Source organism: Chloroflexota bacterium (assembly GCA_018648225.1).
Lineage (GTDB): Bacteria > Chloroflexota > Anaerolineae > Anaerolineales > UBA11858 > NIOZ-UU35.
Genome location: JABGRQ010000152.1, coordinates 1 through 51,414 on the forward strand (window position 1 = coordinate 1; position 51,414 = coordinate 51,414).

A 51,414-nucleotide genomic window follows, 5' to 3' on the forward strand; every position below is an offset into this window, starting at 1 on the left:
TATAACCTATCCTACCAGATTTCCAATGCTCATTATTTTGGCGAAACTAAAGTAATATGTCTAAGTTCCGTCTCGTTACAATCGTTCTCGTCCTGTTGGGAATGTTGATTCCCGCGTCTGCAGGAATGGCTGCCACTGATCTCTCCCAGTTCGAGGTTATCAACCACAGCGACCAGCCGATTACCATGTGGATGTATGAATCCACTTCATATCAAGACCCTGCTATGGATGGCGTTCAATACGAGAAAGTGAAAAATGGTGCCTTCTATTTCCTAAACATTGATGCCGGAGAAAGAGTTACTTTCACAGTAAAACGAGCCCTCTATTCCTATACAATGAACCTCTGTGGTGGCGATTCCCGCGCCGGTGCAATTGACCTCTCCAACTACAACCGGATCGTGGTTCCCAAGTGTGGCATCTTTGCGCTAGAATTGCCCGGCAAGAAATCGGGGCAAGAACTTGATAATGTTACAGAACTGATTGAATTGGTGAAATTCACGGCCACAAACATTTCCGATACAACCGCTTTCCTCACCATCAGCGGCCAGGGAGCAACCTACCACTTCACATTAGTTCCTGGAGCGGCTAAAGAAATCACCGTGGAAGAAGGCCAATACACTTACAGCTATTGGGCCTGCAGCAAACCTGCTGCTGCACAATCCTTTACTCCGTTCTTCCATACAAACTTGAAACTCACCTGCCCCTAAAATCAACAAATATCGTCTTAGTATAGGCAGCAGGTCACTAAAACGAATCTAATTTAAAACTAAAAACACGAAAACAGGCTTTGACCCGGTATTATTGGTCAAAGCCTGTTTTCGCGGTATCATAACAACATGCCTGTTGCTGAAATCATCACCATTGGAACCGAACTGCTCTTGGGCGAAACCGTGGATACCAACACCCGCTATATTGCCCGCGCCTTGCGCGATGCTGGCGTTGATCTATATCGCTCTTCCACGATTGGCGACAACCAGGAACGCATCGCCCAGATTATTCGAGAGGGGATGAACCGCGCGGACATTATCATCACGACAGGGGGGCTTGGCCCCACCGTAGATGATCCCACGCGCGAGGCCCTGGCGTTGGCTCTGGATGTGGAGATTGAATTCCGCCCGGAGCTTTGGGAACAAATTCAAGAACGTTTCCGGCGCTATAACCGCACCCCTACAGACAACAACCGCCGACAAGCCTACATCCCCACAGGAGCTATTGGGGTAGAGAATGCAGTAGGTACAGCCCCAGCCTTTGTCATTGAAACCGATCGTCACGCCATCATCGCGTTGCCCGGTGTACCCCGCGAGATGGAACACTTGATGCAAGTGAAAATTCTACCTTATTTGCGCCAACGCTTTCAATTGCACGGTATCATTAAATCGCGCATCTTGCACACATCTGGAGTCGGGGAATCCACCATCGATGCACGTATCGGCGATCTGGAACGCCTCACCAACCCCACCGTTGGTATGGCTGCCCACGCCGGTCAGGTAGATATTCGCATCACCGCCAAAGCCGATTCAGAAAGCGAAGCGAATCACCTCATCCAACAAGTTGAACAACAACTCCGCCAACGCCTGGGAAAATGGATTTACGGTGCGGATGGAGATACCCTCGAAGGCGTTGTGCTGGCCGCGCTTGAAGTGCAAGAACTCCCCCTCGCTGTTGTAGAAGCCAACCTCGAGGGCAGATTGCTGCGCCGCCTCGCCGGGAAGAGTCATATCTTCGCCGGTGGCGAAATCATATCACCACCACCCAAACCCAAAACACTAAATCAGGCGGTTAAAACTGTCTGCCAGAGTCATAACGCTGCCATTTGTCTCGGTGTGTTGTTAGAATCCGGAGCAACACAACAAACCATGCACCTTGTCCTGCTCACTCCCGAGGGTGAGAAAACCATCCAGCATACCTATGGCGGGCCCCCGCAGATGGCCCCGCTATGGACTGTGAATCTCTGTCTGGACCATTTGCGCAAACTACATATTTAACCCGCCAAACCAGTGTCTGTATATTTTGCAATATCCCCTTGAACATCGAAAGGACAGTATGACAAAATCAGTGGATCGCCTCCTCACTAACGCTATCGTTCTCACAATGGATAGAGATTTTCACCAATACGAACCCGGTGCAGTCGCCATCGCAGATGACAAAATCATCGCTGTCGGGCTGGAAGCAGAACTCAAACAACAATACACGGCCAACGAAACAGTGGACTGCGACGGCAAGGTGCTCATGCCGGGTCTGGTCAACGCGCATACCCATGTCCCCATGACATTGTTACGCGGGCTTGCCGATGACTTACGCCTCGATGTCTGGTTGCTGGGCTATATGATGCCCGTGGAACGCGAGTTTGTATCGCCCGAATTCGTCCAGCTAGGCACCTCACTGGCCTGCATTGAACTCATTCGCTCGGGAGTCACCTGCTTTGCCGATATGTATTATTTTGAAGAAGATGTCGCCATAGCCACCGCAGAAGCCGGGTTGCGCGCCTTATGCGCTCAAACGGTACTCAAATACCCTTCCCCCGACGCCGATTCATACGAGCAATCTCTCGATGCTGCCGATGATTTTATCGCCCGTTGGAAGAACCATCCGCTAATTGTCCCCTCGGTGGCCCCACATGCGCCCTATACCTGCACCGAAGATATTCTTCAAGCTACCTCGGCAATCGCGGTCAAACATGATGTGCCGCTGCACACTCATTTAGCCGAAACCCTCACCGAGGTCGAAGCCTCAAAAGAAGAACACGGCATGCCCGTAATTCCCTACGTCAAAAAACATAAAATCTTCGAGGCTAAAGTGCTAGCTGCCCATTGTGTGCATGTAGATAGCGGCGAAATCCACACCCTGCACCACCACGGAGCCGGGGTTGCACATAACCCGTCTTCCAATCTAAAACTGGCTTCGGGGGTTGCTCCAGTTAATGCCATGCTCGAAATTGGCGTTAATGTTGGCATCGGCACCGATGGCCCAGCCTCCAATAACGATCTGGATATGTTTGAAGAAATCCGCCTGACGGCTCTGCTCGCCAAAGGCATTAGCGGCGATCCCACTGTGTTACCCGCCAAAACCGCCTTACTGATGGCTACCCGTTTGGGGGCGCAAGCCATGCATATGGGCGAAATTACCGGTTCGCTTGAATCCGGCAAACGCGCCGATCTGATTCTGGTAGATATTTCTCCTCTGCATAACGCCCCGCGTTTCCACAGAGACCCTGAAGGGATCTATGCCCAATTGATCTATGCCGCCAAGAGTACTGATGTCAGCGACGTGATGGTCAATGGTCAATGGCTAATGCGCGACCGAGAGTTGCTCACGCTGGATGAAGCCCCACTGCTGGAACAAGCCGCTGAGTATGCCCAAAAAATTGATGCCTTCTTACGCCAGCGCGAAGAATCGGTACTCTCGAAACTGATCGCAATTGGCGGAGCATTGGAGCAAGAGAGCTTTGAAGTACAGGCTAAAGTTCGCATTACCGATACACAAGCCATCCTGGCTAATATTTCGCGGCCTGAAATCGAAACCCTGCACACACGTCAATACCACGAATTCGATACCTACTTCCAATTTGATGATCCTACCCAGGGGCAATTGCGCTACCGAGAAGACGAATATATCGGCGAGGATGAAGCCGTCGATAAAATTCGTTATCGCCTGACGATGATCGGTAAAACCAGCGAACGCCATTTCCTAAGCGATGTATTGCTTTCCCGCAGCCGTTATATTGCCCCTGCCACCCACAGCCTGCGCTTTTATCGCGAATATTTCAAGCCCAACTCCGAAACCTTCATCGAGAAAGATCGCCTGCGCTGGCGGGTACTCTTCCGCGGCACAGAGTTCTACATCAACCTTGATCGCATTGATAAACCGGACTTAGGCACTTTTTTGGAAGTCAAAAGCCGCACCTGGAGTTTGAGGGACGCGGAAAACAAGGCAAAAATGGCTAAAGAATTACTCATATTTTTGGGAGCTGAACCCGAAAAGATGGTGGTGCAAGACTACGTTGAAGCTGCCGCGAGCGAACAATCCTGATCCCACTTTCAAAGTGAATCGCCATACTCAAGAAACCAAAGACTTTCACCAAATTATGAAGATCGCCGTCCTCGCGGATATTCACGCCAATTACCCAGCCCTTGAAGCAACCGTAGATCACATTGAACGCTGGCAACCAGATACTGTTCTGGTTGCTGGCGATCTTATCAACCGCGGCCCAAAACCGGTTGAATGTTTGCATCTCATCCAGAAAATGCAAACGCAACGCGGCTGGGAAGTGATCCGCGGCAATCATGAAGAATATGTGCTCTGGCACAGCCTGCCTGATTCGCCGCGTGAAGGGCCACTCTTTGAATTATTCCGCTACAGCTATTGGACGTATGAAAAACTCGATGAACAGGCAGCACTCCTTGAAGCCATGCCCGATGAATTTAGTAAAAATATCCCCGCCGCAGGTGAGTTTCGCTGCGTACATGCCTCTATGAAAAGCAATCGCCGGGGTATTTACCCTGAAATGGCGGATGAAACCATCAAAAAATTGATCAACCCGCCCCCCGCGCTGCTCGCCGTTGGACACACCCACCGACCGCTGATCCGCCAAATTGGGCAAACCCTGGTTGTCAATGCCGGAGCCGTAGGCCTTCCCTTTGATGCCGACCGTCGCCCCGCCTATGCGCAGATTACATTTTCACAGGGGCATTGGAGCGCCGAAATAGTTCGACTGAATTACGACATCACACAGGCCAAGAGAGATTTTTACGACACCGGTTTCCTCGATCAAGCTGGCCCACTCAGCAAAATCATACAGCTGGAATTGGAAATCTCACTCTCCCAGCTTTTCCAATGGACACATATTTACATGAACGCAGTTCTGGATGAAAAAATCAGCATCAAACAAGCCGTTGATGAGTATTTGCGTGATCCGCTGGATCGGCCATATTGGTAATTCCCCCTACAATTCGTTTTCGCGGTAAAAACGATTCTCCTCCGAGTGATAAAGCAGTTCACAAGAGGGGCAAAACCACCACAAACGATTTTCAGCGCGCGACAAAGTCACATTGCAATCCGGGCAAATATAGCCCGTACCGGGAATCGGTGGGCGAATCTGCACGGCCACCTTAGGCGGTGTAATGGTGGCATACGGGCCACTGACCAACAAAATCACGCGGCATGTGCCAATCGCCCAGCCAATCAAACGGCGAGCATCATCCGCAGAGTCCGATTCGACCTCCCAGATTTCGCCTGTATCCCGATGTACAACCCGATAATGCGCCATTTGCCGTTCGTCTCCAAAGCCAGTATAACACGTTCCCCAACTGCCCATGATATACTCTGCCCCATGAACACCCCACTCAATTTTTCCATCGAAATTGCCAAAGAAGCCGGTAATATCTTAATGAAATATTATCGGGCTACTGGTATACAAGCCAATAAAAAAGCGGATAAAAGTGCTGTAACCGAGGGAGATTTAGCCGCCGATGAGTTTCTGCGCTGCAAGATTCAACAGGCTTATCCGCAGGACGGCCTGATTAGCGAGGAGGCTGGCACTGTGTACCCGAAGGGGAAATCTGCGGTGTGGGTGATTGATCCTCTCGATGGCACCACCAATTTCAGCCTCGGTTTGCACCATTGGGGCGTTGCCATCAACCGTATTATAGATGGCCTACCCGAATTAACCGCGCTGTACTTCCCCATCATTGATGAACTTTTCACTGCGCAGCGTGGTGCGGGGGCGTTTCTCAACGGAGAACGCATCCAGGTGAAGATTCCCGATGAGAATCAACCTTTCTCATTTTTCTCATGCTGCACGCGTACCATCCGTAATTACAATATTAATCTACGCTACAAAACCCGTGTTCTGGGGACCTCAGCCTACGGGCTGAGTACCGTTGCCCGCGGCAACGCAGTATTGGCTTTTGAAACTACCCCCAAAATCTGGGATTTCGCCGGAAGTTGGCTGCTCACCGAGGAAGCTGGGGGCATAATACGTGTCCTCGATGGCAGCACTCCCTTCCCTTTGGTTCCCGGCACAGACTACAAAACCAAGAGCTACCCAATTTTGGCGGCAGCCACCCCCGAGCTTTGGACAGAGGGTCAACAAAATATAATTCCAAAAAAATAATAGGTCGTGAATAACACGGATCGGGCAAATTTTCACGGAAATTCCAGGTTGGTTTTTATCCGCGAAAATCCGTCAAATTCGCATCATCCGCGCTCTATTTAGGATTACAGACAACAAGGAGTCAACCATGCAATATCGTTATCTTGGATCGTCTGGCCTGCAAGTTTCGGCGCTGTCGTTTGGCGCCTGGGTCACATTTGGAAATCAACTTGATGTAGATGCAGCCTATGAACTGATGAACGCCGCCTATGAGGCCGGGGTTAATTTTTTCGATAATGCCGAAGTCTACGCTGATGGTAAAGCCGAGACAATTATGGGAGAAGTACTCAAACGCGCTCCCTGGAAACGCTCGGATTTAGTCATCTCGACCAAAATCTTTTGGGGCGGACAAGGCCCCAACGACCGCGGGCTTTCGCGCAAACATATCGTGGAAGGCCTGGACGCGGCGCTGGCGCGTTTGCAGCTCGATTACGTTGATCTCGTCTTTGCGCACCGCCCCGATCTGCACACGCCTATCGAAGAGACTGTGCGCGCCTTCACCCACGCTATCAACCAGGGCAAAGCCTTCTACTGGGGCACCAGCGAGTGGAGCGCCCAACAAATTATGGAGGCTTACGCCGTCGCCCGGCGCGAGCATCTGATTCCCCCACAGATGGAGCAGCCTCAGTACAATATGTTCCACCGCGAACGTGTAGAAGTGGAGTACGACCGCCTGTACGAAGAAATCGGCCTGGGCACCACCATTTGGAGTCCTCTCGCCAGCGGTCTGCTCACCGGCAAATACAATCAGGGCACACCCGATGGAACCCGCATAAGTCTGGAAGGCTACGAATGGCTGCGCAAACAATTTGAAAGCGCAGAAGCCCAGCAACGCCTGGAAAAAGTTGGCAAACTGATACCCATTGCAGATGAACTTGGCTGCACCATCGCCCAACTCGCCTTGGCCTGGACGTTGAAGAATCCGCATGTCAGCACGACCATCACCGGCGCTTCGCGCGTTGAGCAGGTTGTGGAAAATATGAAAGCCATTGATTTCGTCGAAAAACTCACCCCCGAGGTGATGACCCGCATCGAAGATGCACTCGAAAACAAACCCACACAGCAGCAAGATTGGCGCGGGTAAATTCTAAAAATAGAGCCGGGCGCTTTGCGCCCGGCTCTATTTTTTTTGAGGCTCATTTTGCCCGGATCGGCTGCCGGATAACGGTTTTTAGTTTTTCTGGCGCGGTGCGGCGGGGATCACTTAAATAGATTTCGTGGTGTTTGCCGTGAAGCATATAGCCCTGCGCTTCGATAAACTCGTGCATGGCTGCAATCGTCGGGCCTTCATCGGCATAGGTACCCAGATACATAATTTGTGCAGATTTCCCCTCCGCGTAAGTATTCAGCCGGAGCAAATCAAGCGCGGCGGGATTTTTACCAGCGCGCACTTGGGATACAGCATCATCAAACAGGTTCTGTGTGATCCACGTTGGGGTCATTATCATGGCTGTCCAATCCCACCGTGATTTATCGTCCGCGAACGTTTCCATATTTTCAGCCCACCAGAGACCTTCCAGCGGCGGGACAACATAGTCTTTTTCCAGGCCATTCTTGCTGCTGAATTTAAGCGTGTATGCCACAGCATAGAGCGTTTCTATCGCATCCTTATAGCTCTGAGCGGTGTTTGGGTCGCCGTGACCGTCCACCATTAGAAATTGCATCTCAGGGACATCCACGATGCTAAATTTTTTGGGCGGGTTATACAGGTGCTTCAATTCCTTCTTGAAATCAACTTTCGACATTTTCTTTCACCTCCAAATCCTGAATAAATGTATCCAACCATTTTCGTTCGGCTTCAATCAATGCCAAACTATAGTCAAACATGGCGCTCACAAAAAAAGGTGCGCTGCTCTGCGCCTCAGTACGCTGCACAAGATGTTGTTGGCGCTCTGTAAGCTGTTGACGATAGGCGTGCAAAGCATCAAGAGCTTGCTCTGACGATAAAACCGGGAAATTCGACAACCCCAGCAAGAATGGCACCGATCTCCCATGCAACGTAGACAGAGCATCATAGGTCGCGGCGGCTTGCGCTTCATACCCTGCAGCGGTAATCTGGTACACTTTGCGGGCAGGTCCTTTACCTTCAAATTGCTGTATTTCGCTCGCAATCAAGCCAGATTTTTCCAACTTGTTTAGCAAATAATAGATCGATGAAAAACCAATTTCCGTCCAATCGCGCATCCCGCGCATCTCGATGGTTTGTTCAATCTCGTAGCCGTGACGGGGTGTTTCGGCAATCAAGCTGAGGATGGCAAGCTCTGCGTTGGTCATTTGTACAAATATCCTATTCTATTTATATTCTAGCATTAGAATAACAAATTTTAATCAGGTCGTCAAGAGGTATTAGTACACTGTAACCCAAGACTTCGGAGGTCTTTCGCGAAAAATCAAACCACTTTGTTTACGATGTAATCATTCTGGATTCGCTCATTTCGATGGATAAATCTGTTGTCACGTCCTGAGAATCATTTTGAACTTACCCCACTATGCTTTGAATATCAGCCGCCAATTGACGCGTCTTTTGCGGCGCGTTACCCACATAATGACTCGCATCCATCAAACCGCGTATCGCTGCACCAGAAAGATGGCGCAAAAATTCGCTTTCCTGGGCAACCAACTCAATTAACGGATTCGCTTCCCCAACCCGCAGGGCCTCCCACGCAGTCAGGGCGTGTTGCCGCAAATATTCGTGCATGGCCTGACGGTCGGCACCAGCTTTACCCAGCGCCATCAGCAAACGTTCAGTAGCCGCAAACGGCGCATAAATAGCAAAATTCCGCCCAATAGCGATTTCATCAATTTGCAAATTCGATATGATTTTGTATGCAACGCGCAAAAGTTCATCGGCAATCAAAAAGGCTTCAGGCAAAAGCGTACGCCGGTTGGCGCTGTCATCGAGGGTGCGTTCCAATAGCGAATGGGCAGCATTATCCCAGGCCGTACGCGGGAATTGCGCAAGCAGGCGCGCCAGCGAGTCCAATTTCTCAGCCTGAATTGGGTTACGCTTGAAAGGCATCGCCGAAGAACCGATCTGCTTGCTACCAAACGGCTCAGCCAATTCGCCAATCGGGGGCGATTGTAAAATGCGTAAATCAAAAGCCAGTTTGTAAATCGAAGCGCCCATCCCGGCCAACGCCGAAAGCACTTCATAATCCTGCTTGCGCGGGTAGGTTTGGGTCGTCACCGGGAAGAAGGTCAGGCCTAATTCTTCTGCCATTAAAAGTTCAAACTCGGCCAAGTTTTCCAACCCAAAGAGTTCCGCATACGAGGCCGAAGTCCCTACCGCGCCCTTAAAACCTTTACCTTTTAGCGCGGCACGCGCACGCACAAGATTTTCCCAATCTGTCAACAAATCCTGCGTATATTGCGCCAAACGATACCCCAACGTAGTTGGCTCTGCCGGTTGCAGGTGAGTATAGGCCATCACCGGAGTCTCGGCGAACTGGATCATCTTCGGGACGAGAATCAATAACAGGTCACGCGCGCCAGCTATGGTTAAGTCCAGAGCAGCCCGCATTTGCAGCACGGTGGCATTATCTTTCACGTCCACTGAAGTCGCCCCCAGATGAATAATCCCCCCACCCAATGGGCATTGCTCAGCGTAGGTTTTGACTTCGGCCATCAGATCATGCTGAATTTCAATCTCAATTTCCAAAGCGCGTTCCACATCAACTTTATCGGCATGGTGTTGTAAATCGGCGACTTGTTCGGGGGTAACCAGGCCAAAGTGCGCCTGGGTTTGGGCCAATGCCACCCAGATTTTTCGCCACAGCAAGCGCGTATAATGCTCGCTCCAGATTTGGCGCATGGCCGCAGAGCCGTAGCGCCAAGTAAAAGGGGAAAGATAGCTTTTATAATTATTCATGGGGTACAATTTACGCTTATGGATACACTTTTTTTCTTCAAAGGTTTGGTATTAGGATTCTCAATTGCTGCGCCGGTCGGTCCGATTGGAGTTCTTTGCATCCGGCGGACTCTGGCTGAGGGGCGGCTGCACGGACTCATCTCGGGGCTGGGGGCAGCCACCGCGGATGGATTTTACGGCCTGGTGGCAGGATTCGGTTTATCCATGCTCTCGGGCCTGTTGGTGGAGCAACAGAGATGGCTGGCGTTGCTCGGCGGCCTGTATCTACTCTATTTGGGCATCAAAACCCTGGGGACAAAACCCGGTGAACAAGCCGCCAGCGACAGAAGCTCAACCCTGTGGGGAGCTTATTTTTCAACCTTGGTGCTAACACTCACTAATCCAGTGACTATCCTTTCATTTGTGGCAATCTTCGCCGGTTTGGGGATGGTCGCAGGCAGCTACATGGCGGCAGCCTCATTGGTGGCCGGGGTATTTTTGGGATCAGCGGCCTGGTGGCTGACGCTCAGCGGCGGGGTTAGCCTGCTGCGCAACCGTGTAACTCCCAAAACTCTGGTCTGGATTAACCGCGTCGCCGGGGCAGTTTTGCTGGTATACGGGGTAATAGCGTTGATCAGCTCACTACTTGCAAACTAACCAATGCTGACACACTTATCTACCTAGCTTTCAGCCGCCTCATTTTCATTGGTTGGCTGCAATGAGTGTTCTTCGGCATGCGTGCCAAGTAAATACTCAAATGCTATCTCAAAACTGGCATCATCGTAGATAAATTTTCTTGCGCCTTTGCCAGACCATTTTTTGACGCGCCAATGGTTGAGTACGGGAGAGTAAAACAGTGTGCGATTCGCCATACTCAATTGCATGGCCTCACCCCATTTCATAAGGGCTTCTTGGATTATTTCCATAGCAGCTCTTTACTAAACCATCGAACAAAAATTCAGGCGGCCGCTGGAAATAAGGTCTTTCACAGCAGCAATATATTTGTATAGAACTGTATCTTCCTCGATGAAAGGAGCACAGGTGCGAATCAGCTTATAGACTTCACCGGTTCCCTGCCCCAGTTGCGCATCCGCGCCAATTTCAGCACGGCGAAAATCGATACCCTGGGCGGCAGCCATCAACTCGGTAGCGAGAATATGTTCAACATTGCTGGCGATCTGCCTCAGTTTGAGGGCCGCGGTCAGTCCCATGCTAACATGATCCTCAACATTTGCAGAAGTGGGAATGCTATCCACGCTGGCAGGGTGAGAGAGAACTTTATTCTCAGTTGCCAGCGCGGCTGCTGTGTATTGGGTAATCATGAAGCCAGAGTTCAGCCCACCTTTTTCCGTCAGAAAAGCCGGTAAAACATGCGCGTTGCTGGCATCATCAGTCAGACGCATAATGCGCCGTTCAGCGATATTGCCTAACTCGGTCAGCGCAATGGCTAAATAATCCATCGCAATCGCCAGCGGTTCACCATGAAAATTCCCCCCAGAGAGTACGCTAATTTCACCACTTTCATCATCGAAGAAAATCAGCGGGTTATCGGTGACAGAATTCAACTCGATATCCATCACCCAACGCGTGTAGGCAATTGCATCGCGCACCGCGCCATGCACCTGAGGGATGCAGCGTAGCGTATAAGCATCTTGCACATTGCTGGGATCATAATCGCGCGTGAATTGGCTGCCTGCCAAAAGTTTGCGCATATTGGCAGCGCAATCCATCTGCCGCGGGAAAGGGCGTAATTGGTGAATGCGTTCATCGAAAGCCAGCGGCGTGCCGTGCAAGGCTTCCATGCTCAACGCGCCAGCGACATCGGCCACACCATATAAACACTCGGATTGATGGACAAGTAACGCCCCCAACGCGGTCATCACAGATGTGCCATTCGTCAGCGCCAAGCCTTCCTTAGCAGCCAGTTCAACCGGCTTCAATCCCGCAGCTTGCAAGGCTATTGCTCCAGGGAGAATTTCACCCCTATATTCGGCTTCGCCCATCCCAATCATCACCAGCGCCATGTGCGCCAACGGAGCCAGATCGCCACTGGCGCCCAGAGACCCCTTTTCAGGGATGCAGGGATGTACTCCTTCGTTGAGCATCGCTAATAATAGATTCAATGTCTCCAGGCGAATACCCGAATGTCCGCGGGTGAGGGTGTTGGCTCGGATCAACATAATGGCGCGGGTGGTGGGAATATCAAAGAGATTACCAGTCCCCACCGCGTGACTCATCACAATATTGCGTTGCAACAACTCAACCTGATCAGGTGAGATGATCTTGTCTTTAAAGGCGCCAAACCCGGTAGTAATTCCATAGGCGATTTCCCCGCGCACCAGTAGTTCTTGCACGGCGCGGGCGGCGCGTTCAACTTGTTGCTGTCCAGTTTTGCCAATAAGCACCTCAGGCTGCCCGGGTTCCCCATAAGCTACCTGAATAACCTGTTCAATAGTCAGTGATTTTCCGTCAAGAATCATTGAAGTCCTTTTCATATTATCGATTCACCCACCAGACACCCAGTAACATTACAGCAAGCCCAATCAGGCGTGTTGCATCCAGCGGACGCACCGTAGCCTGAAACCAGCCAAAATGGTCAATTAACGCTGCGAAAACAAATTGCGCTGCGACAATCAGCGTGAAACCACTGGCAACTCCAAGGCGAGGGACAACATAACCAATCGTGCCAACAATCACCAGCCCCAACACTCCGGCGCTGAAAGCATACCAGGGCACGGCGCGTAAATTTTCCAACTTAACACCGCGCAATAACACCACCAACACCATCAACGCGCCCCCGCTGGCATAAGTGATAAATACGCTGGTGCGCGTCCCCAGAGTTTGATCCATGATACCCATAAACTGGCCCTGTAAAGTAATAGCCAAACCCCCAACAACTGCCAGGGCTATAAAATAAAACGTACTCAAAACTAGCCTCCAGGGTCTTCTTATAGCACACACTTGAGCCAATACGTGAACATCGCCATTATAGCAAGTATTCTGAACTTTGACCTTCCAGGAACTGCAGTAGCGCATCCCAAAGATGCGCAGCCCTTTAGCGTCGTTTTTGGGCGCATCGCGTTATAATACAACTCAGGAGACTGATTATTATGGAAGAACGCGTTCAAAAAATCATGGCACACGCAGGAATCGGCTCACGCCGGGCTTGCGAAAAAATCATTGAGCAGGGGTTGGTCACTGTCAATGGGCAGCGCGCCACTTTGGGCATGAAAGCTGACCCCGAAAAAGACCGTATCGAAGTAAAAGGCGAGCCAATTCGTGCAGCACAAAAATTGGTCTATATCGCCCTCAACAAACCGCGCGGCGTGATTTCGGCAGTCACATCCCCCGATCCACGCCCGACAGTGCGCGATCTGGTGGAAATTCCGGGCAGGCTCTACCCGGTGGGCCGTCTCGATATCGAGAGCGAAGGGCTAATGCTGCTGACCAACGACGGCAATCTTGCCAACCGGCTAACGCACCCCAAATACGGTCACGAAAAAGAATACTCGGTTTTAGTTGCCAGCCGACCAGATGAAAAACAACTCTCTGTCTGGCGCAACGGAGTTGTACTGGAAGATGGCTATCGCACCAAACCTGTTCAAGTTTTTGTAACAAGCACCAAAGGCAAAGGAGCCTGGCTCAAAGTAATCATGCGCGAAGGGCGCAAACGCCAAATTCGCGAGATGGGCCGACTCACCGGTTTGCCGATTGTACGTATCACGCGCATGCGCATCGGGAATCTGCGCTTGGGGGATCTCAAATCACGCCAATGGCGCTATCTGACCGAAGATGAAATCACTGAACTCAAAAAGTAATATTCTGATTTGTTGTCAGATTTTTCCAAAATAATCGTTTTTAATTCCACACGCGAAAACAACTTGCTGCGGAGCCATTTTCAATGACTTCACCATCATCATGCTCTTCGGAAGAAATTATTTCACTCCGTAGCACCGCAGCTTTTAACGCGCTCTATCGACGCACGCATCAGACGGTATTTCGCTATATCTACGGCCTGGGCGCGGGCAGCACGCAAGACGCCGAAGATCTGACCGCTGAAACCTATATCCGGGCCTGGCAGGCGCGGCGACGTTTCCGTGGCGATGCACAGGCTGCGCTGGGATGGCTGTTGCGCATCGCTCGCAATCTGGTTTTCGATCGTTTCCGATGGCAGAAACGCCAACCCAAAAACGATACGATTGAAACCCATATTCTCCACGACCCCGCCGCCAGCCCTGAGGCGCACGCCATGTATACCCAGCAAGTGCGCCTTCTCTGGCAACAACTCAATCAACTGGATCGCACTCAACGGGAAATACTCGTACTGCGCTACATCTTGGGCTTTCAAGTTAGAGCAATTGGCGAATATTTAGAAATTAAGGAAAATACCGTCTCGGTGAAAATTCGCCGGGCGTTGGAAAAATTGCGTCAGGATTGGCCGAATGATGATGAGCAACAAACCGGATGACAATCAAATTATAGACTGGCTGGAAAGTGTGCGCCCCACCCCGGGGGCTGAATTCTACCAAAAGGCGGCACACCAACCCTGGGCCGCGGGTGAGCATCCCCCACGGAAGGCAGGATTCTTCCCCAGACGCGTGGCAGCCATCGCTGGCCTGGCCCTGCTGCTGGTCGTCGTCATCAGCCTGACTTCCCCATCTTTAGAAGTCCTGGCGCAACGCTGGCTGCAATTCTTTCTGCCCAAAACCAGCGACCAGACCACTGTCCAGATTCCGATCAGCGAAATCAGCGACCCTGCCGGGCGTTTCACATTGACCATCGCCGAAGCCGAGGCGTTGGCCGGTTTTACAGCGCGGGTTCCAGCAGAGCTGCCTTCCGACTTTCGCTTCAGCGGAGCCGCTTACGAAGCTGAACGGGGCGCAATTGTACTCAACTATATGACACAATCCGGTGGCGTGCTGCGGATTATCCAAAGCCGCGCCGTGGAGGAATACCAACAAATCGGGGCCAGCGCAGAAGTAGAGATGGTCTCAGTTGGCGGCCTGAGCGGTGAATACCTGCGCGGCGCGTGGGTGATTCCTGAGGTAAAATCGGCTCTCGACACGCCCGCCAAAACTACCCTGCCGCTGCAAGCCACCTGGAACCCCGCTGCCAACAGCCAGATGTTGCGCTGGCAAAGCGGGGAAATGCTATTTGAAATTATTGTTGCCGGGGGCGTAGAAAACCAACCCGGTTATCTCGATAAAGAAGATTTAATTGCGCTCGCCGAGCAGATGCACTAATGGAGTACCGATGCAAGTAACCGACACACAATCTAAAACCTGGCTCGACAAACCCGTTTTCAGTAATCTGACAATTAATTGGGAGACACTGATCTTCAGCATCATCCTGATTTTGGCCGTCGTCACGCGTTTCTACGACCTTGAAGCGCGCGTGATGAGCCACGATGAAAACTCGCACGTCTATTATTCCTGGCAACTGGAACAGGGCAGCGGCTACACACACACACCAATGACGCACGGCCCATTCCAGTTCCATGTCGTTGCACTCTCGTATTTTATGTTCGGCGACAACGATTTCACCGCCCGCATCCCGGCGGCGTTGTTTGGCATCGCCACCGTAGCTTTCTTGTGGTTTTATCGCCGGTATCTGGGACGCGCTGGTACCCTGATTGCCGCGGCGCTGATGCTGATTTCTCCCTTTATGCTCTACTATGCCCGCTATGTGCGTAACGATATTTTCTCGGCGCTCTTCGGTATTATCACATTTTGGGCTATTTTGCGCTATCTTGAAACCGGCGAGGCGCGCTACGCCTTCTGGCTGACCGCCGTGACGATGCTGCATTACACCACCAAAGAGACTTCCTTCATCTATTCGGCGCAAACGCTCGTCTTTCTGGGTTTGCTCTTTGTGGCGCAGATCAGCCGCGCCCGCTGGCAAAAACCTGCCCACCGCGATCTTTTCCTGATCTTATTGCTAGTAGCGGGCATTCTCGCCGCAATTGGCATCGGCCTGAATGCCTATTTCCCTGCCCCGGAGGCCGTCGTCACAGAAGCCGTAGCCGAGGCGGTTGAAACCGCCCGCGATATCCCCCTGCATTTGTATATTCCGCTGGCATTGAGCGGCCTCACGGTGCTGGGTGCATTGGTGCTTGCCATTCGTGGTTACACCTGGGAAAAACTGCGCCAACAGCGCGCTTTCAGCCTGATGCTGCTACAATTCACGCTGATTTTGCCGCAGTTAGCGCCCTTCATCGTCAGCGCCATTGGCTGGAACCCGCTCGACTACACCAACATTGGCATGATCCGCACCGGGGCGTTTGTTTTCATTTTGGCGCTGGTTGCCATTGGCGTGGGCATGACCTGGGATGCGCGCCTGTGGCTGATTAACGCGGCCATTTTTTATATTCCCTTCACGATCCTGTACACCACCGTCTTCACCAATGGCGCCGGATTTTTCACCGGCATCGTCGGCTCGCTGGGCTACTGGCTCGAACAGCAAGGCGTGGAGCGCGGCAGCCAGCCCTGGTATTACTACATACTGGTGCAGGTGCCGATGTATGAATTTTTGCCGCTCCTGGGGAGTATTCTGGCTGGATATTACTGGATTCGGCTCAAATTGATCCCTGGCCTCGAAGCGGATGTTCAGACTCACTCCAGGCATGATTCTGAGACCGATATAGAAATTGATCCCCAAGATGGTCCTGCTCCCGTACTGCCGCTGCTCAGCTTCTGGGTGGTTACCAGCCTACTGGCCTACACCGTCGCTGGAGAAAAAATGCCCTGGCTGACGGTTCATATTGCCTACCCGATGATTTTGCTGGCCGCCTGGGGGTTGGGCAAACTCGTTGAACGCATCGATTGGGACTTCGTCAAAACCCGCAATGGCGCCTTGCTCAGCGCCCTGACGATCACTTTCATCACATCGCTGGGTTCCACTATCGGTAAGCTCATCGGGAGCCAGCCCCCCTTTATGGGCAAAGAACTCAGCCAATTAAACAGCACCAACGCATTTATCCTGGCGGCGCTGGTCGCCATTATCAGTGCGCTGCTAATTGTGCGTTTGCTGCGCGAGTGGCAATTCGCTCAGTTCGCCCGCCTGACCATCCTGACCATGTTCACCTTCCTGGCGCTGCTTACCGCACGCGCCGCTTTCCGGGCAGCTTATATCAATTACGATCAGGCCACCGAATATCTGGTCTATGCGCACTCAGGTGCCGGGCCGAAGATCGCCCTCGAGCAAATTGAAGAACTCTCGCGCCGCACCACCGACGGGCTGGATATGGTCGTCGCCTACGACGACGAAACCACCTACCCCTACTGGTGGTATCTGCGCAATTATCCTAACCAGAAATACTACGGCCCCAACCCGACGCGCGAATTGCGCGACGCGCCGGTAATTCTGGTCGGCGACAATAATTTCGACAAGCTGGAACCCGTCGTCGGGCAGGCCTATTACCAGTTCGACTATATCCGCATCTGGTGGCCGAATCAGGATTATTACAACCTGACGTGGGAGCGCATTCGCAATGCTATCTTCGATCCGCAGATGCGCGCCGCCATCTTCCAGATTTGGCTGAACCGCGATTACAGCGACTACGCCGTCCTGACAGGCAAAGAGGCCGAACTCAACCTGCCCACCTGGTCGCCCGCCGACCGCATGAGATTGTATGTGCGCAAGGATATCGCTGCCCAGGTATGGAATTACGGCAGCGCGCCGCTGGCTATGGAAGAAGTGCTTGCCGACCCCTATGAAGGCAAAGAAATTATCTTGCTGGCCAATAAAACCTTCGGCAGCAACGGCGCAGAGCGCGGCCAATTCCAGATGCCGCGCGCTGTGGCCGCCGCCCCCGATGGCTCGGTCTATGTGGCCGACACCAATAATCACCGCATCCAGCACCTCAGCGCCGAGGGCGAAGTGATGCATGTGTGGGGCAGCTTTGCCGACAGCGCTGTTGGAGAAGCCCCCGCGGGCACCTTCTACGAACCCTGGGGCATTGCTGTGGGGCCGGATGGCAGCGTTTACGTTACCGATACCTGGAATCATCGCGTGCAGAAGTTCAGCGCCACGGGAAAGTTCATCACCCAGTGGGGTTATTTCGGCCAGGCCGAAACCGGCACCGCTTTCTGGGGACCGCGCGATGTGATCGTAGACAGCGAAGGCCGCGTTTTCATCACCGATACCGGCAACAAGCGCGTGGCTGTCTTTGATGGAGATGGCAACTTCCTGACCGCTTTTGGAACAGCCGGGCTGCTCGAAGGCCAGTTTGACGAGCCTGTCGGGCTGGCGGTGGATGGCGAGGGCCGCATCTACGTGGCCGATACCTGGAACAAGCGCGTGCAGGTTTTCGCCTTCGATGAGACCGAACTGGCCTACTTCCCCGTGCTGGAATGGGAAATTGTCGGCTGGTACGGCCAATCGCTGGATAACAAGCCCTATATCACGGTTGATGCACAAGACCGTGTTTTTGTCAGCGACCCGGAGGGCTACCGCATTCTGGAATTCACCACCGAGGGCGAGTTTGTGCGCTACTGGGGCATTTTCGGAAGCAGCATGGATAGTTTCAACCTGCCCACCGGGTTGGCAGCCGCGCCCGATGGCGGCCTGTGGGTTGCCGATGCGGGTAACCACCGCATTTTGCACTTCGCCATACCACAAGAGTAGCATGCCAATAAAATTTACAACTGATTTCGCTACCGTACATTTAGAAAAATAGTGCCAAATTTTAACGCGAATTACGCGAATGAACGAATACCGCGAATGAAAAACAAGGAAAAATTCGTGTCATTCGCATATTCGCGACATTCGTGTTCCGTTTTTGTGCTATTGTGCATAGATGTACGGTAGAAAACAACTGATCAAAATTGGGCAGTTCCCCCGCGGGGTATTACTGGCAAAAAATAACCGCGGAGAGCGCAAAGGTCGCCGAGTTCTGTTGCATAAAATGCTTCTCCCAGCGTTCTCGGCGCACTCTGCGGCAAATCAGTGAGACGATTTTCCATAGCAACACTTAATCGCCATCCAAAATGGGTTCAATCGAAAAGCAGATTGAATCCATTTGTTTGTTTAAGTTGCCGCTCGCAATTTACTCGCCATATTCTGATATAATCCACCTGACACGATTCAACTGAGATGTCGGGGGAATGTCTGCACCCAGAAACCGGCGTTCCCGACGAAAATCTCACCCGCTATGGAATACCCCGATTGGGGAAAGGAGTTGTATGATGGCGAAGAAAATCAAAATGTGGCAGGAGCTTGGCCCCAGGCTGGCTTCGGCCACCCCGATGGACTCCGAAGAGATGATTGACGAATTGATTGCTGCCACAAACCAGACCCGCGGCAGTATTCTGGCCGTACTCTCGGAGTTGGATGTCGTCATTGAAAAAGGTTTGAAAGCCGGGCGCATCGTTAAACTGCCCAATGGCACATCCTTCAGACCAATTGGCAAAAAAGACGGCAGCATCAAAATTAGCCTGCGCCTGAACCCGCGCGTGAGCGGCGGCGTGAACAGCGAGTTCCGCGGCGCATGGCTCAACGCCGCCAACATTGGCAAAACCGAAGACGAAATGGTTGCGCTTTGGAATGAACTGCATCCCGACGACCTGATTGAAGATTAGGGCGGGGCGATTGCACTGGCGCAATTGACCCGCTGCACCAGTGGAACACATGGATTGCACCAGTGCGCCCCCATCATTCCACTGGTGCAATCAACACATTCCACCAGTGGCGTCACGCCACCACACTGGATCGATTTGCGTACAAAGGCCAGACCTGACAGGTCTGACCTTACCGGGATAAACTATAATGCGCGGTTTTACTCACCTCGTATAATGCGATTCACACAGCCGGATACGATTATTCCTGACTTATCTAATCCTCAGAGCCTCAATCGGTATAGCTACACATATAACAACCCGGTGAAGTATACCGACCCAACAGGGCATATAGGGATGCTTCGTACAAACCCAGTAATTATTGGAGCAGGTCATACTACATTAGAAGGAAATACGGGAAGGCCTCCAGTTGGGATTAAAGGATCTGCAGATTATTATCACAGAGCATATAATGCAGCAATGGTAGTAGTCCAGGATCTTAAAAAGAGAAAGCCAAAAACAACCGTGGAGGTAGCTGCACAAATAGTCGAAACCACCGCAGATATATATGGTGATTATGATATGATGATGCCAACGCTTAATGATTTGTTTATTGGTACAACAACGGTTGGTAAGTGGGCACCACTACACGCAAATAGGCATGTAGCTCCAACATATTCATACTTCACCGATACAGGTTTTCATACTGACTTTCGAGATAAGGGTAACCAAATTTACCATTCATGGGCTTATGTGGCAGCAATGACAGAAGAAAGTGATTTTGAAATGGCTTTTGTATTCGCCACAGGGGCAAATGTAGTACATGAGTATGCTCAAAGCACTGTAGGCACGGTATTCCAGTCAACTTCTGTGGATTTAACCACTGGCACCAGTTGGAAAGATCATGTTCTCTCGGAAGCTGCTATGGGGATTGGCGTTTGTATTTCAATTGAGTGCGTTTCTCCCGATGATCTTGGTAATTTAATTAGAAATGTATTTGGTATACGTGGTGTTGGAAGCAATGGCCGTTACGAAGATTTATTAATAAGACATGGCCCACTTGCTGGTGAACCGTTCCCTTTTTCGAGACCATAATTGGAGAGATTTACTAAATTATGCAGAATATTTTTCGCAACATACCTTTAAGGGCAATAGCGATAATCCTAGTGGTTTTTGTAGTGACGTATTTTTGCTGTGGTATGTGTCCTTGGTATGGATTCATTTTCCACAATATTGAAGATAACAATGAAATCATGGGAGGGCTTCAGCATTTAGATGCGACAACTATAAAGGATTTATGTACTAAATTTACTCTAGACTTTGATGAATATCCCTGTATACCTAGTGGCCAAGTTGATTCTAATGACTTTATAGATATTTTAAGGGACGCTTTCATGTCGGATGTTAGTTTCGAAGATGTTCAAGTTCAACTGCGAAAATATAGAGTTGGACAGTGCATCAATATCTCTAACGAGAATAGTGATGAATTCACTTCATGTACTTATGATCTAGGAGATGGTGTTTATAAAATCGACATTCTGTTTGATAACCAAGGTTTGGTCTCTAGTATAGAAATCTATGGCGACTTCCAATAAAAGATTCCGTAAAATCTCTGATTGATACTCTCTTGAAGGACAGCGACCGGGGGCCTAGTTCTGCTCGCCTTCCGTTGGGGTCTGCGGTGATGATTTATCGCAGCCACGGCGGGAAAATTCAGGATTTTGCCCTTAAATTGAAAGACGAGCGAACCGGGTAGCCCAGCTCTGCTCGCCTTCCGTTGGGGTAGAGATAGTGTACCCCAAAGTTTCTACTCAGGCATATCGTGAAATACCACTTTTTTCACCACAAAAACACAAAGTCACGAAGAAAATGCCAAGATTTTATGTTTTTCTTTGTGGTGAATTTTATAGCCCTTTAGGCATAGGCTGAGTAATTACACTCCAGGAACCTTACCAATTTAGCGCAAGATATAATCATAATAGTGGTGTTATCCCGCTCACGGTCACTTTGTGGCCTGGGATATGTTTGAAGCTGAGGGCGACGTTATTCTCGCCCTGAGGATCATGCCTCGGAGATAAGGATGTCGCCTCAGCGCCATTGAGAGGACTCGAATAAGCAGGTTGCTGATCTGCGGTATCGAACCGCAGATGCTTCGTAAGACTCACGAGGCTGAGTGGCTCATTGGATGGCTGAGGATCACCTCACTTCTACGAAATTCGGGAATTACTGGGATAGTGTATTGGTCAACAGTATCTTGAACAAATCAATCATTCAGCCTGGAACGCGAATGCCGCGAATGGTGCGAATTTCACGAATTTTTTAAAACATTCGCGTGATTAGCGATATTCGCGCTCATTCGCGTTAAAAATTTCGAAGGCATTTATTGTACAACATGCACTTGATGAATACGGAAGTACTGGATTAGGCCAAAAAGCTTGAACACATGTCATTCTGAACGTTGCGAAGCGGAGCGAAGAATCCCTGAACAGAATCGCGAAAAAATACTATCACACAGATGATCAATCAAGCCGCTTCACAAGGATTCCTCGCCTCGCTCGGAATGACAACGATCGTATTGTTATTCAAGCCATAGTTGACCAAGAAAACCCTTGTCTCCTAATAGCAGGTCTTAACCAAGGGATTTCTATTCATCAACTTCCCATTTGCAATTAATCTTCCTGTTAATCAGGTAGCCTATAATTCGGAGTAAGATAGGCCAGTTTGTAAGCATCATAGCATTAGACAACAGGAGATTGCCATGCAAAAAATCCCATCATCTGAAATTACACCCGAACACGTTTACCTTTCGCGCCGCGACTTCCTCAAGAGCATGGGGATTGTCAGCGCCAGCGCGGCAATATTAGCAGCTTGCGGCATTGCTCCCGCAGAAACCGCCGAAGCATCCGCGGCGCCTGCCAGCGATGCGCAGCCCACGGTTCCGCCATCATCGACTACAGACGAGTTGGGCGCCCCGCTCAATTCGTTTGAAGATATTACCCACTACAACAACTACTACGAGTTCACTACCGACAAAGAACGCGTCGCAGACCTGGCCATGGGCTATCCAACATCTCCCTGGGAAGTGACAGTGGGCGGATTGGTGGATAACCCCAAAACCTTCTCGCTGGATGATTTACACAAATTCGAGATCGAAGAACGCATCTACCGTCTGCGTTGCGTGGAGGCCTGGTCGATGGTCATCCCCTGGATGGGTTTCCCGCTGAGCAAATTACTCGCCGAAGTCGAACCCAAAGCCGAGGCCAAATACGTGCGCTTCGAGACGATCTACGACCCCGAAGGCATGCCCGGCTTCAAGGCGAATCCCTGGTATCAGTGGCCCTACATTGAAGGCCTACGCCTGGATGAGGCGATGCACGATTTGACCATTCTCTCTACCGGTCTCTACGGCAAAGACCTGCTGCCCCAAAGCGGCGCGCCTATACGTCTGGTGGTACCATGGAAATATGGTTTCAAGAGCATTAAATCCATTGTCAAGATTGATCTAGTCACCGAGATGCCCACCTCCCTGTGGATGGCTGCTGCCTCCAACGAATATGGTTTCTATGCTAACGTCAACCCCACAGTAGACCACCCACGCTGGTCGCAAGCCTCTGAGCGACGCATCGGAAATTTTGGCCGCAGCGAAACGCTGATGTTCAACGGTTACGAAGCCGAAGTTGCCCATCTCTATGCCGGAATGGATTTAAAGGCTAATTTTTGACCGACGACCGGGCACAGAAGACGGAGAGATAAAACATGAAAAAAAAGATTTTAAACTTACAACTCGCCACCCACGTCAGTGCACTCATTCCATTCGCATGGATGCTATGGGATTTTTTCACCCACAATTACGGTCCCGATCCAATCCGCGAGTTCACCCTGCGTACGGGAAAAACTGCTCTGGTGTTGCTGCTGCTCTCACTGGCCTGCACGCCGGTCAACACCGTGTTCAAATATCGCCCGGTGCTGAAATTGCGCCGCCCGCTGGGGCTTTACAGTTTCATGTACGCCAGCATTCATTTTGCGATCTTTATCGGCGTGGATTATTTCTTCAATTTTGCTTTGATTCAGGATGCTTTGCTTGAAAAGCGCTACGCCGTTGTCGGGCTAACCACGGGGTTGATCCTGCTAAGTTTGGCGATTACTTCCACCCAGGGTTGGCAGCGCCGCCTGAAGAAGAACTGGAAAAAGCTGCATAAATTGGCCTACGCCGCGGGAATTTTTGCCGTCATCCACTATATTTGGCTGGTCAAACAAGGGGTCACACAACCCTGGTATTTCGCCGCGGCGCTGCTTTTGTTGCTGGCGCTTCGGGTTAAACCCATCAAAAAATGGGCAGGATCACGCCTAAAGGGAGTCTGAACACCCGCTCGGGAATAGAATCCGTCTGAATAATGAACGTGGTATAATCGCCCCGCTAACTGATTAGAGACAAGTATTCAGCTAGGAGCTATCACGTTCATGAAACTACACGAGTATCAATCTAAATTAATATTCGCCGAGTACGGCGTACCCATCCCGAAAGGGAGAGTAGCGGCTACCGCAAGTGAGGCAAAACAAATTGCCGAAGAATTGGGTGGCCGCGTTGTTGTTAAATCGCAGGTATTGGTCGGTGGGCGCGGCAAGGCTGGGGGAATTCGCCTGGCGAAAAGCCCAGCAGAAGCCGAAGAAATCGCAACCCAAATTTTAGGCATGGAGATTAAAGGTTTGCCGGTACGCAAGGTGCTGATTGACGAAGCTGCTGATATCCAGCACGAAATTTACCTGGGCATCACCAATGACCGCGCCGCGCGGCGTCCGGTGATGATGGCTTCATCTGAGGGCGGTGTGGATATTGAAGAAGTAGCCCGCGTAACCCCAGAGAAAATCATCCGGGCGCATATTGATCCCTTAATGGGCTTGCAAGGCTATCAGGCCCGCGATATTGCCGCCGGGATTGATTTGCCACGCGAATTATGGCGCAGTTTTGGCAAGATCGCCGAAGGTTTATGGCAAGCTTATAAACAAAGTGATGCCACCCTGGCCGAGATCAACCCCCTGGTGATTACAAACGACAAGAGACTGTTGGCTGTTGACGGCAAAATGGTATTGGATGACAGCGCCTTATTCCGGCATCCGGAACTGGCCGATAAGCGCGATCTGGATGTGGAAGCCTCCGCCGAGATTGAAGCCCGCAAGTATGGTCTTTCGTTCATCAAGCTGGATGGCGATATTGGCTGTATGGTCAATGGGGCCGGGCTGGCAATGACCAGCATGGATGTGATTAAATTCTTCGGCGGCGAACCGGCCAACTTTTTAGATATTGGTGGTGGCGCGAATGCCGAGAAAGTTGCCGCCGCCTTCCGCATTATTCTTTCGGACCCAAATATCAAAGCTATTCTGATTAATATTTTTGGCGGGATCACGCGCGGCGATGAAGTGGCGCGCGGTATACTGGCAGCTATGGAGGAAGTGAAGCCGGATGTGCCAATGGTGGTGCGGCTGGTGGGCACCAACGCCGAAGAGGGGCGCAAATTATTAGCAGATGCCAAAATGATTACGGCAGACACATTGGCTGACGCAGCCCAAAAAGCGGTTGCCGCCGCTAAGGGAGAAGCTAAGTAATGAGTATCCTGGTTGATAAAAACACAAAATTAATGGGTCAGGGCATTACCGGACGCGAGGGCCTTTTCCACGCCGAGCGCATGTTTGCCTATGGTACTAATCTGGTCGCTGGTGTGACCCCCGGCAAGGGTGGTGAGTGGATTTTAGATGGCAAGGTCCCCGTTTTCGACTCGGTCAAGCTGGCGAAAGAAGCCACGGACGCCAATGCAACCATCATTTTCGTCCCCTCGCGCTTCGCCGCCGACGCCATGTTTGAAGCGGCGGACGCAGGTGTTGAATTGATTATCACCATCACTGAGGGCATTCCGGTGCAAGATATGATGCGCGTGCGCAACTATCTCGATCAGAAAAAAGTGCGCCTGGTTGGGCCAAACTGCCCCGGTTTGCTGACCCCCGGCGAGGCCAAAGTTGGCATCATCCCTGGCGATATTGCCATCCCAGGTGATGTGGGTGTGGTTTCCCGCTCTGGCACGCTCACGTATGAGGTACTTTATGCGTTGAAAGAATTGGGCATGGGCGTGAGTACGTGCGTGGGCATTGGCGGTGATCCCATCAATGGCACCAATTTCATCGACGCGCTGCGCCTCTTCGAGGAAGATCCCCAAACCAAAAAAATTGTCTTGATTGGTGAAATTGGCGGCACCGACGAAGAAAAAGCAGCCGAGTTCATCAGCAAGTATCTAACGAAACCCGTAGCCGGATTCATCGCCGGGCAAACCGCTCCTCCTGGAAAACGTATGGGACACGCAGGCGCGATTGTCGAAGGCGGTACCGGCTTGGCCGCGGATAAAATCAAGGCACTAGAAGCCGCCGGAGTGCGTGTTGCCAAACACCCGGAGGAAATTCCGCTGCTCTTGAAAGATTAATCTGCCCACACCCCTGCCCCTCCCCCGAAATACGGAGAAGGGAGGAACGTAAAAATAAAGGAGCCGCAGCAAAATTGCTGCGGCTCCTTTATTTTTACGTTAAATTGTGCCATAAGTGCAGCACGGAGAGATTACATGCGTTGTTCGATATAGCTGACTGCCTCGCCCACGCTGGTAATGCTCTGGGCATCTTCGTCAGAAATTTCGCTGCCAAAAGTCTCTTCAAACTCCATAATCAATTCGACCAAATCGAGCGAATCGGCTTCGAGATCTTCACGAAAACGAGATTCAGGTTTGATCTCGCTCTCATCAACATCCAGTAATTCAGCAATAATCGCTTTGATTTTCTCAAGAACTTCTTGGTTCATAGTCGACCTCCTCAGGTAGTAAGCCAGTAATCAACAAAGTCTGGCCTGGTTCAAAAATTACTGAGGCAATTTTACAGCCCAATTCAGGCACCTGTCAAGCGCTGTTGACAGCGCAGAATCGGACTGGTAATATAGCCTCACAGCTAAGGAACACTAGACTATGCCAAAAGTTACGGCGACAAGCTCGCGAAAAGCCGATCATATTCGGATCAACCTCGAAGAAGACGTGCGCTCCAGCCTGGGCACTGGGCTGGAGCGTTATCATTTCTCCCATCAGGCCCTGCCTGAGCTTGATCTGGAAGCAATTGATTTAACACAAAAGTTGTTTGGACGCGTCTTAAAGGCTCCCGTGCTGATTTCATCGATGACTGGTGGCACACCCGAAGCTGGAGAGCTAAACCGCACGTTAGCTGCAGCCGCGCAGGCCACCGGCATTGCTATGGGTTTGGGTTCACAACGCGCCGCAATCGAAGATCCGGCGCTAGCGGCAACCTTCCAGGTTCGTCAGGTGGCGCCCGATATACTGCTGCTGGCAAACCTGGGGGCGATTCAACTCAATTATGGCTATGGCGTTGAAGAGTGTCAACGCGCTGTAGATATGATCGCTGCCGATGCGCTCATCTTGCATCTCAACGCTTTGCAAGAGGCCGTACAACCCGAGGGCGATACACACTTCAGCGGACTGCTCTCTAAAATTGAAGTGGTTTGCAAAAAACTCACTGTGCCGGTGATTGCAAAAGAAGTAGGCTGGGGTATATCGGCACAAGCAGCACGGCAGCTCGCCAATGCTGGAATCGCCGCCATTGACGTAGCCGGAGCCGGTGGTACATCATGGTCACAAGTTGAAATGTACCGCGCAAAAAACCCAAGCCAGAAACGATTGGCAGCCGCCTTTGTCGATTGGGGCATCCCCACCGCTGAGTCCATTATTCAGGTGCGGCAATCCGCCCCAGGCTTGCCCATCTTTGCTTCGGGAGGTATCCATACCGGCGTGGAAATTGCCAAAAGCATCGCTCTGGGCGCGTCCCTGGGGGGCATGGCTGGGCCATTCTTGAAGGCCGCTTCCCACTCGCTCGACCAAACCATCCTGACCATTCAGGAAATCACGCGGGAAATTCGAGTAACCATGTTTGCCACGGGCGCCGCCAACCTTTCAACTCTGCAAAACACTCCCCTTAGCGGGTATCAGGAGTAAATTATGCCGCTTCAGCAGTTGATCCAAACCTACCTGCCTGCTATCGAAAACGAACTTCAGTTGGCGGTGGCGCGATCGCACGCCCCGCATTATGCTGAACTCCTCAAGATGATGCGCTACCACATGGGTTGGGAAGGCGAGGGCGCTGGCTCAAAAGCAACTGGCAAACGGGTGCGCCCACTGCTGGTATTGTTAACCGCCGCGGCCGCTGGCGGCAACTGGAAAAACACACTTCCCGCCGCCGCAGCAGTAGAATTGGTACATAATTTCTCGCTCGTCCATGACGATATTGAGGATAACAGCCCTCTGCGCCGCGGCCGCCCTACGGTGTGGAAAATTTGGGGTCTTTCGCAGGGCATCAACACGGGCGATACACTCTTCACGCTTGCTCATCTGGAAATGCTCGAACTGCGCCGCTCAGTTTCTACCAAAATTGTACTGGATGCCGCCAGCCTGCTTCAGCAAACCTGCCTGCATCTCACCCAGGGGCAATTTCTGGATATTTCTTATGAGAATCGGAACGATCTTGTTCTGAGTGATTATTGGCCGATGGTCAGCGGGAAAACTGCTGCGCTACTGGAGGCCTGCACCGAATTGGGGGCAATTGTAGCCGAGAGTGATGCGGCAACCCGAAATTCATACCGGCTTTTCGGACGCGACCTCGGGTTGGCTTTTCAGGCCCTTGACGATTATCTGGGCATTTGGGGGGATGTCAGCGAAACCGGAAAATCAGCAGCCAGCGATCTGCTGGAGGGTAAAAAATCGTTACCCGTACTCTTCGGCTTGCAACAAAATGGGGCATTCGCAGCCCGTTGGCGACAGGGTCCAATCAGTCCTGAGGAGGTCCCCACGCTTGCTGCACAACTCGCCACAGAAGGCGGACAAGCCTATACACAACAACAAGCTGAACGACTCACGCAACAAGCACTCGACGCGCTAGAAGCTGCCAATCCTCTGGGAGATGCCGGAGAAGCGTTGGTGGAGCTAGCAAATATTTTGTTGAAACGCGAAGTGTAACCCTCACCCCAACCCTCTCCCGAATCGGGAGAGGGTCTTTTTCTACACAAACTGTATAAAAACCTGATTGCCCAGTAAACGCCCGCGCCTGGTCAGGCTTAAGGTATCATTTTCCCAACAGAGTAGTTCCCACTCCATAAGCTGTTGAATCTCTTCGGTAAATTGCTGTTGTAGGGACAGGCCGAAGCGCGCCTGAAAGCGGGCATCCGAGACGCCTTCACGCGTCAGGCGCAGGCCCATCATCATGGTCTCGCGCATTTCAGTCTCGCGATCTATGGGGTTGGCCTCGATGGTGGCGGGGGTGCGAGGAAATTGGGCTGATGATTGAAGGTTGAAGGTGGAAAGGCGCTGAATATAGGACTTGGGGGATAAGACATTAACAGTACGCATACCATTGACAAAGCCGTGCGCCCCGGCCCCAAGGCCCAGGTAGGGCTGGTTACGCCAGTATTGCACGTTATGGCGACACTCATGATTTTCTCGCGCCCAGTTGGAAATTTCGTATTGTGCGTATCCGGCTTGAGCGAGCATTTCGGTGGCGAGTTCATACATATCGGCAGCCCGGTCGGGATCGGGTTCGGGGATCAGGCCGCGGGCCGCCCAACTCCCCAGTGGGGTGCCATGCTCCAGCGTCAGCGCGTAGAGCGAGAAATGCTCCGGAGCAAGCGCCAAGGCCCGTTGGAGGCTATCCACCCAGGTCTGAGTCTGCTGCTCCGGCAACCCAAATATCAAATCCAGACTCAGGTTGTCAAATCCGGCCTGACGCGCCCAGGTTACGGCATCAACCACATCCATATAATCATGAATACGCTCAAGGAATTTCAATTCATCGGGGTGCGCGGACTGCATCCCCAGGCTGAGGCGATTGATGCCCAAATTGCGTAATTCAGTCAGATAAGCCGCCGAGAGTGTGCCAGGATTGGCCTCCAGACTGATCTCTGCATCGGGAAATACATTAAAGGATGTGCGCAGCGTTTTTAATATATTCGCCAGGTATTCAGCAGGCAGCAGCGAGGGGGTGCCGCCACCAAAAAAGATCGTATGTACAGGCAATTTTGCATCCAGGGTTGCAGCCACATATTTAATTTCGTGTTGCAGCGCCTGGGCATAAGCTGAAATTAGATTCTCTAAACCGGCATAGGTATTGAAGTCGCAGTAACTACAACGATGCTGGCAAAAGGGGATATGGAGATAAATGCTGTGAGGCTGCATGATGGCAGTATACCAGTTTCCGGTTTCCGGCAGCCAGTATCTGGAGGGTAAAAAGCGATTCGCAAGGGTTGTAAAAGGCTGGTATAATCATCGCCGCTATTTTAAGAACCAGTCTTAGACTTATTCTACAAACCAATCCTCTGTTTTTTATACTTGGCCTATGAGCACTGACAACTCTGCAACTTCCACAAAACTTTGCCCAACCTGCGGTACGCGTCTCAGCGAAGATGCCGCCCGATGTCTGGTATGCGGCAGTTCATTAACGGGCAATGGCGAAAGCGAAGAAAAGCAATCACAGGCTTTGCGCGGCAGCCGAATGCCTGAAATTACATTAAGCCTGCCTGCAGTGATCGGTTTACTGGCAGTGTTTCTGGCAATTGGCGCGGTGATGGTATTTTTTGCACTGCAAAGCACCGGACGCGTGGTAGAACCCACAGCAACGCCTACGCTGACATTGACCATTACGCCATCGCTGACCCCCACGCCGCAAACTCCTACACTCACACCCACGCCACTGCCCTCGCCAACACCTTTTACCTACACGGTACAATCAGGCGATACCTGCGGTGGTATCGCAGCCGCTTTTGATATTTCGGTGCAGAGCATTGTGCGCACCAACAACCTGCCAGCCGATTGCGCCACGCTCTTCGATGGACAAGAGTTGCTGATTCCGTATCCTACACCGACGGTGACTCCTTTCCCCACGGCCACGCTCAGTGGTCTGGATGCTACAATTGCCGCCTGCGAGAAAGTTGTCTATACCGTGGCAGAGAACGACACCTTAAGCAGCATTTCAACCAATTATGCTGTACCGATGGATGCCATCAAGGAATTTAACGGAATGGTCAATAACACGGTCTATTCCGGCTTGAGTTTGATCATCCCTTTGTGTGAGCGGGCAGCCACCCCCGGGCCAACGCCTACACCCACAGCGCCGCCCCCTTATCCCGCCCCGAACCTATTACTGCCCCCCGATGGGACACACTTCACTCTCGAAGATGATATTGTCACCCTACAATGGGCCGCGGTAGGCACGTTGCGCGATAACGAAACCTATGCCATCACGGTTGAAGATGTCACCGAAGGCCAGGGACGTAAATTGATAGCTTATGTTACGGATACAAAATTTATTGTGCCGGCTTCCTTTAGAGCGAATGCCAACGAACCGCATGTTTATCGCTGGTCGGTGATGCCGGTACGCCAAATTGGCACCGACGATAATGGCGCACCCATTTGGGATACCGCGGGAGCCAGCAGCCAGACCCGGGTCTTCACCTGGACGGGTGAAGCAGGTGCGGCGGTAACACCAACACCATAAAGATAAAAAAAGAGCCGGTGCTTGTGAATTGCACCGGCTCTTTTTTATTGGCAATTATTTGTAAGGCTTTTACTTCGCCTTGACAACGATATCTTCAAGCATTTTCGTGGTGAGGGATTTAGGACGTTCCAGGGGTTGACCAAGCGCACGCGCCCAAACCAAATTGGCGGTTACACCCAGAATGCGACTGATGCCAAAGAGAACGGTATAGAAGTCAAATTCGCGCATACCGTAGTGATATTGCAGCGTGCCGCTAATGGCATCCACATTCGGCCAGGGGTTCTTGACTTTGCCAAGCTCCTGCAAAACTTTGGGGACAACATTGTACAACTCTTCGATCAGCTGGAAAATCTCGTCATGGGGCATATATTCGCGGCCAAATTCAAGCTGGGCTGTATAACGCGGATCGGGCAGGCGCAAAACCGCGTGACCATAACCCGGAATCACTTGCCCCGAGTTCAGGGTATCCCAGGTGAATTTTTCAAGCTCTTCCTTGCTGGGGTTGCGGCCAAATTCCTCACGAAGATTCAACACCCAGCGCAAGCTTTCCTGATTCGCCAAGCCATGCAAAGGGCCAGCCAAACCGTTGATACCTGCAGCACAGGCGTAGTACACATCGGCGAGCGATGAACCCACTAAGTGGGTGGTATGGGCGCTGACATTGCCGCTCTCGTGATCGGAGTGCAGGAAGAAATACAAACGCGAGAGTTCCTTATAATCCGGGCTGTCAAAGCCAATCATGTGGGCAAAATTGGCTGCCCAATCCAGATCGGGGTCAGGGGAGACAAAACCGCCATTGCCATATTTGATATTGTAAATATACGCCGCAATCGCGGGGAGTTTTGCTGTCAGGTTGAGGGCATCAGCCAGGGCAGCTTCCCAATAATCTTCGCGCTGCATCCCTTCTTGATAGCGGCGAGCGAAAACCGACTCATGCTGCAAAGACACAATCGCCTGTGAGAACATGGTCATGGGATGGGTATCTTCCGGCATGGCCCGCAAGGTTTCGAAAACGAAGGGTGGAATTACGCCGCGCGCTTTCCAGGCGTTCTCAACTTCCATCGCTTCTGCGAAACTTGGAATTTCGCCAACTAATAATAGATAGAACAAACTTCCGGCCAGGGGGAACTTTGAGCCTTCAGCCTTGGGAAGTAGTTTCAACAGTTCGGGAATAGTATAGCCTCGAAAACGGATACCCTCATTGGGGTCCACGTAAGAAATATCCGTCACAAGAACTTTGGCGCTGCGCATGCCACCGTAGATTTGCTTCACAGTGACCTGATCCACAACCACGTCCCCATTCTCACCAACCAGTTTGCGAACACGCGCACGCCATTCGGGAAGTTGAGCGGCGATCTTCTCTTTTAAAATCATTTCATTCCTTTCCACAAATAAACCAATATTTTTGTATCTTCGGGCATTTGAGGGTGATCAAACCCGAAAAAGTTGATTTTACAGGCCCAAGGCGGCAATATTCTCGGCAACACTTTTTGCCGATTTTTGAAGTTCTGCAAGCTCGTCATCGCTGAGTTCGTATTCGATGATTTTCTCGACACCATTAGCACCTAACTGAGCAGGCGCGCCAAAGTATATGCCGTTGAGACCGTACTCGCCCTGCATATAGACAGCCGCGGGAACGATAAGCTGTTTGTCTTTCAAGATAGCTGCAGCCATCTGAGCAACACCTGCCGCCGGAGCATAAAACGCGCTGCCCTGCTTGAGTAAGCTGACAATTTCACCACCGCCTTTGCGGGTGCGCTCTACAATTGCATCCAGGCGTTCTTGGGGCATCGTTTTGTGCAAAGGTACACCAGCTACGTTGGAGTGCTGCGTTAACGGCACCATCGAGTCGCCGTGTCCACCCAGCACATAGCAATGAATATTTTCAACGCTGACGCCCAGTTCCATGGCAACGAAGGCGCGCATCCGTGCCGAATCGAGTACACCGGCCTGACCGATGACACGGTTGGCAGGCAACCCAGATTTCTTCCAGGCCAGATACGTCATCACATCCAACGGATTGGTGAGAATGATATAAATGGCATCGGGGGAAAGTTTGATCGTCTCTTCTACAACTTTGCCAACAATGGCTGTATTGGCCGCCAGCAGATCATCACGGCTCATGCCCGGCTTGCGCGGCAGGCCAGCTGTAATCACAATAATATCGGATCCGGCAGTGGCAGCATAATCATTGCTGCCTGTGATAGTAACATCTTTGCCAATTACCGGCATGGCCTCTTGCATATCGAGTGCTTTACCCTGCGGCATCCCCTCGACAATATCTACCAAAACAATATCAGCGATCTCACGTTCAGCCAACCAATGCGCGGTAGTTGAACCAGTCATCCCCGCGCCAACAATCGTAACTTTTTTATCCATCGGATAACTCCTTGAAGTAAAAAACTGAAATTTTTCTTGCTACTCAGCCGATTTTACTTTCTGATGCAGCAAACCACAGTAGCATTTATCACTTTATTTTCGCCGCATAGCACGTATCAATATATACACATATTCAATAGCAGTCCGATCAAAACAACTGGCGTAAAAACATCAGGGGGATATTTACCTATTTAATTTGATTTTCAAGGTAATGAATGGCCTGCATAGCGGCGGCGGCACCCATTCCCGCGGAAGTAATCACCTGTCGGAAATGCGAGTCGGCAACTTCGCCAGCCGCGTAAACACCGGGGATACTGGTTTGCATATACTTATCGATAACAACATAACCTTGATCGTCCATTTCCAGCTTACCGACATAAAGCTCGGTGTTGGGGATGTGGCCGATGAAGATAAACACGCCTTCGGTGGGCATATCACTCTCGTCGCCCGTTTTGAGGTTCTTCACTTTGACACTTTGCACAATCCCCTCGCCAACGATCTCGGTAAGTGTGCTATCCCAAATAAAACTGACTTTAGGATCATTAAAAGCGCGCGCTTGCAGCAGTTTTCCGGCGCGCAATTCATCGCGTCGATGCACGATGGTAATGGTCTTTGCAAAACGCGTCAGGAAAAGACCTTCTTCCAGGGCGCTATCGCCACCGCCAACCACAATCACATCTTTGCCCTGGAAGAAATGCCCATCGCAAGTTGCGCAATAGGAAACACCACGTCCGGTGAATTCTACTTCGCCGGGAATCTCAAGATGGCGCGGGTTGGCGCCGGTACTGAGGAGCAGCGTTTCGGCATAATATTCGCCGCTATAGGTAATGACTTTGAAAGGGCGCTTGGAAAAATCGATATCGGTGACTTGATCGAATTCAACTCGAGTACCAAATCGTTCGGCCTGTTTTTGAAAAGCATCTACCAATTCGGGGCCACCAATGCCTTCGGGAAAGCCAGGATAATTCTCGACAATATGTGTCGTGGAAACCTGCCCACCTAATTGCATACCCGTGAAAACCACGGGCTCCAAATTAGCACGGGATGCGTATAGCGCTCCGGCCAGGCCAGCAGGGCCAGAGCCAATGATTAGCATTTTATGTACTTTTTTGTCTTCCATTGTTCCTCTTTTTGAACGATGTGTGCATCCAGTAGTTTGACAATATCGCACTACAAACAAGAAGCCCTAAATTAGGGAACTTTTCGCACGAATGTCGATTTTCAACGTAGCTACTCACTTATAACAGAAATTTTAATCTATGAATTAGCGTGCACGAATTGATATTATTTTACCAATCTCAACTTATTTTTAGATGCATCTCTCACAAAAAGGTTGCAGCCAATAAAAAAGGTGCGTGGATCACCCACACACCTTTTTTATTAATTATTTTAGTTTTGAGCAAGCACATGTTCTAGCGCCGATTATCACGATTGCGGCGATCGCCACCACGATTCGATGAAGAACCCCGATTACCGCCACCTTTACTTCCGCCAGCCTTGTCATTGGCAATCGCTTCTTCTACCGTCCAGCCTTCGAGTACGGCACGACGGGAGAGGCGAATTTTGCCTGAGCGCGGATTGATTTCTGTCACCATCACGGTAATTTCATCACCGTTCGTCACGACATCTTCTACGCTATTGACGCGTTGCGTGTCCAATTGTGAAATATGAACCAGTCCACCGTCCCAGGGGTGATTTCAACAAAAGCGCCGAAATCTTTAACACCCGTCACTTTGCCAGTGTAGATACGCCCAACTTCGGGTGTCTCGGTGAGGCCGATGATGATCTCGCGTGCCTTACGTGCACCTTCACCATCTGCAGAAGCAATAAAGACAGTACCATCTTCCTGAATGTCAATCTGCACACCGGTTTCTTCCTGAATACCGCGAATGACTTTGCCACCTGGGCCAATCACCGCACCGATTTTGGCCTCGGGGATTTGAATGGTTTCGATACGCGGCACATGCGGTTTCAATTCTGCGCGCGGCTCAGAGATCACAGACATCATTTCATTCTTGATGTGATCGCGGGCTTCTTTGGCTTGGAGCAGGGCTTCGGCCATAATTTCTGGAGAAATACCCTTGATCTTAATATCCATCTGGAGGGCGGTGATGCCATCATCCGTTCCGGCTACTTTGAAATCCATATCGCCGAGGTGATCTTCCATACCTTGAATATCGGTAAGGACAACGTAGCGATCTCCTTCTTTGATGAGCCCCATAGCAACACCGGCCACAGGAGCTTTGATCGGCACACCTGTATCCAGCAACGCCAGGGTTGAGCCGCAAACCGAAGCCATCGAGGAAGAACCATTCGAAGACAAGACTTCGGAAACCAGACGCAGCGAGTAGGGAAATACTGTTTCATCGGGGATCACTGGCAGTAAAGCTCGTTCTGCCAAAGCGCCATGCCCAACCTCGCGGCGAGATGTGCCACGCAAGAAGCGGGCTTCGCCTGTACAGAAGGGCGGGAAATTATAATGGTGCATATAACGCTTGCTTTCTTCGGGATCCAGCGTATCGAGTCGTTGTGCATCGCGCGGGGTTCCCAAAGTCGCCATGGTCATCACCTGAGTCTCGCCACGAGTGAAGAGACCGGTTCCATGGGCGCGCGGGCTAGTGTTGATATCACACCAAATTTGGCGCACATCTTTTAGACCGCGTCCATCGGGGCGTTTTCCTTGCTCCAAAATACGGGCGCGCACAACTTTCTTGTGAGCAGCGTCGAAGTAGTTTTTTACATCCGTGACGAGGCTTTCATCTTCACCAGAAAACTCGGCCAAAATTTCTTCTTTTAGCACCGACATTACTTGTTTACTCTCAGCTTTGGGCAACTGCTGCTCAAGAATTTCATTCATCCGTGCCTGAGAGCGGTCATAGATCGCCTGTTTCATGGCTTCATCAACAGGGTCAGCATCATAACTGCGCTTGGCCTTGCCGACTTCGGCAGCCATTTTATCTAATGTATCGGTGATCTGACGGATTGCGTCATGCCCAACGCTGATGGCTTCAACTATTGTGTTCTCAGCCACTTCGTCGGCACCACACTCAACCATAAGAATGGCATCCTTCGTTCCGGCCAGCCGCAAATCCAGGGGAGAAATTTCCATTTCGGCAAAAGTTGGATTGATGACAAATTTCCCTTCGAGCATACCCACACGCACCGCGCCAATTGGACCATCCCAGGGAAGATCCGAAATCGTCACGGCAGCAGAAGCAGCATTGATGGCAAGAATATCCAACGGATTTTCGCCATCTGCAGAGAGCGAGTACATAATCACCTGAACAGCATTGCGCAAGTCTTTGGGAAAGAGCGGGCGCAGCGGGCGATCGGTGAGACGATTGACCAAAATAGCGTTTTCGCTGGGGCGGCCTTCACGGCGGAAGAATGAGCCAGGGATAACGCCACCGGCATACATGCGCTGTTCATAATCGACCGTTAGAGGAAGAAAATCAATGCCATCGCGCACTTCGCCCATTGTAGCAACACCAAAAAGTAAGGCATCGCCAACGCCGACGGTGACTGCACCGCCAGCTTGTCCGGCCAGCAGACCTGTTTCAAAGGTCATTTCTTTATCGCCGACCATCACTTGATATTTTTTTGCTTCGGGTTTCATGGTACCTCCTACCATTTTGACCCACCGGTTAGGGATTGGGAGCTAAAAACAACCTACCTGAACAGGTTATTCTCAAGTCCCAATTCCCAACCTCGCGGTGGGCCTGAAAAAAATTAGTTAACGCAGACCTGGTGCATTCCAAGCACCACAGACTGAGTAATTCTCATATTTAACTTCAATTAACAGATGCAAGAAAATAATGAACCCAATCCCCCGTTGAAGAAAAACCGCCAGGGCTTATGCAACATGCTTGCTGCAAACAAGGGTATGAAGAGCACATCGTACCCAACATACCCTCATTTTAGTTTTTTCTCATCATGCTGCACAGATATAAACAAGTAGATGGCAGACTTACAGCGCCATCTACTTTGAATACTTATACCTTACGAATGCCCAACTCTTTGGTCAATGCCACAAACCGATTGTAGTCTTTACTGCGCAAGTATCTGAGCAGTCGGCGGCGGCGGCCAACTAATTTCAACAATCCCCGGCGTGAAGATTCATCGTGCTTATGCTCACGTAAGTGATCGGTAAGATAAAGGATACGATCTGTCAGCAGGGCAATCTGCACTTCTGGCGAACCGGTATCTTTCTCGTGACGAGAATATTTTTGGATCAGGTCTGTCTTGTTTTCTTTTTCTGTTACCATGACGTCTGCTATCTCCTATTAGATGTGTTATTTGTGCTGTTAGCAGGTCTCCAGGTCAGTAGCTGTCCCATTCGGAGCAGCCGCCGACCGGTCGAGTCAGCGGGCAGATTATACCAGAGAACGATCAGAAGTAAATAGCATAAAATATGCCCAAATTCTAGCCAATTGCATCCATCACTGCACCATAATTGGCTGCGACTTCAATCGGCGGGTTAGCATAGCGCGAGACAACATCAACTAACTGCTCTTGATGATAATCGACTTTGAAACGCGAGAACTTGAGTCCGTGCGCTGTGGAGATAACCACAACACGCTGATCGGGTTTTATTTCGCCGCGTTCCAGCAGTTTGAACATAGCCCCCAGCGCCACCCCGGTATGCGGGCAGGCATACAGGCCGGTTTTATCGGCGCGCATAGCCGCATTGGCAAGTTCATCTTCGGTAACCTGTTCAACGATACCGTCAAAGGCTTGTAGCACTCGCACAGCGCGCTCGTAGCTGACCGGATTGCCGATCTGAATGGCGCTGGCAAGAGTTTTCTTAGCCGTCATCGGCATAAACTGCTCAAAGCCTGTTTGAAAACTCTGGTAAAGCGGATTAGCGTGGGCAGCCTGCGCCGCCACCAGGCGCGGCAACCGCTTTATCAAACCAAGTTCTTTCATCAGCAACAAGCCCTTTCCCAATGCGCTGACATTGCCTAAATTGCCGGAAGGAATAATGATCCAGTCGGGGACTTCCCAGTTGAACTGCTCAACGATTTCAATGCCAACCGTCTTTTGCCCCTCCATGCGCAGCGAGTTCATCGAGTTCGCCAGATAAATGTGAGGGTCCTGCGTCATTTGCTGGACAATTGCCATACAGCCGTCGAAATCGGTATCCAACGAGAGTACCGTAGCCCCGTTGGCAATTGGCTGGATCAACTGTTCAATCGAGACCTTGCCGCGCGGCAACAACACAATCGCCGGAATGCCCGCGGCCGCCGCGTAGGCCGCCACGGCAGCCGATGTATCCCCCGTCGATGCCGCGGCTACAGCCTTAATCGGCGCGCCATCGCTAATCATCTGCCTGAGTACCGAAACCAGCACGGTCATGCCCAAATCTTTAAAAGAGCCGGTGTGGCTATTGCCGCACAGTTTGACCCACAGTTCGGGTAAACTCAATTCTTTACCCAGACGCTCGGCCCAATACAAATTAGTATGCCCTTCATAAACTGAAACAATATTTTCATCGTCGATTTGCGGGCAGACCCACTCTTTTTTTCCCCACACACCACTGCCATACGGCCAGGTATGCGTGTGCGTACGCTGTTCAAAAAGCGCTTTCCATTCATCGGCGGAGCGGTCGCGCAGGGCATCCACATCATGTTCCACTTCCAATAGCCCGCCGCAATCTTCGCAGCGATACACCACATCGTAAATCGGGTAACGCCGCCCGCAGCCGCGCACACATTGGTACCAACTGGAATACATATCTACCTCCGATCCAGGTGGGGTGCACTTTTTGGAAGTGCGCCCCATCTTCACTCGCCTACTACATCCGTTTCAATTCGGTGGATGGGCTGAGCCCCCTGGCTGGCCTGTTCTGCCTCGGGGAGAGAGGCCTCATCGGGTTTATCGGACAACCCGAAGATGAAGGCACCCTGATTGAGCCAGGTCAGCGCCTGCGTATACACCTCGCGGGTGATGACAATTTCCTCAGCGAGTTTCTGCTCCACAGTGGATTCTGTTCCCAACTGCCCCATGCGAGCGGCCGTAGCGCGATATTCGTTGCGGCGGAAAGTCTTGAAGGGGGTGGGATCCCCGGCAGCGACGCGCGTCTGCACATCGTGGTGGATTCCCTGCAATGCCGCAGACAGCTCGGTTGCACGCGCACTCACCTCGGTAAGGAAACGCTCAAACGAGGCAACCCTCCCTGAGCGAATATCGTCAATCAACCCCTCCAGCGAGAAGATACCACTGCCAAGAATCAAGCACAGGTAAACCAGGTAGTCTTGATTATCGGTGGTAAAGGGATGGTACTCAACTTTATTCAATTCCCGATAGGATGCCTCGAATGCCGGGGCATCAAAATCATCCCCCAGCAGCACGCTGACCGTCTGAAAAGCGGCATCCACGCGCACCTGATCGATCACGCAGTCGTTGCGGCCGCGCGCGCCCAGGGTAGTTTTATCAAGATCAACCAGCACGGCGGTGCTTTCGTCCACGGGGAAATTCTGCGCGGCGCAGTAGGCGGCGAAATCGGGCAGGGCTGCCCAGCGATTGGCAATGTAGACATGGGCGTTCGCGCCACGTTGTTCCATCTCGAAGGATGGAGCTTGATCCGGTTTCTCAGCGGCTATAAAGGCCAGCCCCGGCCAACCGCCCGCGGCGCAGATATTGGCAAACGCGGTGCCATCGTTGAGACGCGTGTCGCCGAGAAAAATCACGCGACGAATTGGAGTTTGCGGCGCATCCAGGGCTCGCCCGGCGCGCAGAATTTGGGCGACGACGCGGGCGTAATCATTGGTGCTTTTGCGCGGCACCACCCCGGCAGGCAAGCCGACTGTTTCATGTAAATCACCCAGCGATGGCAGGCGCGCGTCGAGGGGCTGCAAATTGCGGTACACAATCGCGTCACCCAGAAAATCGCTGACTTTCGCTTTTCCGTAGGCTTTCATTGAGAATATCCTTTCAGAAATTTTAACGCAAGGTCGCAAAGATGCAGAGCCGGAAAGACGCAAGGGTTTTTGATGTTTTTCTCTGTGTCTTTGTTCCTTAGCGACTTTGCGTTGAGCATTACTCCAAATATCCTTCCGCCACCAGCAACTCGGCGTTCAATATCGAGCCGCTGGCCGCGCCGCGCAGAGTGTTGTGAACTACACTGACCATGCGCAAATCCAGAATTTGGCACTCGCGAATGCGCCCGACGGTGACAGCCATGCCCTCAGCGGCGGAGCGGTCGCGGCGCGGCTGCGGGCGGTCGGCTTCAGTGCGGACAACAACGGGGTATAACGGCGCGCTGGGCAAATCCAAACCGGGGAATTCGGCCAGAACGCGTGCGGCTTCCCCGGGGGTGGGTTTGCGCTCGAAATCCACGGCAATGCTCAGGGTATGTCCGTCAAACACCGGGACACGATTAGCCTGGGCGCTGACGCGGAACGGTGCGGCCACGCGCTCGCCATTCTCAATCTGCCCCAGCAAAATGCGGGATTCATTTTCAATTTTCTCTTCTTCCCCACCGATATAGGGGATCACGTTGCCGTCAATGTCCAGATACGATACACCCGGATACCCCGCCCCGGAGACGGCCTGCATAGTGGTGACAATCACTTGGCGCACGCCAAAGGCATCATCGAGGGGCTTGAGGGTCATCGCCAGGCCGGATGTAGTGCAATTGGGACTGGTGACGATTAGCCCCGGCCAGCCATGTTCTGCACGCTGACGTTCTATCATCGCCAGGTGGTCGCCGTTGACCTCGGGAATTATCAGCGGAACGCCCGTCGCCTGACGATAGGCCGATGCATTCGAGCAAACGGCATAACCGGCGGCGGCAAAGCGCGGCTCAATCTCTTTGGCATGCTGCGTAGGCAAGGCCGAAAAAACGAGTTTGGCGGGCAAATTTGGCGTGGAACGGGAGATGGTCATTTGGCGCGCCGCGGCGGGGGGATCACCATCCAGCACCCAGCGGGTTTCGCCGTAAGCCTTGCCAATGCTGCGCTCAGAGCCAGTCAGGGCTACAACTTCAAACCAGGGATGATCGGCGAGTAATTGCACAAAACGTTGACCGACAGCGCCAGTAGCGCCCAGCACGGCCACAGGTATTTTTTGAGATAGGTTGTTGTTCATAATAATCACCACAAAATATGAGTGCTTTCCTAAGCCACAGAGATCACAGAGAAAAAACTCTGAGTGGCTTCATTATGCTTCGACCAACATTTCGGTATGGATGGCACGCATGGCTTCTTCCGCATCGGCGTCGGTCAAAACCAGCGAGATGCTATACTCCGATGAACCTTGGGCGATGGCAATCACGTTGATATTGGCCTTGCCCAGCGCGCCAAAGATGCGCGCCGCCACGCCGGGCGTGTTGCGAATGGCCGCGCCGACTACCGTTAGAATCGTGACATCATCTTTCGACCAGATGCGATCAATATCGCGGCGGGTTAATTCCAGCGACATTTCTGTTTCCAGCGAAGCAATGACATCGGTGGCGTTGGCGGTGGGAATCACGAAACTGATCGATTGCTCGGAGGAGGCCTGCGAAATCATCAGCACACTGGCTCCGGTGCGGGCGACGGCGGAAAATGTGCGCGCTGCAATGCCAGGAACACCCAACATGCCGCGTCCCTCCACGGTGACCATGCTCAGATTCGGAATGGTCGAGATAGCGGTCACTTGCCCAGAGTCGCTCTGGGGTGCAGCGGTGATACGCGTGCCAGGATAGCTGGGGTTGAAGGTATTCTTGACCCACAGGGGAATATCTTGCTCGATGATCGGACGGATGGTCTTGGGGTGCAACACCTTGGCGCCAAAATAGGCCAGTTCGCTAACTTCGCTGAAAGAAAGCTCCGGGATAACACGCGCATCAGGGACAACGCGCGGATCGGCAGTCATCACGCCGTCCACGTCAGTCCAGGTCCAGACTTCGTCGGCATCGAGGCAGGTGCCCAGGATGGCAGCAGTATAATCGCTGCCACCGCGCCCCAGGGTTGTAATCACTCCATCGGGGGTGGCGCTGATGAAGCCGGTCACCACAGGGATGGAACCCGCCTCGAAAAAGGGTATCAACTTCGAGCGCGTCCGGCTGCGCGTGGCTTCCATATCCGGCACAGCATTCTGAAAATTGGCATCCGTGATAATCAGTTCGGTGGCGTTTACCGGTTGGGCTTTCAATCCAATTTGGCGCAAAGCCGCCGAAACCACGCGTGCATTCAGACGCTCCCCCAACGAAGTGATGGTATCCATACCGCGCGGGGTGACTTCCCCCAGCACGTGGATGCTGTTGCAGTAGGCGCTGAGTTCATTAAGGTGTTGATTGACGATTTCGAGCAGGCTTTTACGCTCTTCTCCGGAGGGGATCAGTTCCATAATGGCTTCGTAGTGGCGCACCTGCAAATCGGCAATCAAACCCTGATAAGTAGATTGGTCGCCGCGGGCTGCGGCTTGAGCGCTGTGGATGAGGGCATCGGTGATGCCGCGCATGGCCGAAACAACCACAGTCAGGCGCTCCCATTGGGGAGCATACTCCTTGACAATTGTCGCTGTTTGACGAATGGCATCGGCATTGCCGACGGATGTGCCGCCAAATTTCATCACCAATGTTTTCATAAAAGCACCTCACGGGAATAAATTCACAGAATTATACTCGCGCCCCTTGAAATTTGGTTCCTGCCTGTATAAAAATTGTGTAAAGCTATTTTCGACCCTCACCCTAGCTCCTCTCCCAAAATTGGGAGAGGAGTATATGCAAATCTTTTCGCCTAAAAAATTAGCATTTATCTATGTTCGCGTGTGCGCTTCAGGGTATCTGTGTCTATTATTGAAAAGTCCACGATGACGGGCAGATGGTCGGAGCCGATGTCAGGGCCAATGTGATGAGCATGTACTTGGATAGCCTCTGAGATCAAGATATGGTCAATAGGAATTGAAAACAAAGGATGGATACCCATCCAAGTAGGCTGCACACCAAATCCGAGTCGGCTATCCCACAAATTAGCAGTATCCATCCATGAACCAAAATATGGCGACCATGATGTAACATTAAAATCCCCCGCCGCAATGAAAGGTGGAGCCAAATGGCTAACGTAATCCGTTAACGCATCCATTTGCGCGTTACGCACCTGCGTTAGCTTTTCATTTTTTGGGGGCACTGTATGCACAAGCACCAATGTGGTCGGCTGCTCATCGAGAATAATTCTGGCAACAATTACAGGCAACTCCCAAATATCAAGATAAATTATTTGTGCATCTTCAATTAAATAACGGCTATATAACGAAATTCCAAAGTTATCGCTTCGCGGCATCAAAATACTATGCACATATCCCAGTTCTTCAAGCCTCAAATCGTCTAACCAATTTTGGTTGACTTCGAGCAAGGCTACAAAATCGGCATCACTCTCTTCAATAAACTGGCGCGTCCGCTCGTGTTGAGGGTTGGAGGTCAGCACATTATACAAAAACAACCGATATTCGGGGGATTCTACATCCACGGCGTGAACCGGGATGAATAACGGGACGATCAAACTTAGGTTGATGAGGGCGAGCCCCGCAGAAAGGATGCTCCATCCCGCGCGTTTACCCAGCGCAGAGACAGCCAGCAACAACAACGCGACCACCAGGTATTGCACCCGGAAATGGGCAAGTAAATCTAAAATCCACCACAAGCGCCCCAGAAAACCGCCCAATGTGACAGCCATAAGTCCCAACGTTGCAACGTGCACACCGGCCCAAAGCAACTTGTTCAGAAAAGAAAATTTTGACATGCCGATAAGTTTATCACTTTGGAAGCCCGTAGCCCATCCCCTGAGTTCATGGTAATATCGAATTCCCCAGGCCGACCAGGCGATCGCAGTCCGATGTTTTGTCGGATTGAGGAAAGTCCGCACTCCATAGAGCGCGATGCCGGATAACATCCGGAGGGAAGCAATTTCCTGGATCGGGCCACAGAAACAGGTAGCCATCCCCCACGGGGTGAATGGTGATAGTGAAAAGGTGGTGTAAGAGACCACCGGCGCGGGTGGCAACATCCGCGGCCAGGCAACCCCCATCGGGAGCAAGGCCAAGCAGGCGCGAGGGGCTGCTCGCCCCGTCGAAGCGTCGGGTAGGCTGCACGAGGTGTGGGGAGACCTGCATCCCAGACAGATGATCGTCCTCGACAGAATGCGGCTTATCGGTCGACCTGGGGTTAGGTTTTTCCTACTAACTGGTACCTTACCATTGGAATACATGAATCACTCGCTTCGTAGAGATATTGATCGAGGATGATATCGCTTGAAGATACGGCGGCGACTTTCTACAGTATCAGGTGCATAATAAAGTCTTGTTGTTCTCAATTCGCTGTGGCGTAAAAATTCACGAGCTTCATCAAGGGAAGCACCGTTTTCCCTGAGGTTGCGAGCAATGGTTGTCCGAATTCTGCGTGGGTAAATATCCTTTACGCCTCTTTCTTCTCCATATTGTTTCACAACTCGGTGAATGTCTTTTCGTGTCCATTTATTACCATTCAATTTTATGAAAAGATTATCATCGAGTGACAAATAGTTTGTGAATTTGCGTAATGGTTCGATTAGGTACTCAGGAATGTGCACATACTGAGTCATTCCACCTTTGGTCATTTCAAGGATTATGATTCCGTCGTCCAAATTGATATCTCGTTTCCTGAGGTTGGCAACTTCTGAAGATCGTAGAGCATTGCAATCCAGTAACGCCATAGTAAGGATGATTTGGTACCGCTGGCGTTGATAATGGAATCGAAGAAAATTCAATCTTTCTACTTGTTTTTGAGAAATATCGCTCGGGTGGTTATGGATTGGCTGAACACCAGCTTGGAAAACAAGTTTTCGAAATCTTTTAGAAAACTTCCCCGGCAGATATAGATTGCCATTTAGGGTGGGGAATAGATGTTCCGATTCAGGAAACATTTCATCCCGCCTTTGAAGAAATTCCATCCATAACTTCGATAATGGAAATGAATTTGAATTTTGGATATTAATCTCGTCGTTGATTATTTCAATTGCTTTTCGCTGAAATTGTAAACTCTCTTGAATAGATTTTCCCGAGTGCCGAATTAGATGAATGATTGATAGATCACGTAAAGTAATAAACTCACCAAATTTCTCGAAGTCTCTCATATAAATCTCCCATAAGATGATCCATTGTGTCGTTCGCGATATGAGGAGTTGGGTTGATGATTTTGCGAAAGGTGATTTCCATGTTTTCCATGGGTTCTGGTGTAGGAGCCAGCCTTTGGCGATATAAAAATTTCCAATAACGGTATACGCCATAGGCGACACGTTCAACTGTAGATTCGGATAGGTTGGTGTTCCTCAGCCATGCAATGAAATCTTCAAATAGATCTTGATTGATCGTTACGTCATTTATCTCAATTTGCTCTAGAAAACTATGATATCGCATAGCATCCCGTACATATGAGTAGACTGTTGAATCAGCACGACCCAATGTCCGCCTTAGATATTTTTCGAATTCTTGTAATGACATAATGGCTTCCTTATTGATGGACAACTGTGCATACAGTTACCATTATTATACGGATAATTACCTAAAAGTCAAGGAAATATTATGGAAGAGTTATCACAATCAATCGTAAATTGGATCAAGGATGTCAGGAAAAGTAAGGGACTTTCTTTAACTGAGCTTGGCAATCGAGCAGGTATCACACATTCACAATTGAGCCGCATCGAGAACGGAGTTTCGGCCCTAACGTTATTTTCCTTGATTCGAATGTTGCATGGGATGAATTACTCGTTTACTTCATTATTTAGTGAGAAAATTATTGATAGCAAATTTCCACTGCCAAGCATCTATCTAGAAGAAAAAACCGAATCGTACCAATATCCAGTCATAAAGTTTAGCGATATTGATAGCTTTGTCCATTTCATCCTGTACAGGAAAAATGCCAGAATTATTATTGCAAAATGGATAAAACACTATTTGAAGAACTATACATCATGGGCAGATGAAACCATAGCAGTACTAATGGATGAAGCAATTACTCTGCTTACTTTTCCGTCAGTTGATAATCGAGAAGGATCTCTATATGAAAATCTTTGCTATCCGATAGATATTGGCGTTGATAAACTTAGAAAAATCTATCTATCAGGGGGGGTACTGCTAATGAGGGATATTGGGGCCTATATCCGAAATCAGAGAATAGCTAGTAACCTTTCCCTGAGGGCTCTCAGCAGCAGGATCGATTTTTCTCACCCAGGGTTAATTAAATTGGAATCAAACATTGGTGATAGAGTCATTTTCTCTGATATTCTAAAATTAGATCGAGCATTGGGAGTTGATGGTGAACTAGTAGCACTCGCATGGAGAGCAGGCGAATTATATCTGGGGGTTCACAGGATTTACGAAAGGAAAGAGTTTCCTTTGCCTTATACAACACGTGAGGTTGAATGGATCGAAAGGTTAGTCATTGTCCAGAGGATCTACCAACATTTTGATCTGGATGAAGAAATCCAATCTTGCATAGCTGATCTAAGGGAGAATGCCGTTTTGGATCCTTCATAAAATGTGGAGTACATCTATATACGTAACAAGACCTTACTTTTGGGGAAATTGCTGAAAACTGTAATATACTGTCACATCCTTGATCTCAGCTTGATTCTACAATACGAGCATGAGAGAACCTAAATGAAGAAGTATAAAGTTGGTCAGACCGTGGATGCAGTTGTCGAGAAAGTGCTGCCATTTGGTGTTTTCGCGCGTCTAGACGGTGAGACTATTGGGTATATTCGTCACCGCGAAATGAATATAGATACCGATGTGGATCCTTCGCAGGATTTGCAAGCTGCTTTGCCAGGCAAGGTTTTGTTGGTAATGACGTCTGTCGGGCCAGTGCCAGAGATTTTAATGCGCATGGCAGGTGAAGGGGTTTGTGATATAGCCGGGCGGATAAGCTAAACCTTCTGCTGAAAACCATCCTTGTCAATCTGATATTTATATTGGATAATATACAAGATATGTATATTATCCAATATAAATTATGAGCAATTCAATTCTTTCTTCCTTCGAAAATTTGCCCTATTTCACCATCGCCGGATTTCGACAAATGGCAGGGGATTCGATTTCCAACGATCATTCCGCGCGGGTGGCGCTCTCGCGCCGGGCGAAAGCCGGGCAAATCTTTCGCCTGAAAAATGGCGTTTATATGCACCGCCGCTTCTATGAGCGGCACCGGCAAGATGCCGCTTTTTCAGCCATCATCAGCGCCATCTTGTTACCACAGTCGTATCTATCTTTGGAGTACGTCTTACAGCAAAACGGTATCCTGACAGAAATCACCTACCCGATCACTGCCATCACCACTAAAAATACGCACGCCATTGATAATGCGGCAGGCGATTTTGTATACCGCCACATCCGGCCTGAGCTGTATCGAGGCTTTCATATCGCAGAGGCCTATGGCATCCCCTATGCGCAAGCTACTCTGGCAAAAGCGCTGTTTGATTATCTGTACCTGCGCCCCCTGGATACCCGCGCGAATCTGGCCGAAGAACTGCGCCTGAATTTGGATGATTTCACGCCCCAAGAACGTGATGAATTCGCTGGATATGTAGCTATCAGTGGCAAACCCAAAATGCGCAACATCCTTACCAACCTGGAGAAATATGTATGGCGACCTTGATCCAAACCATGCAAAACGTGCTGGATAGTAAAGACCCGCTTCTGGCTGTTGAAACCAAACGCATTATTCTCAAGGAAGTGCTTCAGGCGCATGTGCTGGATTTTCTGTACAACCACGCCGCCTATCGCAAATTGAACTTCTACGGTGGCACTTGCCTGCATATCATTTATGAACTCAATCGTCTTTCCGAAGACCTGGACTTTGATAACCAGACCGGGCTGGAACTGAGCAATCTTCACGTAGATTTATTGGCTCATTTTCAACAAACGCTTGGTTACACAGATATTTCTGCCAAGCAACAGGAAGGGGCTGGTGGCATCCTGCGTATCACGCTCAAATTTCCGCTGCTCTATGAGTTAGGGCTTTCTCCACATGCCAGTGAAGCCTTACATCTCAAAGTAGAAATTAGCCATCACGATCAGGTGTGTATTGTTCAACGCACCCCAGTTATGGTATATGGGCGCAGTCTGGTCGCCAGTCATTTTTCGCTGGAAACCATGCTGGCGGGCAAAATCCTGGCTTGCCTGGAACGCTCCTTTGAGAGCGGAAAAAGCGGAGCTACTGTCAAGGGACGTGATTTTTACGATCTGCTCTGGTTTATGCAGAAGCGCATCTGGCCGCTTGAAGAAAAACTCGCACAAGATGGGGGAAAACCATATACAGTACAAAGTGCTATGCTGGCCTTGCAGGAAAAAATTGACTACATTCCAAAGCGTACCCTTGCCATAGATTTGCTGCCCATGTTTGAATCGCGCAGTTTCATCGAGACCTGGTTGGATGTATTCCATGAAAATTTCAACACGCTGATGAAAACTTACCTGGATAATTCCTTAATATAACTGCTCTTGTACGACGGCTTGACCCTGAGAGACTTCGCATAAGTGGTGCCTAACGGGGGGCTAAGAGCGGAAAAAGTCTTCAGATAATTGCGTTTCGCACGCTTTTGCACTACACTTATATGGATTCCATTCCAGCTAGCCAAATTACAGGGGAATCCCATGCCCACACCCGAAGAACAGGCCCGTAAGATCATCGACCAGAAGCTGACCGCCGCCGGTTGGATTGTGCAGAATTATAAACATCTCAACCTCGGCGCAGGGATTGGGGTGGCTGTGCGCGAGTTTCCGACGGGGCGCGGGGAAGCAGATTATCTGCTCTTTGTGGATCGGAAGGCTGTTGGGGTGGTGGAGGCAAAGCCCGAGGGAACAACGCTCAGCGGGGTTTCGGAGCAATCGGCGAAGTATCAGACCAGCTTTCCAGATGATATTCCGCATGTGGAGCTGCCGCTGCCTTTTGCGTATGAAAGCACGGGCGTGGAGACGCATTTTACCGACATCCGTGACCCGGATTATCGTTCGCGGCGGGTCTTTTCTTTTCATCGTCCAGAGACGCTGAGGGATTGGCTCTCTGTTGGGCGGGGCGACCCCGCCCCTACGTTGCGCGGACGATTGCGCGAGATGCCGCCTTTGATTGAGAAGGGGTTGTGGAAGGCGCAGATTGAAGCGGTCTCGCAATTGGAGCAATCTTTGGCGCAGGGGCGACCGCGCTCCTTGATCCAGATGGCGACGGGCAGCGGGAAGACCTTTACGGCGGTGAATTTTATTTATCGGCTGATCAAGCATGGCGGGGCGAAGCGCGTTCTTTTCCTTGTCGATCGCAATAATCTCAGCAAGCAGACCTTGGCGGAGTTCCAGAAATTCCGCACGCCGGATGATGGGCGTTTATTCACCGAGTTGTATAACGTCCAGCGGTTGACGAGCAATATGATTGACCCCGTCAGCAAGGTAACGATCACGACCATTCAGCGGCTGTATTCGATGTTGAGGGGCGAGGAATATGAAGAAGAGAACGAAGAAGAATCGCTCTTTGAGGCCCTCACCGCCCCCACCCCTAACCCCTCCCCCGCGAGCGGGAGAGGGGGATTAACTGTCGAATATAATCCCGAGATCCCCATCGAAGCGTTTGATTTCATCGTTACGGATGAGTGCCATCGTTCAATCTATAATCTTTGGCGGCAGGTATTGGAGTATTTCGATGCTTTCCTGATCGGGCTGACCGCCACGCCATCGAAATATACGCTGGGATTTTTCAACCAGAATTTGGTGACGGAATATACCCATGAACGCGCGGTTGCGGATGGCGTCAATGTCGGCTATGAAGTCTATCGCATCCGCACGAAGATCACGCAGGAGGGCAGCCAGGTGGATGCGGGCGAATATGTGGATAAACGCGATAAAAAATCGCGCGCAGATCGTTGGGCGGTGGAGCTGGAAGAAGACCTTGAGTACGCATCCAACCAACTCGACCGCGATGTGGTTGCGATTGACCAAATTCGTACCGTTGTGCAAACCTTTCGAGATCGGCTTTTTACGGAGATTTTTCCCGGGCGCAGCGAAGTGCCCAAGACGCTGGTTTTTGCCAAAGATGATTCGCACGCCGAAGATATTACCAATATCATTCGCGAGGAGTTTGGCAAGGGGAACGAATTTTGCAAGAAGATCACCTACAAAACCACAGGAGAAACACCCGAAACGCTGCTGGCTTCTTTCCGCAATAATTACAATCCGCGCATTGCGGTTTCGGTGGATATGATCGCGACCGGCACCGATATCAAGCCGCTCGAGTGCCTGCTTTTCATGCGCATGATCCGCTCGCAGGGTTATTTTGAGCAGATGAAGGGGCGCGGCACACGCGTGATTTCGGATACGGATTTGCGGGCGGTGACGGCCGATGCGGGGCATAAAACCCATTTTGTGATCGTGGATGCGGTCGGCGTTTGCGAGCAGGATAAAACGGATATGCGTCCGCTGGAGAAGCAGAAAACGGTGCCTTTCGCCAGGTTGATGCAGCGGGTGGCGATGGGTGTGCGGGATGCGGATTCACTGGAATCGCTCGCGGGACGCCTCTCCCGTTTGGATAGGGCACTCAAGCCCAAGGATCGGGAGCGTATCGCCCGTGTTTCCGGCGGAATCCCGCTAAAGGAGATCATCCACACTTTGATGGATTCCGTTGATCCAGACATCCATCTTCAACATGCGCGCGTTAAATGGGCAGACGTCTCGCCTGAGAGCATCGCCAAAGCCGAAGCGGAGATCATCCAGAAAGCTTGTGCGCCTTTTGATGATGGCGATTTCCGCACGTTGTTGGAGGCGCTACAAAAAAATTCTGAGCAGGTGATTGATATTGTCAGCCGAGATGAATTAATTAGCGCGGGTTTGGAAAGCGAAAAGGCGCAAGCGGATGTGCAAAGTTTTCGGCAATTTATCGCTGAGAATAAGGATGAGTTGACGGC

General features: G+C 51.0%; 46 protein-coding genes, 1 other RNA gene and 1 pseudogene. 27 read left to right on the forward strand and 21 right to left on the reverse strand.

Annotated elements, in window-relative coordinates:
* Positions 1–56: 56 nt before the first annotated feature.
* The 4 genes from HN413_14345 to HN413_14360 all read left to right on the forward strand — a co-directional run bounded on the left by HN413_14345 (position 57) and on the right by HN413_14360 (position 4,936).
* A complete protein-coding gene (locus HN413_14345) occupies positions 57–707 on the forward strand; it encodes a hypothetical protein (GenBank protein MBT3391576.1) in 651 nt (216 codons plus the stop codon).
* A 129-nt stretch (positions 708–836) separates the two neighbouring features.
* The gene (locus HN413_14350; GenBank protein ID MBT3391577.1) at positions 837–1,985 is read left to right on the forward strand and encodes a CinA family nicotinamide mononucleotide deamidase-related protein; all 1,149 of its coding nucleotides are present in this window, start codon (positions 837–839) and stop codon (positions 1,983–1,985) included.
* A gap of 58 nt (positions 1,986–2,043) precedes the next feature.
* Positions 2,044–4,029 (forward strand): amidohydrolase family protein, encoded by a 1,986-nt coding sequence (locus HN413_14355; GenBank protein ID MBT3391578.1) that lies wholly within the window; start codon positions 2,044–2,046, stop codon positions 4,027–4,029.
* Positions 4,030–4,084: 55 nt separating this feature from the next.
* On the forward strand, positions 4,085–4,936 hold the full coding sequence (locus tag HN413_14360) for a metallophosphoesterase family protein (GenBank protein ID MBT3391579.1): 852 nt from the start codon (positions 4,085–4,087) through the stop codon (positions 4,934–4,936).
* Between the two features lie 6 nt (positions 4,937–4,942).
* On the opposite strand, the gene HN413_14365 is transcribed toward HN413_14360, so the two are convergent.
* A complete protein-coding gene (locus HN413_14365; GenBank protein MBT3391580.1) occupies positions 4,943–5,266 on the reverse strand; it encodes a hypothetical protein in 324 nt (107 codons plus the stop codon).
* Positions 5,267–5,329: 63 nt separating this feature from the next.
* Here HN413_14365 and HN413_14370 point away from each other — a divergent pair, with 63 nt between their 5' ends.
* Together HN413_14370 and HN413_14375 are read left to right on the forward strand one after the other, a co-directional pair.
* Entirely contained in the window at positions 5,330–6,112 is a 783-nt protein-coding gene (locus HN413_14370; GenBank protein MBT3391581.1) for a hypothetical protein, read from the forward strand.
* 127 nt (positions 6,113–6,239) lie between these two features.
* On the forward strand, positions 6,240–7,235 hold the full coding sequence (locus tag HN413_14375) for an aldo/keto reductase (protein ID MBT3391582.1): 996 nt from the start codon (positions 6,240–6,242) through the stop codon (positions 7,233–7,235).
* Between the two features lie 52 nt (positions 7,236–7,287).
* On the opposite strand, the gene HN413_14380 is transcribed toward HN413_14375, so the two are convergent.
* The 3 genes from HN413_14380 to purB all read right to left on the reverse strand — a co-directional run bounded on the left by HN413_14380 (position 7,288) and on the right by purB (position 10,019).
* Positions 7,288–7,896: a hypothetical protein gene (locus HN413_14380; GenBank protein ID MBT3391583.1), complete on the reverse strand. Its 609-nt coding sequence runs from the start codon at positions 7,894–7,896 to the stop codon at positions 7,288–7,290.
* Entirely contained in the window at positions 7,883–8,425 is a 543-nt protein-coding gene (locus HN413_14385; GenBank protein ID MBT3391584.1) for a PadR family transcriptional regulator, read from the reverse strand. Before HN413_14385 ends, HN413_14380 begins: the two co-directional genes overlap by 14 nt.
* A gap of 205 nt (positions 8,426–8,630) precedes the next feature.
* A complete protein-coding gene (gene purB / locus HN413_14390) occupies positions 8,631–10,019 on the reverse strand; it encodes an adenylosuccinate lyase (GenBank protein ID MBT3391585.1) in 1,389 nt (462 codons plus the stop codon).
* 18 nt (positions 10,020–10,037) lie between these two features.
* On the opposite strand from purB, the gene HN413_14395 reads away from it, so the two are divergent.
* On the forward strand, positions 10,038–10,655 hold the full coding sequence (locus HN413_14395) for a LysE family transporter (GenBank protein MBT3391586.1): 618 nt from the start codon (positions 10,038–10,040) through the stop codon (positions 10,653–10,655).
* A 23-nt stretch (positions 10,656–10,678) separates the two neighbouring features.
* On the opposite strand, the gene HN413_14400 is transcribed toward HN413_14395, so the two are convergent.
* The 3 genes from HN413_14400 to HN413_14410 are packed head-to-tail and all read right to left on the reverse strand — an operon-like array spanning position 10,679 to position 13,034.
* Entirely contained in the window at positions 10,679–10,924 is a 246-nt protein-coding gene (locus HN413_14400; protein MBT3391587.1) for a hypothetical protein, read from the reverse strand.
* Between the two features lie 12 nt (positions 10,925–10,936).
* On the reverse strand, positions 10,937–12,493 hold the full coding sequence (gene hutH / locus HN413_14405; protein MBT3391588.1) for a histidine ammonia-lyase: 1,557 nt from the start codon (positions 12,491–12,493) through the stop codon (positions 10,937–10,939).
* Position 12,494: 1 nt separating this feature from the next.
* A complete protein-coding gene (locus tag HN413_14410) occupies positions 12,495–13,034 on the reverse strand; it encodes a DMT family transporter (protein MBT3391589.1) in 540 nt (179 codons plus the stop codon).
* Positions 13,035–13,108: 74 nt separating this feature from the next.
* Between HN413_14410 and HN413_14415 the strand changes: the two genes are divergently transcribed.
* From HN413_14415 to sucD, 11 genes are all read left to right on the forward strand, one after another.
* Positions 13,109–13,816 carry an rRNA pseudouridine synthase gene (locus tag HN413_14415; GenBank protein MBT3391590.1) on the forward strand — a complete coding sequence of 236 codons (708 nt, stop codon included), beginning with the start codon at positions 13,109–13,111 and terminating at the stop codon, positions 13,814–13,816.
* 83 nt (positions 13,817–13,899) lie between these two features.
* Positions 13,900–14,466, forward strand: a complete 567-nt coding sequence (locus HN413_14420; GenBank protein MBT3391591.1) for a sigma-70 family RNA polymerase sigma factor — start codon at positions 13,900–13,902, stop codon at positions 14,464–14,466.
* Positions 14,441–15,241 carry a hypothetical protein gene (locus HN413_14425; protein ID MBT3391592.1) on the forward strand — a complete coding sequence of 267 codons (801 nt, stop codon included), beginning with the start codon at positions 14,441–14,443 and terminating at the stop codon, positions 15,239–15,241. The genes HN413_14420 and HN413_14425 overlap by 26 nt, the downstream gene beginning before the upstream one ends.
* Positions 15,242–15,251: 10 nt before the next feature.
* Complete coding sequence (locus HN413_14430; GenBank protein MBT3391593.1) at positions 15,252–18,623, forward strand: TIGR03663 family protein; 3,372 nt, start codon at positions 15,252–15,254, stop codon at positions 18,621–18,623.
* 557 nt (positions 18,624–19,180) lie between these two features.
* Positions 19,181–19,576 carry a hypothetical protein gene (locus HN413_14435; GenBank protein ID MBT3391594.1) on the forward strand — a complete coding sequence of 132 codons (396 nt, stop codon included), beginning with the start codon at positions 19,181–19,183 and terminating at the stop codon, positions 19,574–19,576.
* A gap of 135 nt (positions 19,577–19,711) precedes the next feature.
* Positions 19,712–20,647: an RHS repeat-associated core domain-containing protein gene (locus HN413_14440; GenBank protein ID MBT3391595.1), complete on the forward strand. Its 936-nt coding sequence runs from the start codon at positions 19,712–19,714 to the stop codon at positions 20,645–20,647.
* Positions 20,648–20,667: 20 nt separating this feature from the next.
* Positions 20,668–21,147 (forward strand): hypothetical protein, encoded by a 480-nt coding sequence (locus HN413_14445; GenBank protein ID MBT3391596.1) that lies wholly within the window; start codon positions 20,668–20,670, stop codon positions 21,145–21,147.
* A gap of 1,163 nt (positions 21,148–22,310) precedes the next feature.
* Positions 22,311–23,273, forward strand: coding sequence for a protein-methionine-sulfoxide reductase catalytic subunit MsrP (msrP, locus tag HN413_14450; GenBank protein MBT3391597.1), 963 nt, complete (start codon positions 22,311–22,313; stop codon positions 23,271–23,273).
* 35 nt (positions 23,274–23,308) lie between these two features.
* Entirely contained in the window at positions 23,309–23,914 is a 606-nt protein-coding gene (locus HN413_14455; GenBank protein ID MBT3391598.1) for a sulfoxide reductase heme-binding subunit YedZ, read from the forward strand.
* A 99-nt stretch (positions 23,915–24,013) separates the two neighbouring features.
* The gene (gene sucC / locus HN413_14460) at positions 24,014–25,156 is read left to right on the forward strand and encodes an ADP-forming succinate--CoA ligase subunit beta (GenBank protein ID MBT3391599.1); all 1,143 of its coding nucleotides are present in this window, start codon (positions 24,014–24,016) and stop codon (positions 25,154–25,156) included.
* A complete protein-coding gene (sucD, locus tag HN413_14465) occupies positions 25,156–26,022 on the forward strand; it encodes a succinate--CoA ligase subunit alpha (GenBank protein MBT3391600.1) in 867 nt (288 codons plus the stop codon). Before sucC ends, sucD begins: the two co-directional genes overlap by 1 nt.
* Before the next feature lie 131 nt (positions 26,023–26,153).
* Here the strand turns inward: sucD and acpP are convergent, their stop codons facing one another.
* Positions 26,154–26,390 carry an acyl carrier protein gene (gene acpP / locus HN413_14470; protein MBT3391601.1) on the reverse strand — a complete coding sequence of 79 codons (237 nt, stop codon included), beginning with the start codon at positions 26,388–26,390 and terminating at the stop codon, positions 26,154–26,156.
* A 160-nt stretch (positions 26,391–26,550) separates the two neighbouring features.
* On the opposite strand from acpP, the gene HN413_14475 reads away from it, so the two are divergent.
* Entirely contained in the window at positions 26,551–27,585 is a 1,035-nt protein-coding gene (locus tag HN413_14475; protein ID MBT3391602.1) for a type 2 isopentenyl-diphosphate Delta-isomerase, read from the forward strand.
* A gap of 3 nt (positions 27,586–27,588) precedes the next feature.
* A complete protein-coding gene (locus tag HN413_14480) occupies positions 27,589–28,602 on the forward strand; it encodes a polyprenyl synthetase family protein (GenBank protein ID MBT3391603.1) in 1,014 nt (337 codons plus the stop codon).
* Positions 28,603–28,644: 42 nt separating this feature from the next.
* On the opposite strand, the gene hemW is transcribed toward HN413_14480, so the two are convergent.
* On the reverse strand, positions 28,645–29,814 hold the full coding sequence (gene hemW / locus HN413_14485) for a radical SAM family heme chaperone HemW (protein ID MBT3391604.1): 1,170 nt from the start codon (positions 29,812–29,814) through the stop codon (positions 28,645–28,647).
* 160 nt (positions 29,815–29,974) lie between these two features.
* On the opposite strand from hemW, the gene HN413_14490 reads away from it, so the two are divergent.
* On the forward strand, positions 29,975–31,132 hold the full coding sequence (locus HN413_14490) for a LysM peptidoglycan-binding domain-containing protein (GenBank protein MBT3391605.1): 1,158 nt from the start codon (positions 29,975–29,977) through the stop codon (positions 31,130–31,132).
* 69 nt (positions 31,133–31,201) lie between these two features.
* Here HN413_14490 and HN413_14495 read toward each other — a convergent pair whose 3' ends face one another.
* From HN413_14495 to HN413_14540, 10 genes and pseudogenes are all read right to left on the reverse strand, one after another.
* Positions 31,202–32,506 (reverse strand): citrate (Si)-synthase, encoded by a 1,305-nt coding sequence (locus tag HN413_14495; GenBank protein MBT3391606.1) that lies wholly within the window; start codon positions 32,504–32,506, stop codon positions 31,202–31,204.
* A gap of 78 nt (positions 32,507–32,584) precedes the next feature.
* Positions 32,585–33,511, reverse strand: coding sequence for a malate dehydrogenase (gene mdh, locus HN413_14500; GenBank protein ID MBT3391607.1), 927 nt, complete (start codon positions 33,509–33,511; stop codon positions 32,585–32,587).
* A gap of 187 nt (positions 33,512–33,698) precedes the next feature.
* Positions 33,699–34,631 carry a thioredoxin-disulfide reductase gene (gene trxB, locus HN413_14505; GenBank protein ID MBT3391608.1) on the reverse strand — a complete coding sequence of 311 codons (933 nt, stop codon included), beginning with the start codon at positions 34,629–34,631 and terminating at the stop codon, positions 33,699–33,701.
* 292 nt (positions 34,632–34,923) lie between these two features.
* Positions 34,924–37,127: pseudogene (locus HN413_14510) on the reverse strand (polyribonucleotide nucleotidyltransferase).
* A 376-nt stretch (positions 37,128–37,503) separates the two neighbouring features.
* Entirely contained in the window at positions 37,504–37,776 is a 273-nt protein-coding gene (gene rpsO, locus HN413_14515; GenBank protein ID MBT3391609.1) for a 30S ribosomal protein S15, read from the reverse strand.
* A 157-nt stretch (positions 37,777–37,933) separates the two neighbouring features.
* Complete coding sequence (gene thrC, locus HN413_14520; protein ID MBT3391610.1) at positions 37,934–39,244, reverse strand: threonine synthase; 1,311 nt, start codon at positions 39,242–39,244, stop codon at positions 37,934–37,936.
* A 50-nt stretch (positions 39,245–39,294) separates the two neighbouring features.
* Positions 39,295–40,431, reverse strand: coding sequence for a hypothetical protein (locus HN413_14525; GenBank protein MBT3391611.1), 1,137 nt, complete (start codon positions 40,429–40,431; stop codon positions 39,295–39,297).
* A 118-nt stretch (positions 40,432–40,549) separates the two neighbouring features.
* Positions 40,550–41,599 carry an aspartate-semialdehyde dehydrogenase gene (asd, locus tag HN413_14530; protein ID MBT3391612.1) on the reverse strand — a complete coding sequence of 350 codons (1,050 nt, stop codon included), beginning with the start codon at positions 41,597–41,599 and terminating at the stop codon, positions 40,550–40,552.
* Between the two features lie 72 nt (positions 41,600–41,671).
* Positions 41,672–43,081 (reverse strand): aspartate kinase, encoded by a 1,410-nt coding sequence (locus HN413_14535; protein MBT3391613.1) that lies wholly within the window; start codon positions 43,079–43,081, stop codon positions 41,672–41,674.
* Positions 43,082–43,248: 167 nt separating this feature from the next.
* Positions 43,249–44,169, reverse strand: coding sequence for a hypothetical protein (locus tag HN413_14540; GenBank protein ID MBT3391614.1), 921 nt, complete (start codon positions 44,167–44,169; stop codon positions 43,249–43,251).
* 133 nt (positions 44,170–44,302) lie between these two features.
* Here HN413_14540 and rnpB point away from each other — a divergent pair.
* Positions 44,303–44,658: RNase P RNA component class A (gene rnpB, locus HN413_14545), an RNA gene on the forward strand.
* 45 nt (positions 44,659–44,703) lie between these two features.
* On the opposite strand, the gene HN413_14550 is transcribed toward rnpB, so the two are convergent.
* Together HN413_14550 and HN413_14555 are read right to left on the reverse strand one after the other, a co-directional pair.
* Positions 44,704–45,603, reverse strand: coding sequence for a site-specific integrase (locus tag HN413_14550; GenBank protein ID MBT3391615.1), 900 nt, complete (start codon positions 45,601–45,603; stop codon positions 44,704–44,706).
* A complete protein-coding gene (locus HN413_14555) occupies positions 45,578–45,970 on the reverse strand; it encodes a site-specific integrase (protein ID MBT3391616.1) in 393 nt (130 codons plus the stop codon). Before HN413_14555 ends, HN413_14550 begins: the two co-directional genes overlap by 26 nt.
* Before the next feature lie 81 nt (positions 45,971–46,051).
* Between HN413_14555 and HN413_14560 the strand changes: the two genes are divergently transcribed.
* The 5 genes from HN413_14560 to HN413_14580 form a co-directional block, all read left to right on the forward strand.
* Positions 46,052–47,005: a helix-turn-helix domain-containing protein gene (locus HN413_14560; GenBank protein MBT3391617.1), complete on the forward strand. Its 954-nt coding sequence runs from the start codon at positions 46,052–46,054 to the stop codon at positions 47,003–47,005.
* 123 nt (positions 47,006–47,128) lie between these two features.
* Positions 47,129–47,398, forward strand: coding sequence for a S1 RNA-binding domain-containing protein (locus tag HN413_14565; protein MBT3391618.1), 270 nt, complete (start codon positions 47,129–47,131; stop codon positions 47,396–47,398).
* Between the two features lie 82 nt (positions 47,399–47,480).
* Positions 47,481–48,122 carry a hypothetical protein gene (locus tag HN413_14570; protein ID MBT3391619.1) on the forward strand — a complete coding sequence of 214 codons (642 nt, stop codon included), beginning with the start codon at positions 47,481–47,483 and terminating at the stop codon, positions 48,120–48,122.
* The gene (locus HN413_14575) at positions 48,110–48,961 is read left to right on the forward strand and encodes a nucleotidyl transferase AbiEii/AbiGii toxin family protein (protein ID MBT3391620.1); all 852 of its coding nucleotides are present in this window, start codon (positions 48,110–48,112) and stop codon (positions 48,959–48,961) included. The genes HN413_14570 and HN413_14575 overlap by 13 nt, the downstream gene beginning before the upstream one ends.
* Positions 48,962–49,120: 159 nt before the next feature.
* A partial coding sequence (locus HN413_14580) for a DEAD/DEAH box helicase family protein (protein MBT3391621.1) occupies positions 49,121–51,414 on the forward strand: 2,294 nt, incomplete at its 3' end.

Coding starts and splice junctions, on each gene's coding strand:
- HN413_14345 (MBT3391576.1), top strand. CDS start 57: ATGTCTAAGTTCCGTCTCGTTACAATCGTTCTCGTCCTGTTGGGAATG.
- HN413_14350 (MBT3391577.1), top strand. CDS start 837: ATGCCTGTTGCTGAAATCATCACCATTGGAACCGAACTGCTCTTGGGC.
- HN413_14355 (MBT3391578.1), top strand. CDS start 2,044: ATGACAAAATCAGTGGATCGCCTCCTCACTAACGCTATCGTTCTCACA.
- HN413_14360 (MBT3391579.1), top strand. CDS start 4,085: ATGAAGATCGCCGTCCTCGCGGATATTCACGCCAATTACCCAGCCCTT.
- HN413_14365 (MBT3391580.1), bottom strand. CDS start 5,266: ATGGCGCATTATCGGGTTGTACATCGGGATACAGGCGAAATCTGGGAG.
- HN413_14370 (MBT3391581.1), top strand. CDS start 5,330: ATGAACACCCCACTCAATTTTTCCATCGAAATTGCCAAAGAAGCCGGT.
- HN413_14375 (MBT3391582.1), top strand. CDS start 6,240: ATGCAATATCGTTATCTTGGATCGTCTGGCCTGCAAGTTTCGGCGCTG.
- HN413_14380 (MBT3391583.1), bottom strand. CDS start 7,896: ATGTCGAAAGTTGATTTCAAGAAGGAATTGAAGCACCTGTATAACCCG.
- HN413_14385 (MBT3391584.1), bottom strand. CDS start 8,425: ATGACCAACGCAGAGCTTGCCATCCTCAGCTTGATTGCCGAAACACCC.
- purB (MBT3391585.1), bottom strand. CDS start 10,019: ATGAATAATTATAAAAGCTATCTTTCCCCTTTTACTTGGCGCTACGGC.
- HN413_14395 (MBT3391586.1), top strand. CDS start 10,038: ATGGATACACTTTTTTTCTTCAAAGGTTTGGTATTAGGATTCTCAATT.
- HN413_14400 (MBT3391587.1), bottom strand. CDS start 10,924: ATGGAAATAATCCAAGAAGCCCTTATGAAATGGGGTGAGGCCATGCAA.
- hutH (MBT3391588.1), bottom strand. CDS start 12,493: ATGAAAAGGACTTCAATGATTCTTGACGGAAAATCACTGACTATTGAA.
- HN413_14410 (MBT3391589.1), bottom strand. CDS start 13,034: ATGCGCTACTGCAGTTCCTGGAAGGTCAAAGTTCAGAATACTTGCTAT.
- HN413_14415 (MBT3391590.1), top strand. CDS start 13,109: ATGGAAGAACGCGTTCAAAAAATCATGGCACACGCAGGAATCGGCTCA.
- HN413_14420 (MBT3391591.1), top strand. CDS start 13,900: ATGACTTCACCATCATCATGCTCTTCGGAAGAAATTATTTCACTCCGT.
- HN413_14425 (MBT3391592.1), top strand. CDS start 14,441: ATGATGATGAGCAACAAACCGGATGACAATCAAATTATAGACTGGCTG.
- HN413_14430 (MBT3391593.1), top strand. CDS start 15,252: ATGCAAGTAACCGACACACAATCTAAAACCTGGCTCGACAAACCCGTT.
- HN413_14435 (MBT3391594.1), top strand. CDS start 19,181: ATGATGGCGAAGAAAATCAAAATGTGGCAGGAGCTTGGCCCCAGGCTG.
- HN413_14445 (MBT3391596.1), top strand. CDS start 20,668: ATGCAGAATATTTTTCGCAACATACCTTTAAGGGCAATAGCGATAATC.
- msrP (MBT3391597.1), top strand. CDS start 22,311: ATGCAAAAAATCCCATCATCTGAAATTACACCCGAACACGTTTACCTT.
- HN413_14455 (MBT3391598.1), top strand. CDS start 23,309: ATGAAAAAAAAGATTTTAAACTTACAACTCGCCACCCACGTCAGTGCA.
- sucC (MBT3391599.1), top strand. CDS start 24,014: ATGAAACTACACGAGTATCAATCTAAATTAATATTCGCCGAGTACGGC.
- sucD (MBT3391600.1), top strand. CDS start 25,156: ATGAGTATCCTGGTTGATAAAAACACAAAATTAATGGGTCAGGGCATT.
- acpP (MBT3391601.1), bottom strand. CDS start 26,390: ATGAACCAAGAAGTTCTTGAGAAAATCAAAGCGATTATTGCTGAATTA.
- HN413_14475 (MBT3391602.1), top strand. CDS start 26,551: ATGCCAAAAGTTACGGCGACAAGCTCGCGAAAAGCCGATCATATTCGG.
- HN413_14480 (MBT3391603.1), top strand. CDS start 27,589: ATGCCGCTTCAGCAGTTGATCCAAACCTACCTGCCTGCTATCGAAAAC.
- hemW (MBT3391604.1), bottom strand. CDS start 29,814: ATGCAGCCTCACAGCATTTATCTCCATATCCCCTTTTGCCAGCATCGT.
- HN413_14490 (MBT3391605.1), top strand. CDS start 29,975: ATGAGCACTGACAACTCTGCAACTTCCACAAAACTTTGCCCAACCTGC.
- HN413_14495 (MBT3391606.1), bottom strand. CDS start 32,506: ATGATTTTAAAAGAGAAGATCGCCGCTCAACTTCCCGAATGGCGTGCG.
- mdh (MBT3391607.1), bottom strand. CDS start 33,511: ATGGATAAAAAAGTTACGATTGTTGGCGCGGGGATGACTGGTTCAACT.
- trxB (MBT3391608.1), bottom strand. CDS start 34,631: ATGGAAGACAAAAAAGTACATAAAATGCTAATCATTGGCTCTGGCCCT.
- rpsO (MBT3391609.1), bottom strand. CDS start 37,776: ATGGTAACAGAAAAAGAAAACAAGACAGACCTGATCCAAAAATATTCT.
- thrC (MBT3391610.1), bottom strand. CDS start 39,244: ATGTATTCCAGTTGGTACCAATGTGTGCGCGGCTGCGGGCGGCGTTAC.
- HN413_14525 (MBT3391611.1), bottom strand. CDS start 40,431: ATGAAAGCCTACGGAAAAGCGAAAGTCAGCGATTTTCTGGGTGACGCG.
- asd (MBT3391612.1), bottom strand. CDS start 41,599: ATGAACAACAACCTATCTCAAAAAATACCTGTGGCCGTGCTGGGCGCT.
- HN413_14535 (MBT3391613.1), bottom strand. CDS start 43,081: ATGAAAACATTGGTGATGAAATTTGGCGGCACATCCGTCGGCAATGCC.
- HN413_14540 (MBT3391614.1), bottom strand. CDS start 44,169: ATGGCTGTCACATTGGGCGGTTTTCTGGGGCGCTTGTGGTGGATTTTA.
- HN413_14550 (MBT3391615.1), bottom strand. CDS start 45,603: ATGAGAGACTTCGAGAAATTTGGTGAGTTTATTACTTTACGTGATCTA.
- HN413_14555 (MBT3391616.1), bottom strand. CDS start 45,970: ATGTCATTACAAGAATTCGAAAAATATCTAAGGCGGACATTGGGTCGT.
- HN413_14560 (MBT3391617.1), top strand. CDS start 46,052: ATGGAAGAGTTATCACAATCAATCGTAAATTGGATCAAGGATGTCAGG.
- HN413_14565 (MBT3391618.1), top strand. CDS start 47,129: ATGAAGAAGTATAAAGTTGGTCAGACCGTGGATGCAGTTGTCGAGAAA.
- HN413_14570 (MBT3391619.1), top strand. CDS start 47,481: ATGAGCAATTCAATTCTTTCTTCCTTCGAAAATTTGCCCTATTTCACC.
- HN413_14575 (MBT3391620.1), top strand. CDS start 48,110: ATGGCGACCTTGATCCAAACCATGCAAAACGTGCTGGATAGTAAAGAC.